At 59.8% G+C, this 57,671-nt stretch carries 52 protein-coding genes and 5 pseudogenes (1 of these 57 running past the window's edge); 39 read left to right on the top strand and 18 right to left on the bottom strand.

Annotated features, from left to right (window positions below; all coding sequences use genetic code 11):
* Window positions 1–144: the 5' portion of a TetR family transcriptional regulator gene (locus IHE30_RS00280; RefSeq protein WP_337687905.1), read on the bottom strand. It extends 492 nt beyond the left edge of the window; 144 of the gene's 636 nt are visible here — the first part of the coding sequence; its start codon is at window positions 142–144; the stop codon falls past the left edge of the window.
* Between the two features lie 409 nt (window positions 145–553).
* Between IHE30_RS00280 and IHE30_RS00275 the strand changes: the two genes are divergently transcribed.
* The 4 genes from IHE30_RS00275 to IHE30_RS00260 all read left to right on the top strand — a co-directional run bounded on the left by IHE30_RS00275 (window position 554) and on the right by IHE30_RS00260 (window position 8,249).
* On the top strand, window positions 554–1,753 hold the full coding sequence (locus IHE30_RS00275; RefSeq protein WP_337687903.1) for an efflux RND transporter periplasmic adaptor subunit: 1,200 nt from the start codon (window positions 554–556) through the stop codon (window positions 1,751–1,753).
* An 18-nt stretch (window positions 1,754–1,771) separates the two neighbouring features.
* On the top strand, window positions 1,772–4,945 hold the full coding sequence (locus tag IHE30_RS00270) for an efflux RND transporter permease subunit (RefSeq protein ID WP_337687901.1): 3,174 nt from the start codon (window positions 1,772–1,774) through the stop codon (window positions 4,943–4,945).
* A gap of 10 nt (window positions 4,946–4,955) precedes the next feature.
* Window positions 4,956–6,467, top strand: a complete 1,512-nt coding sequence (locus IHE30_RS00265; RefSeq protein WP_337688346.1) for an efflux transporter outer membrane subunit — start codon at window positions 4,956–4,958, stop codon at window positions 6,465–6,467.
* A gap of 342 nt (window positions 6,468–6,809) precedes the next feature.
* Complete coding sequence (locus IHE30_RS00260) at window positions 6,810–8,249, top strand: DHA2 family efflux MFS transporter permease subunit (protein ID WP_337687899.1); 1,440 nt, start codon at window positions 6,810–6,812, stop codon at window positions 8,247–8,249.
* Between the two features lie 31 nt (window positions 8,250–8,280).
* On the opposite strand, the gene IHE30_RS00255 is transcribed toward IHE30_RS00260, so the two are convergent.
* The 4 genes from IHE30_RS00255 to IHE30_RS00240 form a co-directional block, all read right to left on the bottom strand.
* Window positions 8,281–8,427: a hypothetical protein gene (locus IHE30_RS00255; RefSeq protein ID WP_337687898.1), complete on the bottom strand. Its 147-nt coding sequence runs from the start codon at window positions 8,425–8,427 to the stop codon at window positions 8,281–8,283.
* 150 nt (window positions 8,428–8,577) lie between these two features.
* Complete coding sequence (locus IHE30_RS00250) at window positions 8,578–9,372, bottom strand: metal ABC transporter permease (protein WP_337687897.1); 795 nt, start codon at window positions 9,370–9,372, stop codon at window positions 8,578–8,580.
* Window positions 9,365–10,252, bottom strand: a complete 888-nt coding sequence (locus IHE30_RS00245) for a metal ABC transporter ATP-binding protein (RefSeq protein WP_337687895.1) — start codon at window positions 10,250–10,252, stop codon at window positions 9,365–9,367. The genes IHE30_RS00250 and IHE30_RS00245 overlap by 8 nt, the downstream gene beginning before the upstream one ends.
* Window positions 10,249–11,136 (bottom strand): metal ABC transporter solute-binding protein, encoded by an 888-nt coding sequence (locus tag IHE30_RS00240; RefSeq protein ID WP_337687893.1) that lies wholly within the window; start codon window positions 11,134–11,136, stop codon window positions 10,249–10,251. Before IHE30_RS00240 ends, IHE30_RS00245 begins: the two co-directional genes overlap by 4 nt.
* Window positions 11,137–11,412: 276 nt before the next feature.
* Here IHE30_RS00240 and IHE30_RS00235 point away from each other — a divergent pair, with 276 nt between their 5' ends.
* Both IHE30_RS00235 and IHE30_RS00230 read left to right on the top strand, forming a co-directional pair.
* Window positions 11,413–12,363: an ABC transporter ATP-binding protein gene (locus IHE30_RS00235; RefSeq protein ID WP_337687891.1), complete on the top strand. Its 951-nt coding sequence runs from the start codon at window positions 11,413–11,415 to the stop codon at window positions 12,361–12,363.
* Window positions 12,363–13,124 (top strand): ABC transporter permease, encoded by a 762-nt coding sequence (locus IHE30_RS00230; protein ID WP_337687889.1) that lies wholly within the window; start codon window positions 12,363–12,365, stop codon window positions 13,122–13,124. Before IHE30_RS00235 ends, IHE30_RS00230 begins: the two co-directional genes overlap by 1 nt.
* A gap of 407 nt (window positions 13,125–13,531) precedes the next feature.
* Here IHE30_RS00230 and IHE30_RS00225 read toward each other — a convergent pair whose 3' ends face one another.
* Together IHE30_RS00225 and IHE30_RS00220 are read right to left on the bottom strand one after the other, a co-directional pair.
* The gene (locus tag IHE30_RS00225; protein WP_337687887.1) at window positions 13,532–15,364 is read right to left on the bottom strand and encodes a glycoside hydrolase family 15 protein; all 1,833 of its coding nucleotides are present in this window, start codon (window positions 15,362–15,364) and stop codon (window positions 13,532–13,534) included.
* Between the two features lie 437 nt (window positions 15,365–15,801).
* Window positions 15,802–16,623, bottom strand: a complete 822-nt coding sequence (locus tag IHE30_RS00220) for an EAL domain-containing protein (RefSeq protein ID WP_337687883.1) — start codon at window positions 16,621–16,623, stop codon at window positions 15,802–15,804.
* Window positions 16,624–16,809: 186 nt separating this feature from the next.
* On the opposite strand from IHE30_RS00220, the gene IHE30_RS15020 reads away from it, so the two are divergent.
* Window positions 16,810–16,968, top strand: coding sequence for a hypothetical protein (locus IHE30_RS15020; RefSeq protein WP_443193559.1), 159 nt, complete (start codon window positions 16,810–16,812; stop codon window positions 16,966–16,968).
* Window positions 16,969–17,040: 72 nt separating this feature from the next.
* Complete coding sequence (locus IHE30_RS15015) at window positions 17,041–17,343, top strand: hypothetical protein (RefSeq protein WP_443193558.1); 303 nt, start codon at window positions 17,041–17,043, stop codon at window positions 17,341–17,343.
* A 219-nt stretch (window positions 17,344–17,562) separates the two neighbouring features.
* Here IHE30_RS15015 and IHE30_RS00210 read toward each other — a convergent pair whose 3' ends face one another.
* The 6 genes and pseudogenes from IHE30_RS00210 to IHE30_RS00185 form a co-directional block, all read right to left on the bottom strand.
* Complete coding sequence (locus IHE30_RS00210; RefSeq protein ID WP_337687881.1) at window positions 17,563–18,723, bottom strand: MFS transporter; 1,161 nt, start codon at window positions 18,721–18,723, stop codon at window positions 17,563–17,565.
* A 107-nt stretch (window positions 18,724–18,830) separates the two neighbouring features.
* A pseudogene (locus tag IHE30_RS00205) lies at window positions 18,831–19,157 on the bottom strand (MFS transporter); the annotation flags it as partial.
* Window positions 19,158–19,822: 665 nt separating this feature from the next.
* Complete coding sequence (locus IHE30_RS00200; protein ID WP_337687879.1) at window positions 19,823–20,944, bottom strand: LysR family transcriptional regulator; 1,122 nt, start codon at window positions 20,942–20,944, stop codon at window positions 19,823–19,825.
* Window positions 20,945–21,714: 770 nt separating this feature from the next.
* Window positions 21,715–21,885, bottom strand: a pseudogene (locus IHE30_RS00195) (MFS transporter); the annotation flags it as partial.
* A gap of 23 nt (window positions 21,886–21,908) precedes the next feature.
* Complete coding sequence (locus IHE30_RS00190; protein WP_337688409.1) at window positions 21,909–22,319, bottom strand: hypothetical protein; 411 nt, start codon at window positions 22,317–22,319, stop codon at window positions 21,909–21,911.
* A gap of 197 nt (window positions 22,320–22,516) precedes the next feature.
* Window positions 22,517–23,398 carry a L,D-transpeptidase gene (locus IHE30_RS00185; protein ID WP_337687878.1) on the bottom strand — a complete coding sequence of 294 codons (882 nt, stop codon included), beginning with the start codon at window positions 23,396–23,398 and terminating at the stop codon, window positions 22,517–22,519.
* 73 nt (window positions 23,399–23,471) lie between these two features.
* Here IHE30_RS00185 and IHE30_RS00180 point away from each other — a divergent pair, with 73 nt between their 5' ends.
* Window positions 23,472–23,828 (top strand): hypothetical protein, encoded by a 357-nt coding sequence (locus IHE30_RS00180; protein ID WP_337687877.1) that lies wholly within the window; start codon window positions 23,472–23,474, stop codon window positions 23,826–23,828.
* 365 nt (window positions 23,829–24,193) lie between these two features.
* Complete coding sequence (locus tag IHE30_RS00175; protein ID WP_337687875.1) at window positions 24,194–25,108, top strand: glutaminase; 915 nt, start codon at window positions 24,194–24,196, stop codon at window positions 25,106–25,108.
* A gap of 297 nt (window positions 25,109–25,405) precedes the next feature.
* Here the strand turns inward: IHE30_RS00175 and IHE30_RS00170 are convergent.
* A pseudogene (locus IHE30_RS00170) lies at window positions 25,406–25,817 on the bottom strand (DUF2242 domain-containing protein); the annotation flags it as partial.
* A 561-nt stretch (window positions 25,818–26,378) separates the two neighbouring features.
* On the opposite strand from IHE30_RS00170, the gene IHE30_RS00165 reads away from it, so the two are divergent.
* The 4 genes from IHE30_RS00165 to groL all read left to right on the top strand — a co-directional run bounded on the left by IHE30_RS00165 (window position 26,379) and on the right by groL (window position 30,653).
* Window positions 26,379–27,437: a TonB-dependent receptor gene (locus IHE30_RS00165; protein WP_337687872.1), complete on the top strand. Its 1,059-nt coding sequence runs from the start codon at window positions 26,379–26,381 to the stop codon at window positions 27,435–27,437.
* Window positions 27,416–28,507, top strand: a complete 1,092-nt coding sequence (locus IHE30_RS00160) for a TonB-dependent receptor (protein ID WP_337687870.1) — start codon at window positions 27,416–27,418, stop codon at window positions 28,505–28,507. Before IHE30_RS00165 ends, IHE30_RS00160 begins: the two co-directional genes overlap by 22 nt.
* Before the next feature lie 172 nt (window positions 28,508–28,679).
* Complete coding sequence (gene groES, locus IHE30_RS00155; protein WP_013436121.1) at window positions 28,680–28,970, top strand: co-chaperone GroES; 291 nt, start codon at window positions 28,680–28,682, stop codon at window positions 28,968–28,970.
* Window positions 28,971–29,012: 42 nt separating this feature from the next.
* Window positions 29,013–30,653, top strand: a complete 1,641-nt coding sequence (gene groL, locus IHE30_RS00150; protein WP_337687863.1) for a chaperonin GroEL — start codon at window positions 29,013–29,015, stop codon at window positions 30,651–30,653.
* Window positions 30,654–30,845: 192 nt separating this feature from the next.
* Here the strand turns inward: groL and IHE30_RS00145 are convergent, their stop codons facing one another.
* On the bottom strand, window positions 30,846–31,709 hold the full coding sequence (locus IHE30_RS00145; RefSeq protein WP_337687861.1) for a hydroxymethylpyrimidine/phosphomethylpyrimidine kinase: 864 nt from the start codon (window positions 31,707–31,709) through the stop codon (window positions 30,846–30,848).
* Window positions 31,710–31,905: 196 nt separating this feature from the next.
* Between IHE30_RS00145 and IHE30_RS00140 the strand changes: the two genes are divergently transcribed.
* The 8 genes from IHE30_RS00140 to IHE30_RS00105 all read left to right on the top strand — a co-directional run bounded on the left by IHE30_RS00140 (window position 31,906) and on the right by IHE30_RS00105 (window position 37,721).
* Window positions 31,906–32,076, top strand: coding sequence for a rubredoxin (locus IHE30_RS00140; protein ID WP_337687859.1), 171 nt, complete (start codon window positions 31,906–31,908; stop codon window positions 32,074–32,076).
* A 427-nt stretch (window positions 32,077–32,503) separates the two neighbouring features.
* Entirely contained in the window at window positions 32,504–32,686 is a 183-nt protein-coding gene (locus IHE30_RS00135) for a hypothetical protein (RefSeq protein ID WP_337687857.1), read from the top strand.
* Window positions 32,687–32,815: 129 nt separating this feature from the next.
* Window positions 32,816–33,394: a YqgE/AlgH family protein gene (locus IHE30_RS00130; protein WP_337687855.1), complete on the top strand. Its 579-nt coding sequence runs from the start codon at window positions 32,816–32,818 to the stop codon at window positions 33,392–33,394.
* Entirely contained in the window at window positions 33,391–33,831 is a 441-nt protein-coding gene (ruvX, locus tag IHE30_RS00125; protein WP_337687854.1) for a Holliday junction resolvase RuvX, read from the top strand. Before IHE30_RS00130 ends, ruvX begins: the two co-directional genes overlap by 4 nt.
* Complete coding sequence (gene pyrR, locus IHE30_RS00120; RefSeq protein ID WP_337688343.1) at window positions 33,818–34,330, top strand: bifunctional pyr operon transcriptional regulator/uracil phosphoribosyltransferase PyrR; 513 nt, start codon at window positions 33,818–33,820, stop codon at window positions 34,328–34,330. The genes ruvX and pyrR overlap by 14 nt, the downstream gene beginning before the upstream one ends.
* Before the next feature lie 112 nt (window positions 34,331–34,442).
* Window positions 34,443–35,507, top strand: a complete 1,065-nt coding sequence (locus IHE30_RS00115; RefSeq protein WP_337687853.1) for an aspartate carbamoyltransferase catalytic subunit — start codon at window positions 34,443–34,445, stop codon at window positions 35,505–35,507.
* A gap of 46 nt (window positions 35,508–35,553) precedes the next feature.
* Complete coding sequence (locus IHE30_RS00110; protein WP_337687851.1) at window positions 35,554–36,843, top strand: dihydroorotase; 1,290 nt, start codon at window positions 35,554–35,556, stop codon at window positions 36,841–36,843.
* Between the two features lie 5 nt (window positions 36,844–36,848).
* Window positions 36,849–37,721, top strand: coding sequence for a lysophospholipid acyltransferase family protein (locus IHE30_RS00105; protein ID WP_337688341.1), 873 nt, complete (start codon window positions 36,849–36,851; stop codon window positions 37,719–37,721).
* A gap of 5 nt (window positions 37,722–37,726) precedes the next feature.
* Here the strand turns inward: IHE30_RS00105 and IHE30_RS00100 are convergent, their stop codons facing one another.
* Window positions 37,727–38,551 (bottom strand): symmetrical bis(5'-nucleosyl)-tetraphosphatase, encoded by an 825-nt coding sequence (locus tag IHE30_RS00100; RefSeq protein WP_337688340.1) that lies wholly within the window; start codon window positions 38,549–38,551, stop codon window positions 37,727–37,729.
* Between the two features lie 415 nt (window positions 38,552–38,966).
* On the opposite strand from IHE30_RS00100, the gene IHE30_RS00095 reads away from it, so the two are divergent.
* From IHE30_RS00095 to IHE30_RS00070, 6 genes are all read left to right on the top strand, one after another.
* A complete protein-coding gene (locus IHE30_RS00095) occupies window positions 38,967–39,272 on the top strand; it encodes a hypothetical protein (RefSeq protein WP_337687849.1) in 306 nt (101 codons plus the stop codon).
* Window positions 39,273–39,652: 380 nt separating this feature from the next.
* Window positions 39,653–40,732 (top strand): dTDP-glucose 4,6-dehydratase, encoded by a 1,080-nt coding sequence (rfbB, locus tag IHE30_RS00090; RefSeq protein ID WP_337687848.1) that lies wholly within the window; start codon window positions 39,653–39,655, stop codon window positions 40,730–40,732.
* Between the two features lie 2 nt (window positions 40,733–40,734).
* A complete protein-coding gene (rfbA, locus tag IHE30_RS00085; RefSeq protein ID WP_337687847.1) occupies window positions 40,735–41,637 on the top strand; it encodes a glucose-1-phosphate thymidylyltransferase RfbA in 903 nt (300 codons plus the stop codon).
* A complete protein-coding gene (gene rfbC, locus IHE30_RS00080; protein WP_337687845.1) occupies window positions 41,622–42,173 on the top strand; it encodes a dTDP-4-dehydrorhamnose 3,5-epimerase in 552 nt (183 codons plus the stop codon). The genes rfbA and rfbC overlap by 16 nt, the downstream gene beginning before the upstream one ends.
* On the top strand, window positions 42,170–43,108 hold the full coding sequence (gene rfbD / locus IHE30_RS00075; protein WP_337687843.1) for a dTDP-4-dehydrorhamnose reductase: 939 nt from the start codon (window positions 42,170–42,172) through the stop codon (window positions 43,106–43,108). The genes rfbC and rfbD overlap by 4 nt, the downstream gene beginning before the upstream one ends.
* 470 nt (window positions 43,109–43,578) lie before the next feature.
* On the top strand, window positions 43,579–45,408 hold the full coding sequence (locus tag IHE30_RS00070; RefSeq protein ID WP_337687841.1) for a glycosyltransferase family 2 protein: 1,830 nt from the start codon (window positions 43,579–43,581) through the stop codon (window positions 45,406–45,408).
* 397 nt (window positions 45,409–45,805) lie between these two features.
* On the opposite strand, the gene IHE30_RS00065 is transcribed toward IHE30_RS00070, so the two are convergent.
* Both IHE30_RS00065 and IHE30_RS00060 read right to left on the bottom strand, forming a co-directional pair.
* The gene (locus IHE30_RS00065; RefSeq protein WP_337688339.1) at window positions 45,806–46,195 is read right to left on the bottom strand and encodes an IS110 family transposase; all 390 of its coding nucleotides are present in this window, start codon (window positions 46,193–46,195) and stop codon (window positions 45,806–45,808) included.
* A gap of 252 nt (window positions 46,196–46,447) precedes the next feature.
* A pseudogene (locus IHE30_RS00060) lies at window positions 46,448–46,945 on the bottom strand (transposase); the annotation flags it as partial.
* Between the two features lie 323 nt (window positions 46,946–47,268).
* Between IHE30_RS00060 and glf the strand changes: the two are divergent.
* From glf to IHE30_RS00005, 11 genes and pseudogenes are all read left to right on the top strand, one after another.
* Window positions 47,269–48,420 (top strand): UDP-galactopyranose mutase, encoded by a 1,152-nt coding sequence (gene glf / locus IHE30_RS00055; RefSeq protein WP_337687840.1) that lies wholly within the window; start codon window positions 47,269–47,271, stop codon window positions 48,418–48,420.
* On the top strand, window positions 48,417–49,271 hold the full coding sequence (locus tag IHE30_RS00050; RefSeq protein ID WP_337687839.1) for a glycosyltransferase: 855 nt from the start codon (window positions 48,417–48,419) through the stop codon (window positions 49,269–49,271). Before glf ends, IHE30_RS00050 begins: the two co-directional genes overlap by 4 nt.
* A 437-nt stretch (window positions 49,272–49,708) precedes the next feature.
* Window positions 49,709–50,497, top strand: coding sequence for an ABC transporter permease (locus IHE30_RS00045; RefSeq protein ID WP_337687838.1), 789 nt, complete (start codon window positions 49,709–49,711; stop codon window positions 50,495–50,497).
* A gap of 14 nt (window positions 50,498–50,511) precedes the next feature.
* A complete protein-coding gene (locus IHE30_RS00040) occupies window positions 50,512–51,219 on the top strand; it encodes an ABC transporter ATP-binding protein (protein ID WP_337687837.1) in 708 nt (235 codons plus the stop codon).
* A gap of 429 nt (window positions 51,220–51,648) precedes the next feature.
* Window positions 51,649–51,927, top strand: a pseudogene (locus tag IHE30_RS00035) (transposase); the annotation flags it as partial.
* A gap of 42 nt (window positions 51,928–51,969) precedes the next feature.
* Window positions 51,970–52,275 carry a hypothetical protein gene (locus IHE30_RS00030; RefSeq protein WP_337688407.1) on the top strand — a complete coding sequence of 102 codons (306 nt, stop codon included), beginning with the start codon at window positions 51,970–51,972 and terminating at the stop codon, window positions 52,273–52,275.
* Window positions 52,276–52,932: 657 nt separating this feature from the next.
* Window positions 52,933–53,355 carry a transposase gene (locus IHE30_RS00025; RefSeq protein ID WP_443193557.1) on the top strand — a complete coding sequence of 141 codons (423 nt, stop codon included), beginning with the start codon at window positions 52,933–52,935 and terminating at the stop codon, window positions 53,353–53,355.
* Between the two features lie 168 nt (window positions 53,356–53,523).
* Window positions 53,524–54,345 (top strand): glycosyltransferase family 2 protein, encoded by an 822-nt coding sequence (locus tag IHE30_RS00020; protein WP_337687834.1) that lies wholly within the window; start codon window positions 53,524–53,526, stop codon window positions 54,343–54,345.
* A complete protein-coding gene (locus IHE30_RS00015) occupies window positions 54,342–55,298 on the top strand; it encodes a UDP-glucose 4-epimerase family protein (RefSeq protein WP_337687832.1) in 957 nt (318 codons plus the stop codon). Before IHE30_RS00020 ends, IHE30_RS00015 begins: the two co-directional genes overlap by 4 nt.
* Window positions 55,299–55,312: 14 nt before the next feature.
* Window positions 55,313–56,356, top strand: a complete 1,044-nt coding sequence (locus tag IHE30_RS00010; RefSeq protein ID WP_443193556.1) for an MraY family glycosyltransferase — start codon at window positions 55,313–55,315, stop codon at window positions 56,354–56,356.
* A partial coding sequence (locus tag IHE30_RS00005) for a polysaccharide biosynthesis protein (protein ID WP_337688337.1) occupies window positions 56,343–57,671 on the top strand: 1,329 nt, incomplete at its 3' end. The genes IHE30_RS00010 and IHE30_RS00005, both read left to right, overlap by 14 nt.

The following is a 57,671-nucleotide window of genomic DNA, read 5'->3' as shown; positions in this document are numbered from 1 at the left end:
GTAGATCGCGCCGCGCGTCAAGCCGGCGGCCACGGCGACATGCGCGAGTGACGTGCGCGCCACACCCCGTTCAAAAAATACTCTTTCGGCTGTGTCAAGAATGTGGTTGCGCGTCTCAAGCGCTTCTTCTTTGGTCCTTCTCATGGTCTCGTTGCTGCAAGCCCTCTTGGACGAATCACAGGGCCGGCACAGGCGGCCCGGGTGGATCGCCCATGACAGGGGCCAGTGTGCAATCGATGGCTGTCGAAATTTTACGGTAATATACATTCAGCAATGAATGTATATACAATAGCATCCGTTGATCGTCAGGCCAACCGGCGGTTTCCTCAGAGATTGCACGACGCGCCGGGTAGGGTTGCTGATCGCGCGCGTGAAGCGAAGTCAAGCTCGCCGTGTGCTCCCCGTCGCATGCAACTTAGGCGGCGCGTTTCGGCTCCGGGCGCCGCAGTACTGCGCACGGCCGGCGATCAGGCGTCGGCAGACGCGACCCGGGCAGTTCCAGGCGCGGGGTCATGCCAATTCTTAGCCACAGTCAGATACAGAGGTGCATTCCATGCGCGTCGATTGGGTTCGAGTCCGTTTTTTCCCCGCTACCGCGGCGGCGGCCGCCGCCGCAGCTTTCGTGCTTGCCGGCTGTGGCAAGAAGCCGGCCGCGCCACCGGCGCAAGTACCCGAAGTCGGCGTGGTGACGGTGGAGCCCAAGCCGGTGCCGGTGATGACCGATTTACCCGGGCGCACCAGCGCGTACCTCGTTGCGCAGGTGCGCGCGCGCGTGGACGGCATCGTGCAGCGCCGCGAATTCACCGAGGGTAGCGAGATCAAGGCCGGCCAGCGGCTGTACAAGATCGACCCGGCGCCGTACGAGGCCGCACTCGCCAGCGCGAAGGCGTCGCTCGCCAAGGCGCAAGCCAATCTCGCCTCGACCCGTGCTCAGGCGGAGCGCTTCAAAGTGCTGGTTGCCTCGAACGCGATCAGCAAGCAGGACTACGACAATGCGGTGGCCGCCGAACGGCAGGCCGAGGCGGATGTCGCGGCCGGCAAGGCGTCGGTGCGCACGGCGACCATCAATCTGGGCTATACCGATGTGGCATCACCGATCAATGGCCGCATCGGTCTGTCCGTCGTCACGCCGGGCGCATACGTGCAGGCGAACCAGGCCACGCTGATGACTACCGTGCAGCAACTCGATCCGATGTATGTCGATCTGACCCAATCGAGCGCTGATGGTTTGCGATTGCGGCGCGAGATCCAGGAGGGGCGCTTGCGTACTCAGGGCTCGAACAGCGCGAAAGTACAGCTGATGCTCGAGGACGGCACGTTTTATCCGATCGAGGGCAAGCTGCAGTTTGCTGACGTGACGGTCGACCAGTCCACCGGTTCGGTCACCCTGCGGGCATTGTTTCCAAACCCGGATCGCGTGCTGCTGCCCGGTATGTTTGTGCGCGCGCGCCTCGTCGAGGGAGTGAACGAGCGGGCGATTGTCGTGCCGCAGATCGGTATTACGCGCGACCAGAAAGGCATGCCGACTGCGCTGGTGGTCGGCCCGGACAATCAGGTCACGCTGCGCCAGTTGGTGACTAGCCGAACCTATGGCGCGAACTGGATTGTCGAGAGCGGCCTGAACCCGGGTGAGCGCGTCATCGTGCAGGGCACCGAGAAGGTGCGCCCGGGTGCAACTGTCAAGCCGGTGCCCGCGCAGCTGCCGCCCGAAATGACGGCGAGCCCGTCGCCCGGCGCAAGCGCCGCGCAATAATCCGAGGAGCATCGCTTCATGGCCAAATTCTTCATTGATCGCCCGATCTTTGCTTGGGTAATCGCGATCATCCTGATGCTGGCGGGGGTCGTGTCGATCTTCCAGTTGCCAGTTGCGCAGTATCCAACGATTGCGCCGCCGGCGATTCAGGTCAGCGCGAACTATCCGGGCGCATCCGCGAAAACGGTTGAGAATACCGTCACGCAGGTCATCGAGCAGCAGATGAGCGGGCTGGATCACTTGCTGTATCTGTCATCCACCAGCGACGACTCCGGTAGCGCGACGATTACGCTCACGTTTGCGCCAGGCACGGATCCGGACATTGCACAGGTCCAGGTGCAAAATAAGCTGCAGCTGGCTACGCCATTGCTGCCACAAGTGGTGCAGCAACTCGGCACAAAGGTGACGAAATCGAGCAGCAGTTTCCTGCTGGTCATGGCGTTCGTGTCGAAAGACGGCAGCATGTCGAAGTACGACCTCGCAAACTATGTTGCCTCGAAAGTGCAAGATCCGCTCAGCCGGATTGATGGCGTTGGCACAGTCACGCTGTTTGGCTCGCAATATGCGATGCGCATCTGGCTCGATCCGACCAAGTTGACGAATTACAGCTTGACACCGATCGACGTACAGCAGGCGTTGCTGACGCAAAACGTGCAGGTCGCCGGTGGCCAGCTTGGCGGCACGCCTGCGAAGCCCGGGCAGATGTTGCAGGCAACCATTACGGAGGCCACGCTGCTGAATACGCCGGAGCAATTCGGCAACATTTTATTAAAAGTGAACCCAGACGGTTCACGCGTGCGGTTGAAGGATGTCGCGCGCGTGGAGCTTGGGGGGGAGAACTACAACTTCGATACCAAGTACAACGGTCAGCCTACGGCGGGCTTCGGCATCCAGCTGGCCACTGGCGCGAACGCACTGGCCACGGCCAAGGCGGTGCGCCAGAAGATCGATGAGCTGTCGAAGTATTTCCCGCAGGGGCTGGTCGTTGAGTACCCGTATGACACGACTCCATTCGTCAAGCTGTCGATCGAAGAAGTGGTCAAGACGCTGTTCGAGGGTATCGTGCTGGTGTTCCTGGTCATGTACCTGTTCCTGCAGAACCTGCGCGCGACTGTGATCCCGACGATCGCGGTGCCGGTGGTGCTGCTCGGCACGTTCGCGATCATGAACGCGGCGGGCTTCTCGATCAACGTGCTGTCGATGTTCGGTCTGGTGCTGGCGATTGGATTGCTGGTGGACGATGCGATCGTGGTGGTGGAAAACGTCGAGCGGGTGATGGCCGAGGAGGGCCTGTCGCCACGCGAGGCGACGCGCAAGGCAATGGGGCAGATCACCGGCGCGCTAATTGGCGTGGCGCTCGTGCTGTCGGCTGTGTTCGTTCCGGTGGCACTGTCCGGTGGCTCGGTGGGCGCGATCTACCGGCAGTTCTCGCTGACCATCGTCTCTGCGATGGTGCTGTCGGTGCTGGTGGCGTTGATCCTGACGCCGGCGCTGTGCGCGACGATCCTCAAGCCGATTCCGGCCGGCCATCACGAGCAGAAGACCGGCTTTTTCGGCTGGTTCAACCGCACGTTCAACCGCAGCCGCGACAAGTACCACGACGGTGTGCAGCACGTTATCCGGCGCTCCGGGCGTTGGCTGATTATTTACTTAGCCGTGATTGCCGCGGTGGGATTGCTGTTCATGCGGCTGCCGACATCGTTCCTGCCTGATGAGGACCAGGGTACGATGTTCGTGCTGGTGCAAGCGCCGACCGGCTCCACGCAGGAGCGTACCGCCAAGGTGCTGCAGGATGTGCAGCACTACCTGCTGCAAGATGAGAAAGATGTCGTCGAGTCGGTGTTCACCGTCAACGGCTTCAGCTTCGCGGGCCGCGGGCAGAACGCCGGGCTGGTCTTCGTTCGCATGAAGGATTACTCGCAGCGCCACGCGCCGAATCAGAAAGTACAGGCGCTGGTGCAGCGCATGTTCGGCCACTTCGCGTCGTATAAGGATGCGATGGTGATTCCGGTCAATCCGCCGTCGATTCCGGAGCTGGGCACCGCATCGGGCTTTGATTTTGAACTGCAGGATCGGGGCGGGCTTGGCCACGAGAAACTGATGGAGGCGCGCAACCAGTTGCTTGGTATGGCCGCGAAGGATCCGACGCTCGCGCTGGTACGGCCGAACGGGTTAAACGATACGCCGCAGTTCAAGATCAATATTGATCGTGAAAAGGCACAGGCGCTTGGCGTATCTGCGTCGTCGATCGACCAGACGTTCTCGATCGCGTGGGCATCGCAGTACGTCAATAATTTCCTCGATACCGATGGCCGGATCAAGAAAGTGTATCTGCAGTCGGACGCGCCGTTCCGGATGAATCCGGAGGACTTGACGAACTGGTACGTGCGCAGCGCGTCGGGCACGATGGTGCCGTTCACGTCAATCGCCACCGGTAACTGGACCTTTGGCTCGCCGAAGCTGGAGCGCTACAACGGCATCTCGGCAGTCGAGATCCAGGGTCAGGCCGCACCGGGCAAGTCCACCGGCCAGGCGATGGCGGCGATGGAGGCGCTTGCCGCGAAGCTGCCCGCCGGCATCGGCTTCGAATGGACCGGCTTGTCGTTCCAGGAGCGCCAGTCGGGGTCGCAGGCGCCAATCCTGTACGGGATCTCGATCCTCGTCGTGTTCCTGTGCCTGGCGGCGCTGTATGAAAGCTGGTCGATCCCGTTCGCCGTGATCCTGGTTGTGCCGCTCGGGGTGATCGGCGCCCTGTTGGCGGTGACGTTGCGCGGGCTGGAAAACGACGTGTTCTTCCAGGTGGGCCTGTTGACCACGGTGGGCTTGTCGGCGAAGAACGCGATCTTGATTGTCGAATTCGCCCGCGAGCTGCAGCAGAAGGAGGGCATGAGCGCGATGGCCGCGGCGATGGAAGCGGCGCGTCTGCGGTTGCGTCCGATCCTGATGACCTCGCTAGCGTTCATCCTTGGCGTGTTCCCACTCGCGGTGAGCAACGGCGCGGGTTCGGGCAGCCAGCACGCGATCGGCACGGGCGTGATCGGCGGGATGCTGACTGCAACGTTCCTGGCGATTTTCATGATCCCAATGTTCTATGTCGTGATCCGTGATCGTTTTGGCTCGGACAACAAGCCGGCGGGTGAGCCGACGCCGTCACGCATCGAAGGTAACGGCTTGAACCAGCAAGGGCATTGATATGAAACCGATGAGCAAGCTTTCGATCTGGGGGGCCATTGCCGCGCTGGTATCGGCGTGCACATTCCAGCCGAAGTACGAGCGCCCAACGCCGCCTGTTGCGTCGACGTTTCCGCAGAGCGGCGTTTATGCGACGCAGCCGCGTGTGGCGCCCGGCCAGCAGGGCGCCAACGGCGTGGCCGCTGCGGATATCGGCTGGCGCGAGTTCTTCAACGATCCGCGCTTGCAGCGACTGATCGAGTTGTCGCTGCACAACAACCGGGATCTCGCCGTCGCGGCCTTGAAGGTGCAGCAGGCCGCCGCGCAATATCGCGTGACCCGTGCGGATCTGTTTCCGACACTGGACGCGGTGGGCCGCGAGACCAAGACGCGTACGCCGAGGAATTTGTCGTTCCTCGACCGCACGATCAGCAACCAGTACTCGGTTGGCTTGTCGGCGTCATGGGAGATCGACTTCTGGGGCCGCGTGCGCAGCCTGAAGGATCAGGCGCTCGCGCAGTATCTGGCGACTGCCCAGGCGCGCAAGGCCGCCGAGATCCTGCTGGTGTCGCAGGTTGCCGACCAATACCTGGCGGTGTTGGCCGCGGACGAGCAACTTGCGCTCACGCAGCGCACGCTCGATACCGCGAGCGCGTCGTATCATCTGGCGAAGCTGCAGTTCGACACCGGTATGGGCTCCGAGCTTGACTTGCGCCAGTCGCATGGGATCGTCGAGCAGGCGCGTGCCAACCTGCAGGCGCAGCAGCGCGTACGCGCACAGGCCGAGAATGCCCTCGTGCTGCTGGTTGGCCAGCCGCTGCCGAAGGACCTGCCGGCCGGCTTGCCGCTGAACGCGCAGAGCCTGCTTGCCGATATCCCGGCCGGCCTGCCGTCCGATCTGCTCATGCGCCGTCCGGATGTGATGGAGGCTGAGCAGAGGTTGCTGGCGGCCAACGCGAATATCGGTGCCGCGCGTGCCGCGTTTTTCCCGAATATCTCGTTGACCGGCAACTTCGGTACGCTATCGCCGACGCTGGACGGGTTGTTCAAGCCGGGATCGGCTGCCTGGGGCTTCACGCCGAAGATCGACTTGCCGATTTTCGAGGGCGGGTTGAACGTCGCGAATCTGCAATTGGCCGACGTCGGCAAGAAAATTGCGATCGCGCAGTACGAAAAAGCGATCCAAACTGCATTTCGCGAGGTGGCCGATGGCCTAGCCGCGCGCGGCACGTATGATCAGCAGATCCAGTCGATGGACCGCTATGTTGCCTCACAGCAACGGCGGCTCGAGCTGTCCGAGTTGCGTTATCGCAATGGCGTTGACAGCTATCTGAATGTGCTGACTGCACAAACCGATCTCTACGGTGCGCAGCAGTCGCTGATTTCGGCGCGGTTGAACCGGCTGACGAATCTCGTCGACTTGTATCAATACCTCGGTGGTGGCTGGCTGCAGCACACCGGCGATACCCCGCGGCCGGCTGACGCGCCGGCGGCGCTGGGTGCGGTGAGCGCGCCAGGGGCGGCGTCGGTGGGCGCTGGCTAAGTGCGATGCGCGGTCCGGTGCGGCGATTCGCACCAAACCGCCCGATCGTAACGAGAGGTACCATTACGCTAGGCCGTACCGGTTTCGTTGGGGTACGTCCGGTCGCATTCAGTTATTCAGTTGTATCCTGGCCATGCCGAACCGTACTGAGACGCTCGATGCGGGTGCGCGTGGTACTGTATTAGCGATGGCGCAATTCGCCCGCATCGATGCACGGTGACGTGCGTTGGTGTCCCATAGTCGCGCCAGTCTAAGCTTTCTTTATCCTACTTTTGCGATGCGACTGCGTGCGGTCATGGCCGCGCGCGGTGGCGCGCATTTGTTTCGAAGGAGATGTCATAGATGAGCGCCGGCCTGGACCACCGCAAGCGCTGGCTCGCGTTGGCGGTACTCTGTCTCGGCGTGTTGATGATCGTGCTCGACACGACGATCGTCAACGTTGCCCTGCCGTCGATCCGTGCTGATCTCAGCTTCACGGAAACCACACTGGTGTGGGTCGTCAACGCCTACATGCTGACCTTTGGCGGTTTCCTGCTGCTGGGCGGACGGCTCGGCGACCTGTACGGTCACCGTCGCGTATTTCTGGTTGGCATCGTATGTTTCACACTCGCGTCGCTCGCGTGTGGGCTGTCGACGACGCAGTACGCGCTGGTCGCCGCTCGAGCGGTGCAAGGCCTGGGTGGGGCGGTGGTGTCCGCGGTGTCGCTGTCGCTGATCATGAACCTGTTCACCGAAAGGGACGAGCGCGCTCGCGCGATGGGGGTGTACGGTTTTGTATGCGCTGGCGGTGGCAGCATTGGCGTGCTGTTTGGCGGCTTCCTAACAAGCGTGTTGAGCTGGCACTGGATTTTTCTGGTCAATCTGCCGATCGGCATCGCGGTCTATGGGCTGTGCGCGGCATGGCTGCCATCGTGCCGCACTGACGCGCCGCTGGCACGCATGGACATCGGTGGCGCGATCACGGTGACCGCGTCGCTGATGTTGGCCGTCTACGCGATCGTGAATGGCAACCAGGCTGGTTGGTCCTCGCCCACGACGCTTGGATTGATCGCATTGGCCGTTGCGCTGCTCATCGGCTTCATTGTCATCGAGGCGCGGGTGCGCGCGCCGCTGATGCCGCTCGGGTTGTTCCGCCTGCGCAACGTCGCAGTCGCGAACTTGGTCGCCGTGTTGTGGGCCGCAGCCATGTTCACCTGGTTCTTCCTCTGCGCGCTGTACATGCAGCGCGTGCTCGGCTACAACTCGCTCCAGGTGGGGCTCGCGTTCCTGCCGGGGAACCTAATTATGGCGTTTTTCTCGCTGGGGTTGTCAGCTCGGCTGATCATGCGCTTCGGAGTCCGCCGTCCGCTCGGCGTCGGCTTGCTGGCTTTGGCGCTCGGATTAGCGCTGTTTGCGCGCGCGCCGCTAGATGGCGGCTTCCTGCTGGACGTGCTGCCCGGCATGGTGCTGTTGGGCGTGGGCGCGGGCATTGCGTTCAATCCATTGCTGTTGGCCGCGATGAGCGAGGTGGATCCATCCGAATCGGGGCTCGCGTCCGGCGTGATCAATACGGCGTTTATGATGGGGGGCGCGCTGGGACTAGCTGTGCTGGCCAGCGTCGCAGCGGCACGCACCGACGCGCTGGCCGCGTCCGGCACCGTGGCACAGGCTGCGCTCAACGCCGGGTATCACGCCGCGTTTGGCATCGGTGCACTCTTTGCGTTGTTGGCCAGTGTGCTCGGCTCCACACTGCTGCGCGTCAAGTCGCCCGCGCCCGACGCCCATGCGGCGTTGACCGACTGAACACAGCCCGGCGGCCATGATGCCGCCGCGCTTAGAATGCGTAGCGGCCGACGATGAACAGCAGGTTGTCCGCATTGACGCTGCCCAAGTGCGGGATGAACGGACCCATCACCCAAGCGCGCCGGTATCGGATTGATGCGACCGGCGCCGCGAGCGGGAACGGCACGTCGCGCAGCACGTCGCTGCGTGGGCAATTTGATCGTTTAACAGACCGATGGCCGCCGGTGTGTTGATCGTTGGCTGGGCGCAAGTGATGTGAGTCGGTGCTGATGAACCGCGAGTCGGAGGCTGATGATCGCAAGCAGGGCGGGATGTCGATGGCAAGGCGCTACAGCGGGCGCCGCCACCGTACCAGCAGGCTGGCGCCGTACGCGAGGGCGGACAGCGTGGTGATCCAGAAGCTTGACGGCCAGTCGGTGTAGAACGCCAGCGTGATGCCGCTCCATGCCTGCGCGAGCGCGAGCAGGGCCGCGCACGCGACGCCGGCGCTGATCCGCGTCGTGAGGTTCTGCGCGGCAGCGGCCGGCCCAACCATCAGCGTGAACACGAGCAGCACGCCGACGATTTGCGTGCATTGTGCGACCGCGATGGCGACAATCGCTAGGAACAGCACCGATACGGCGCGCAGCGACACGCCTTTGGCCTCAGCTAGCTCGGGCTGCAGGCTCGAGAAGATCAGCGGCCGGGCGATTGCCGCTAACGCGGCAAGGGCCAGCAGCGCCAGCCAGGCGAGCGTTGCCAGCACGCTGGTGCTCACGCCCAGCACGTTGCCGAACAGCAGCGTGGTGACCTGCGTCGCATAGGCGGTGAAGAAATGCAGGAACAGCAAGCCGGCGCCGAGCGACAACGACAGCGTGATGCCGATGGCGACGTCGCGTCCAGACAGGCGTTCGCCGAGCGCGCCCATCGCCATGCCAGCCGCGACTGTGAAGCCGATCATGCCCCACAGTGGTGAGACGCCGAGCAGCGCGGCGCCGGTGGCGCCGGTGAAGCCGACATGCGATAGCGCATGTCCCGCAAAGGTCTGCTGGCGCATCACCAGGAAGAAGCCGACGATGCCGGCGACGATCGCGACGATACCGGACGCCGCGAACGCGTTGATCATGAAATCGTATTCAAACATCGTGTGTTCCGCGGCGCGCGAGGGCGTGATCGGACTGGCGTGCCATTGACAGGTGATCAGGGCCGTGGTCATCTTCGTGTGCGTGTTCGCGCTTCTCGATTTCCACGCCGCTAGACATCACGAAGATCCGTCCGGCAAGACGCATGACGTCGATTGGCGCGCCATACAACCGTGACAGCACCGGTGGCGTGATGACCTCGTCGACGGTGCCGAGCGCGGCGCGACCGCTGCCCAGGTAGAGCACGCGGTCGATCGCGTTGAGCAGCGGATTAAGCTCATGGGCGCTGAATAGCACGGTGATGCCCAATTGGCGCTGTACCCGCCGCACCAACTCGATGACGCCGGCTTGGTGGTTCGGGTCCAAGCTGATCAGCGGCTCGTCCAGCAACAGTAATCGAGGCTGGCCGAGCAGGCATTGCGCGAGCAGCAGGCGTTGGCGTTCGCCGCCGGACAGTTCGGCGAGCGGCCGATCAGCTAGCGTCGACGCGCCGACGATCGCTAGCGCGTCGTCCACCGCCCGGCGCGTGCGGCCTCGGGCCAGCGCGATCCCCCAGCGGTGCCCGTCAACCGCGCATGCTACGAAGTCCCGGCCGGACAGGCGCCGCGCCGCCGGGGTGCTGCGCACCTGTGGCATGTAGCCGATTGCGGCATTGCCGCGCGTGACGGACTGCCCGAACACGCGCAGCGTGCCGCGGGCGGGGGGCACCAGGCCGAGCAGGGCACGCATGAGCGTGGTTTTGCCGGCACCGTTGGGACCCAGTACGCCGATGAACTCGCCGTTGCTCACCGTGAAGCTGACATCGTCGAGCAGGCGGCGCGGGCCCAATTCGAGCGTGACACGATCCAGCTCGATCGCTGGGTCAGTCATTGAACCTGTCATTGCAATGCCTTTTCCAAGGCGTCGAGTTGCTCCAGCATCCATTGCCGGTACGTCTTGCCGTTCGGCTTCGTTTCGGTGACGTGCACCGTCGGCACATGCGATTGCTGCGCAATCTGCAGCAGCCGTTGGGTTGACGTGTCACTGGCCTGGCTGTTGTAGATCAGTACCTTCACCTGCCGCGCCCTCAGGTCGCGCTCGAAGGCGGCGATATCGGTCGCGCGGGGCTCCGTCTCGTTCATTGCCGCAAGCTGGAAACGTTCGTTGCGCATCGTCAAGCCGATGGCCTCAGCCATGTAGCCGAACACGGGTTCCGTCGCGGTCACCGGCGTGCCTTGATACCGTTGTTTCAATGCTGCGATTTTCTCATCGATTGGCTTCAGCGACTCGATAAATTGCGTCAGCCGGACGGCATAGTCGGCCTTGTGCGCCGGGTCTGCTTGCACGAGGAATGCACTGACCGCGCGCGCCACTGCCGGCATGGTCGCGGGCAAGTACCACAGGTGCGGATTGTCGCCTGGCTTCTTGCCGACCAACTCGGCGGCGACGATCTCGGTGCGCGGCTGGCGGCTTGCACGCGAGCCGGCGAGCAGCTTGGGCAGCCATGGATCGTAATTCGCGCCGTTGTAGACGACCAGTTGCGCCGAGTCGAGCGCGCGCGCGGTCTTTGGGCTGGCTTCGAACAGGTGCGGATCCTGGTCGGGGTTGCTCAGGATGCTAGTGACCGATACATGCGGGCCGCCCAGCGCCTGGACCAGTTCGCCATAGAAGTTCTCGGCCGCGACGACTTGGATCGTCTGGGCTGCGGCAGCGCAGGCGGGGGCGGCGGCCAGTAGCGGCAGGCAGAGGGCGATCGATGCGGCAACGGTCGCAACAAAGCGTTTCATCAAACGGCTCCGGATAGGCCCGCGACGCGGCGGACCGGAATTGACGAAGGGCCCGCTCCGACGGCGGCCGGGCGCGGGCGTGCTGGCGTCATCGCACGAGAATAGATGATATAACATAACATTTAATGCAGTGGTATAACATAACAGCGCGCCGATATGCCACCCTAACAGCGCACGCGTGGCGTTCTCCCTCGCCTCGTAGCGGGGCCGTGGCCAGCATGTTTTCGGGGGACGTCGATGCTGAACGAAACGATGGCTTCTGTTATTGTCCCAGGCATGCAGACGATTCTTTCCGTATCCCATCTTTCGAAGACGTATGCGTCCGGATTCCGGGCGCTGCACGACATCAACCTCGAGATCCGGCGTGGCGAGATTTTCGCACTGCTTGGGCCGAACGGCGCGGGCAAGACCACACTGATCAGCATCATCTGCGGCATCGTCAATCCGAGCGCGGGCCGCGTGACGGTGGACGGCCATGACATCATCACCCATTATCGCGCCGCGCGCGCGACCATCGGGTTGGTGCCACAGGAGTTGACCACCGACACGTTTGAATCGGTCTGGGGCACGGTCTCGTTCAGCCGCGGCTTGTTCGGCAAGCCGGCCGATCCTGCGCATCTCGAGAAAGTGCTCAAGGCGCTCTCGCTCTGGGATAAGAAAGACAACAAGATCCGCACGTTGTCCGGCGGCATGAAGCGGCGCGTGATGATCGCCAAGGCGCTGTCGCACGAGCCACGTATATTGTTCCTAGATGAGCCCACCGCAGGCGTGGACGTCGAGTTGCGGCGCGACATGTGGCGACTCGTGCGCTCGTTGCGCGACAGCGGTGTGACGATCATCCTAACCACGCACTATATCGATGAAGCGGAGGAGATGGCTGATCGCATCGGCGTGATTCGCAACGGTGAGATCATCCTCGTTGACCACAAGGCTGAGTTGATGCGCAAGCTCGGCAAGAAGCAACTCACGCTGCAACTGCATACGCCGCTGCAACACGTGCCACAACAACTTGCTCCATATCGGCTCGAGTTGGCGCGTGGTGGCAACGAGTTGATCTACACCTATGACGAGCACGCTGAGCGCGCGGGTATCATCGAGTTGCTGCGCGCACTGGATGACGCGAATATCGCGTTCAAGGACTTGCAGACGACACAAAGTTCGCTGGAGGACATCTTTGTCAGCCTCATGGAGGCGCGCCGCGAACCACAACGACAGGAGGCACTGTGATGAATGTCTATGCGATTCGTGCGATCTACCGCTTCGAAATGGCACGCACTTGGCGCACGCTGATGCAGAGCATCGTGTCACCGGTAATTTCGACGTCACTGTATTTCATCGTGTTCGGTGCGGCCATCGGCTCGCGCATCCAGCATGTCAACGGCGTGAGCTACGGGGCATTCATCGTGCCCGGACTGATTATGCTGTCGCTGCTCACGCAAAGTATCTCGAACGCCTCGTTCGGCATCTACTTTCCGCGTTTCACTGGGACGATCTACGAGCTGTTGTCCGCGCCGGTGTCGTATGTCGAGATTGTGATCGGCTATGTCGGCGCGGCCGCGACCAAGTCGATCATGCTGGGATTGATCATTTTCGCGACGGCCCATCTATTTGTGCCGGTCCAGGTCAACCATCCAGGCTTCATGCTGTTGTTTCTGCTGCTGACCGCGTTCACATTTGCGCTGTTTGGCTTCATCATCGGCGTGTGGGCCGACAACTTTGAGAAGCTACAGGTCGTGCCGCTGCTGATCATCACGCCGCTGACGTTTCTTGGCGGCAGCTTCTATTCGATCGACATGCTGCCGCCGTTCTGGCGCACGGTGGCATTGTGCAATCCGGTCGTGTACCTGGTCAGCGGATTTCGCTGGAGTTTCCAGGGCGAGGCCGAGGTGAACATTGGCGTATGCGTGGGCGTGACGATCGCATGCCTGACGTTGTTCGTGGCGATTGTCGCGTGGATCTTCAAGACCGGGTACCGATTGAAGAGCTGAGTATGCCGACGCCAGCGCTGCGTGCTACCAAGATCCATCGCGTTGTGCACGCAGCCCGCTCGCGTCATGGTCCAATGCGCGCAGCGAGTCCGCCACGTGCTGGAACGCAAGCAGTACGGTTTCCCGATATGGTGCGCGTGCCGATATGGTGCGTGTGCCTGCTACCATCATGCGGCGGGGATGCCCTTACCCAGTGCGAAATGCTGCGAGATGTCGGACTCGCCTGCGCTCTGCTCAGTGCGCTGCGGCATTGGCGAGCGCGTGTAACGGTCAGGGCGTGCCACTGCCAATGATGGTGGCAATGGCGCAAGGGGGCGCCACCGCCGATGAAATCGGCGGTTTGGCTGGCAAACTCCGAGGATTTGTTTCCTGAACGATGGACGCCGCCAATGCGGTCAGCGCGTCGCTCAGATGACCGAATCCCACGGCGCGGAAAGCCGCATCGCGCAGTTGATGATGCCGACCATCGAGTAGGTCTGCGGAAAGTTGCCCCACATCTCGCCGGTGACCGGATGCGTGTCTTCCGATAGCAATCCGAGATGGTTGCGCGCCGCTAGCATCGCTTCGAAGATCGCACGCGCTTCTTCACGACGGCCGATCCTGGCCAGCGCGTCGATGCGCCAGAACGTGCAGATGTTGAACGCGGTTTCCGGTTTGCCGAAGTCATCCGGTGCTTCGTAGCGCCGCATGTAAGGCCCGTCGCACAGCGAGCGCTCGAGCGCCTCGACAGTGGAGACAAAGCGTGGATCCTTCGGATCGATCATGTTGACTTCGGCCATCAGCAGCACGCTCGCGTCCAGATCCTGGCCGCCGACACTTTCAGCGAACGCGCCGCGCGCCTCATTCCACGCGTTATTCAGCAGGTATTCGCGGATCGCGTCGGCGCGCCCGCGCCACAGCATCTCGCGCTCGGGCAGCCCGAGCGTATGGGCGATCTTGGCGAGCCGGTCGCAAGCGGCCCAGTTCATCAGCACTGACGACGTATGGATGCGCGCGCGTGAGCGCAGCTCCCACATGCCGGCATCCGGCTTCGTATAGATTCGGTAGGCATTCTCGCCGACGGCCTCCAGATGCTCGAACTCAAACAGGCCAGCCGGGCGTATTAGGCGCCGGTCATGGAAAGCCTGTGTCGCACCCAGGATGATGTTGCCGTACACATCGTGCTGGAAGTGCTCGTGCGCCTGGTTGCCCACGCGCACCGGCGCGTGGTCCCGGTATCCACCCAGATGCTCGATGATCGACTCCGGCAGCGACGCTTCCAGGCCGATGCCGTACAGCGGTTTGATATGTCCGCCCTTGGAGCGCAGCACGATGTTGCGCAGCCAGCGCAGATAGTCCTCCATCGTGCCGACCTCGGACAGACTGTTCAGCGCGCGCACGACGAAAAATGCATCGCGCAGCCAGCAATAGCGGTAGTCCCAGTTGCGGCTGCTGTTCGGTGCCTCCGGGATGCTGGTGGTCATTGCGGCGATGATCGCGCCGGTATCCTCGAACAGCGACAGCTTCAGCGTGATCGCCGCGCGAATCACCGCGTCCTGCCACTCCAGCGGTATCGCGAGCCGGCCGGTCCATGTGCGCCAGTACTGGATCGTGTCCTGCTCGAAATCGCGCGCGGTGTTCTCGATGCCCGTGGCAAGCGTCTCATCCGGTCCGAGGATGAAGTTGACCTCGCGATCGAGCAGAAACTGCTGTTCCGCGACGATGTAGGACAATGGCGCGTCGGTCGTGAGCCGCAGCGTTTGCGCGGGGCCGACATAGCGGATGTGGTGGCTGCCGTGCGTGATCGCCGGTGGCAGCCGGCCCCAGTCAAAGCGTGGGCGTAGCCGTACAGTGATGCGCACCGCGCCTTGCAGCGGCTTCACGCGGCGCACCATCGTCGTGGGGCGGAAGTAACGTCCGCGCGAGTAGAAGCGCGGCGCGAAATCGGTGATCTCGATACCCTGTCCGTTCTTGTCGTACAGGCGCGTGCGCAGCACCGCGGTGTTCGGCTCGTAGAACTGCTCGCCACGCACATAGTTCTCGAGTTCGATGCTCCACAGACCGGCATGGTCCGAGGTGTCGATTAGTGCGTTGAAGACCGGATCGCCATCAAAGCGCGGCAAGCAGCTCCAGACGACGCAGCCCATCCTGTCGATCAGCGCGCTGAACGCGCAATTGCCGATGACGCCGACATCGAGCGAGCGATGGGGGGTGGCACGGGAGGGGAGCGTCAGGGATGACTCGGTGGAAGACAGGATCATCGCGAAATACCTTGGCGTTCTAAGTTGGGATGGAGCAGACGCGTCCACGGCGCGCGGCACGGCCATGGCCGCACCGCGCGTGGTGCGCAGCGTGCAGTCTGCGCCAGCGCCGCGGTGTCGCGCAAGACTGACAGCACGTTGGTTGTGAAATCGACACGCACAATCCGCAATGCGGATCGCAACACACCGAGCGCGAAGGCGCTGCTGGCCACGCGTGACGGTGCGATTATCGCGCGGCACGCCCGGGCGCCCCATCCCGAGACGCCGTGCCTACCGTGGGCGGCGCAATACGGAAGCATTCGAACTGATGCAGGCAGATTATCGCCGACGTGACCGGCTATCCAGTCGTCACGCGTATACAAATCGGCTGTGCCTGTCACTGAAGGAGGCGAGGTCCCGGCTGCGCGACATCGGATAGACGGCGCCCGCGCGGTCCGCTAGAGCGAGCCAACCGAGTCAAACACCGGACCTTGTACGTAACGCACATCGTATTGCTGCAGTAACTCGAACTGCGCGTCGTCCATGACGTGCGTGAAGATCAGCGGGATCTTCAGCCGGCTCGCGTAGCTCACCAGTGGCTTGACCACTGCATCGCGCAACGCCGAGCCCGAGTTCATTTTGATGAAGTCCAGCCGTGCCATATCTGACACTGACAGGATTTGGCCGGCATTGGGCAGGTTGCCCGCGACCTTGAAGCCATAGCTTTGATAGCTCTTGGTCAAGTAGCCAAGAAACGAGCGATGCGCGACGGCCGCCTCCGGCAGCTCGATGACCACACGCGCCGGATTCAAGCCGAGCGACACGAGCACGGTCGAGAAATGGCGCCCGTGGTCGTACTTGACGCTCTTCAATAACCGTTCGTGCACGTTCAGGAACAGCAGGCCGCTGCGCTGCGCGCCGAAGAAGTTGATCGCGTGCACAAGCCGCGATAGCCGATCTAGCGCCACCAGGTCTGGATCGTCGACGGCCGAGTCAAACGGATCGCGCACCGGCACCGACTCCACGCCTGCTAGCGCGGCCTGTGTCATCGCCTGGTAGCCGATGTCGTCGCCAAAGCGGTCTGCCGCGTGCGCATCGGCGGCCAACGATTGCGGAAAGCCCCGCGAGCCCATGTCGAAGATCGGCTGGTACTGGCTGGTCAACTCCAGGCCATTATGTCGGCCGCGCGCCGTTGCGCCGGCGTGCAGCAGCACGCGCTCGGCGAAGTAAGGATGGCGTGCCGCGGCGGCGGCGAGTGCAGAAAGAGTCGGCGGAATCATTATCGAAATAGTAGCAGTCGCCGCGGCTGTCGCATCGACAAAAAATGCTAGTTGACAAACGTAATTAATTTCAATATTTGAAATATTAGGCTACGGGACACAGCATTAATGCTATTCAGCAAAAGCCATTCAGCAAAATGGATACCGTCCACACCAGCCGACGTTTAGCGGCCGATGTGCGGCACAGTGACTTTTCGCTATCAGCATTCGCCGGATCAGATGGTGGCCACGCTCGCTGAGTATCCGGTCGTCGTAGTCGGCGCGGGTTCCGTCGGCCTAGCCTGCGCGATCGACCTGGTCCAGCAAGGCGTGCCGGTGGTGTCCCACCACAACAACGCGCTATAGAGCGGATCGCGCGCGATTTGCTTTGTTAAGCGCATCCTGAAGATTTTGCGCGGTTGGGCATGCGGCCAGCGCATGCTCGACAAGGGCGTGAGCTGGAACGTCGGCAAGGTATTTCTGCACGACAATTTGATCTATACATTCAATCTGCTGCCGGAAACAGGCTACACGCGGTCAGCGTTCATCAATTTGCAGCAGTACGACGTCGAAGACTATTTGGCCGAGTGGGCGCAACATCTGCCTAATCTCGATCTGCGCTGGTCGAACAAGGTGGCCGTCCTCGCGCAGAATGGTGCACATGTGACGTTGACGGTGCAAACGCCCGATGGCACGCATGCGATCAACGCGCGCTACGTGAGGGCGGTGAACGGGTCCTGACTGGAGGGTGCCAGGGCGACGGTGGTGCCAGGGCAACGGGTACCGGATCGGTTTTGGCCGTTGCAGCGGCACGGTGCTGTCGGCGTTGAAGCTTGACTGACGTGGCCGCGCCGGGCGGCATGCCACCGGTTGCACGTCGGCGAGCCGGGTGCTCGGAGGGCGCTGCTACCGGTGGCTGTCTATTCGGGCTGGTGAATCGGGCGGTTTACCGGCTCGTTTTTAGCCTTGCGTCGCGGTCCGCGCAGTGCGCTGCTCCCACAGATGCGCGCAGATAAACATGACGACGCCGGCGAACAGCACGCCGATCAGCGCGTCAGGGCTGCTTGTGCGCATCAGCGTGCCGGCAATCATCGGCCCGAAGCAGCTCGCCACGCTCCACGATGCGCCGATTAACGAGCTGGCGGTGACTAGCGCCGGGCCACGAAAACGTTCGCCGATCGCCGCCAGCGACAAGGTGTAGATCCCGCCCGCGGCCGCGCCGAGCACGATCAGCACAGGCCAGCGCAGCCACGGCTGCGCGGCGATCACCGGCAATGTCGGTAGCAGCAGCGCCACGACCAGCGCGGCGCCCAAGTGCACGCGAGCCCGGCCGACGCGATCGGCCAGCCATCCAAGGGCAAACGCGCACGCCGTATCGCCGAGCAGGATCGCGGAGCCGAACACGACGGCCAGTTCCGTTGCGACGCCATGGTGGACCGCGAACAACGGCAGCAGCGACAAGGCGAGTGTATCGAACAGCGCAAAAAAGCCTGCACCGACCACCAGTGCCGGCATGCGTGGTAATACCGTTTGCCAGGCGCTATGGGGCTCATCGTCGGCCGGGCCGATGTCGCGGGGGATGCGCATCACCCACAGGCCTGGCAGCGCCAGCAGGAAGATCGCACCGCACAATGCAAAGCGCCATCCCGGATAGTCGGCGATCATGGTGACCAGCAGCGGGCCAGCCATCTGGAACAGCGTAAAGTTGGTCGCGTACAGTGCGACGATGCGCCCACGCGATCGATCGTCGGCGAGCTGGTTCACCCAGGCCTCGGTGATCGTGAACAGCAGCATCAACGCGGCGCCAGCGGTCGCCCTCAGGAGCGTCCAGGCAACGAGGTTAGTCGTCAATTGCATCGCAAGCGTCGCGATTGACGTTATCCACACCGTGCCGATGATGGCACGCCGGGCGCCGATACGCGACGTGATGCGTGCTGCGAATGGCACGATCGCGATACCGCCGCCCGCCTGTGCGGCGGTCAGCATGCCGACTACGTGCGAGCCATAGCCGGCCTGCATCAACGCCAAGGCGGTCAGCGGCAGCGTGGCGCCGATGCCTAGTCCGACGACGGCAACGCTGACAATCAACGCAAAGAAGTCGCGTGTAAAAATAACTTTCATTTGTCGTATTATGGGGCCGGCGTACCAAGGGTGGCAGGCCCATTATCGTGGCGCCGCGCCCGCGGGTGACCGCAGTAGGCGGCGCGGGTTGTTCAGGCGCTCAGGACGAAAAATGCGCCGTGGCAGAACACCGTGACGACGCGGGCCCACATCAACACCGCATAGCCCGGCGCGACCGCGCATAATAGGTTGCCGACGATGAACACGCCGACCAGGCTCATCAGCGCGCGCTTGCGGGATAAGTTTGCCTTGAGCATCGCTACGATCGGCGCACCGATCGTGCCGCCCAGCGTGTAGCCAGACACCAGCATGCCGGCGGTCGGAATCGATACGCGCAGGTCGCGCGCCACGTTCGGCAGCAGGCCCATGATCACGAACTCGGTGGTACCGATGCCGAAGGCGGCAATGGCGAGGGCGATGAGCGGCAAGGGCATGGACAGGCTTCGTGGTAGGGAACCGCAGTCCGGAGCGCGCGGGGTAGGTGCACGCAGGCCATGAAGCATCATCTTACTGTATCCGGGGAAACCCTGCTGCTGGACGCCGTCGATCGCGACTCGCCGGCGATCGTGCACAAGTGATGCGTCGCGCGGCCATCAACTCATATTGTGCCGCCGTGTCGCACAGCACCGGCGGGCGGCGAACCGCCGGGCATCCACGAGCCCTTCGTTGAGCGCGGCCCGATAGCCGCTGGTTCCGTCACGCATGAGCGTGCCGTTTTGTGCGAAAGCCACAATGGGCCGGTGGAGGGGCTGGCAGGTTCTGCGAGAAAGGCGTGTACCGTTTTTCAACGGCGGCCGCGGATGGCAACGAGCGGGCTGGACAGAAACGGTACGTTTTTTGAGTCACTAGTGCGGATTGTCAACGAGCGTTCATCCTGGGCGTGATGTAATCGATGCCGTGCTGGGCGACGGTCGCTGCACGCCGCACGACATTCTCGCTGCGTCGCATTTTCCCGTCGGGATGCAGCGAAGCCGATGCGCTGGCCCAGTACTGCGGCTATCACGGTGACGCCGAGGAAGACCGATCGCATGGTGTCACGGATTGATGCGGCGACGTAGCGCGCCGGATGCGGCCCGTGCCAGGCCGCAGGCGTGGCCGGCTAACTGACGCGCCACTCCCCCGGCGAAAAAGGCCATGGCGCCGCGGGGCGCGATGCCGGCTGCGCCGTAGCGTGCGGACTCTTCGTGCTGCTAGTCGAGCCGCTTGCGTTGTCGCGTGTGACCATCGCGTTGGCCGGATGCTGACGTTCTGGCGTGCCGCGACCCGTGTTGCACTGCTGCAATGCAGGGGTGTCTTGCTCGGCGTCATAGCCCCTGTCGTCGGTTTGGTGGCCGTAGCGTGCGCAGACGAACTCGACGAATGCGCGTGTCTTGGCCGCCATATATTGCCGCTCCGGGTAGACCACGGACAGCGTGGTCTTGTTTTCCAGGATTTCGCAGTCGGGCAATAGCTGGACCAGCCTGCCGCTGGCCACGTCACGCTCGACCACGCGCTGCGGCAGCAGCGCGATGCCCATGCCGCCGACAGCCGCGGCGCGTAGCATCTGCGCGCTGTTCACCACGTAGACCGGCTCGGGCATCGCCAACTGGTACTCTGCGCCGTACGCATCGCGCAGGCGCCAGAGCCGGCTGCGGTCACTGTGCGATTGTGCCAGCAACGACAGCGCGGGCAGGTCATTCGGCGCTTGCGGCGCGACGTGCTCGAGCAGGTAATTCGGCGAGGCGACGATCACCGACGCGCACGAGCTTAGGATCTGGCTGGAGAGTCCATTGCTCGGTGCCACCGAGGCTTGCACTAGCCCGACGTCGTAGCTGTCGCCGAGGGCGTCCGCGGCCTGGTCACCCAGCGTGACATGTAAGCGGATCCGCCCATGACGCTGGCGGAACCCTTCAACCAGTCCGATTAATTCGTCGCCAAGCGATGTCGAAGCGGCGACGCGCAACGTGCCGCGGGGCTCGTCGTCGCCGTTGACCACGGTTGCTTCGATGAAGTCAAGTTCCTCGAGCAGTCGACGACAACCCTGTAGGTAAACGTATCCTGCCTCCGTCAACGACACGTTGCGTGTCGTGCGATTGATGAGCCGCGTGTTCAGGTGGGCTTCCAATGTCGCGATAGAGCGCGTGACCAAGGCATTGGAGACATTCAGTTGCTGTGCCGCGCGCCGAAAACTCTGTGTTTCCGCGACCCGGGTAAACACGCGCATGGCCTGGATCTGATTCATTCTGAGCTCGTGGTCGAGAAGATTATGTTTGACAGCCGATTGTTTTTCCCATATTAAAGTTGCCCGGCCTTCGATGTTCCGTTGGGGAAATCCATTCGGGATCTCAGACAGTTTATAGAGGATTGCGGAGCCCAAGCAAACGGGGCGCGACAAAAATCGACAATTCGTCAGCGGATTGCATCAACGAGTGGACGCACCCGCAGCGCGTAATGTGCTTTGATATCGCGTTATCGTCCCCAGTATCGTGTCACTTTCATGCACCCGGCCTCCTGTACACCGGGCGAATGCAGCCCCGACATTTTGTGTAAGTTATTTCGAAAGTGTCAACAGGTGCAAGCAATTCTGTTCCGTTGTTGCATTCAATGAATAACTATCACCCTCTGCATACGCAGTCATTGACAGGTGGCTAAAGATGAATAGCTTCATCGGCTCGCTTGGCTTGGCCACTTTATCCGTGATGCGGCCGGAGGTTGGCCATCGCCGGGAAATAGCTTGTGCCTATAATATTACAGTTTATTTCAGATTATATCGGCGATCTTGTGCCGCAGAATTGCTAGGGATTGAACGGTACTACCGTCGTGCATTTCGGGGTGAAATTACCTTGTTATGCTCCACTTTTTTAATTTTAATTTCGATATTTGCTTTAATTGGAAAGATTCTTCCTATATTGTTTCGATTTTGTTTTCTATTGGCGCGATGGAGACGGCGCTGCAGCGAAGCTGCTCGCTTAGGCTGGCGAAGTGCGCTGGTCCATTTTGTCCACGTGCCCGTACAATACTCAGCACAATGGCGGCGCATGCGGCGACGGCGGCAAACAGATAGACCGATTCATACCCGAAGTCGCCGGCAATTAGTCCAACCAGGGGCCCGGTGAGGCCCAGCGACCAATCGAAAGGCACGGAATAGGCGGACAACGTTGTGCCGCGGTTGGCCGGTGGGACTTGATACAGCCGCGCGGTGGCGGTCAGCAGCACGCCACTTGCGCCGCATGCGAGTAAGCTGCGCATGACGGTTGGCCCGACAGCCACAGCACCGGTGGATGACTCGCGCTGGCTGACAGAGGGTGGCACGTACCCTCAATGCGCATCGGGGCGTCGCCGTACCGCCGGTAGAAGATGCGCGATCGCACGTGCCATCCATACAGCGTGAGCAGCAGGCGCAGGCCCGGCACCCATACCATCACCAATGGCACCACGATGACCAGTAGCCGGTCCACCAGGTTGGCCAACCAGAACGTACTGCCGGCAGTGCCTACGGTCATCGTGATCGTGTCAGGCGGTGCGGGTTGCACCAAGCGGATCGCCGCCCACCCCGCCAGCGCGCAGATTATGCGTATCGGCATGACGGTAACGACCAGGTCCGTGCCACGATACATGCACGTAGCGGGCGAGAAAGCGGGGTGCTTGCAGGCGTTTGCGTTCGGCGAAGCGGTCGAACGCTACCCTCGAAGGCGGTCGTCGCAGGTTCGCGGGGGCATGCCGTCGCTATCGGGCGGCCACCGGCCGGCATCGCAGCGATGAGAGCGTGCGACCGCCGGCGTGTATGCTAAGCCTCTTTCGGATGCGGATCTTATCAGTCAGCGGTGTCGATCTGCGCACCATGCTTGACCCTAGGGCCGCGCGGCGCCGGCGACCACGTCGGACGCTGCGTCGCGCCGCCATCGACAATCACGATATAGCGCCCGGCCCAGCGCGATGCCTCGCGATCCGGCTTAAGCACCCGCAGGAGGTGGCCTTCCCGGATGCGCGTCTCATAGTCAGCGTCCAGTATGCCGTAGTGATCCAGAAACGTGTTGAGTGTGCCTGGGATTCGGATACAGCCTTTCGAGTGTTGCATGCCGAGCAGCGATTCGAGCTGGTCAGGATCGGTAGAATGCATTTGCAGCCGCATCTGGCTCGTTGCGCGAGGACCCCAGCCGCGTTGTGCCTGCGCCCATCCCAGGTCGTAGATTCGCTGGTCGTGCGCGCCATAGCCGCGAATGCCATTATCGTTGAGCGTGCCTTCGGCGCGAAAGTCCATATTGTCCGGAGTATGCCGGAACACCCCGAGCGGCGTAATGAAATGGTCATAGCGACCCGGCATGCCGGTGGAAACAGGCGATGCGCCGATTACCTGCCAAGGGTCTGACGACGCCTGACGCCACATTAACACCAATGCTTGTACGAACGGATTGCGGTCCACGACGGCGACGAATTCGCTTGCCACGTCAGGCAAGCCGGCTTGGACGAGCGCGTTCTGCAGCAGTTGCCCATAGTGCGCTTGGGCAGTGGCGGGTATCGGCAAGGTGCGGTTGACAGTCTGCGCATACAGTTTCCGATAGTCGAGCGCGGAGGGCATATTGGTATAGCGCGGCAGTATGGGGGTGGCGGTCGGCGGCGCATAGGTGGCCGAGGCCGCGGGTTGAGCCGGTGGTCGCACGGGTGACGAGGCTGGCGTTTGCCCTGGAACCGGCATCGATGATGAGCCAACGACAGGCGATTGCCTCGGGGCAGCCGGTTGCTCGGGGGCAGCAGATGGACCTGGGGCAGTGGATGAGCCCTGGGCAGCGGATAGGTCTGGGGTAGCCGACGAACCCGAGGCAGCCGACGAGCCCGGGGCAGCAGATAAACCCGGGGCAGCCGATGAACCCGAGGCCGTAGATGAACTGGAGACGGGCGACGCGACAGGTGTGAGCGCCGTTTCGATTATCGATTTGACCGTGTCGAGGGTTGATTGTGCGAGCGATCTCGGCCGCGACGCAGGCTCGGCCGCCGTTGCGCCGGCGCTGGCGTCGGATTGCTGCGATGAGCCTACCGCGGGCATCGGCGTCCAGAGTGTCAGCGCAATCCATGCGAGCGCGAGCATACGGCCGTGCAGTAATCTGGCCGAAGTGCAGTCGAATTGAGAGGGGCCGCAAGCCGAGTGCTGTGCGCTGTGCGCTGATTGATGGAGAATAAGGAATGAGTGGTGTGTTTTTTGCATCGTCGATAGACCGTGCCGCACCGTCGGAGTTCGCGTCACTTGCCGGCGTGCCGCTGGGTACGCGGCGGCGCTCGGCCCCAAGGTGCTGGAACGCAGCGGCGGCGCACACGCGGCCGACAACCACCCGAATGCCGATATAGGGAGCAATGGACCCGCCCCGGCAAGCCTGCACGGGTTTCGTCGAGGACGCCTACGTATGTATAGCGTATCGCGCGTTCGACAATGGGTCGACAGCAGTACGCGGCCCCGATAGAATCGCGGTCCCGCGATCTCCCACGGCCTGCCGCAATGGACTATCAGGCGATTCTCCATAAAATACAGCACGACATCACGCCGTGGCTCGGCAAAGGCCGCGTCGCGGATTATATTCCCGAGCTTGCGAAGGTTGACCCGTTGCATTTCGGCATGGCCATCGTCACGTTGCGAGACGAGGTCTTCTGCGTCGGCGACGCTTGGATGCCGTTCTCGATCCAAAGCATCTCGAAGTTGTTTGCGTGCACCCTGGCCTTCCAGTTGCAAGGCGACGCGTTGTGGCAACGTGTTGGCCGGGAGCCATCGGGCAATGCGTTCAATTCACTGGTGCAACTCGAACATGAGAACGGGGTGCCGCGTAACCCCTTCATCAATGCAGGCGCCCTGGTGGTCACCGACGTGCTGTGCCGGCGTTTCGTCCAGGCGGAAACGGCGCTCGTGCAATTCATGCGCCGTCTGGCCGGGCGCTCGGATATTGACTACAGCGCCCATGTCGCTGAATCGGAGCTTGCGCATTCGGACCGAAATCGCGCGATGGCGTATTTCATGAAGAGTTTTGGTAACCTGCAGATGTCAGTGGACACCGTGATCGACGCGTATTGCCGGCAGTGCGCTATCGAAATGAACTGTGTCGATCTGGCCAGGGCGGTCTTATTCCTGGCCAACGGTGGCGTGGTGCCACACAGCGGCGAGCGCGTGCTCGGCGCGAGCCCGGCGAAACGGTTGAGCGCATTGATGCTCACTTGCGGTACGTACGATGCCGCCGGAGACTTCGTCTACCACGTCGGATTGCCCGCTAAGAGCGGCGTCGGTGGCGGCATTGTTGCGGTATTGCCGGGGGAACTCGGCATTTGCGTGTGGTCTCCTGCGTTGGACGCGAATGGCAATTCACTGGCCGGCATGCAGGCGCTCGAGTGGCTGACGACGCTTAGCGGACGGTCAATATTTTGACGCGCGCGCAGGCCTGGCGCGGGCGGCGCTCACGTCGCGGCAGCGGGAATGCATCGCATTGGATCGCCGGTACGGCTCGGGCGGCGTGGATACTGTGATGCCCTATCAGGATGGCGGGGCAGCCGTTGCCGGCGTGGAATCCGGCGCCGCAATGGATGCTGATGCTTGAGCTGCGGGTGACGAAGCCGACGCGGGTGCCGCGTTAGGCGTTGCGGGGGACACCCAAGCCTGGGTCGATACGGGCGCTGGCATGGATGTAAGGGCTGCCGCTCGGGCGGGGTTGACATCCACGTTGGAAGCCGGGACTGCAACGGCGATCGACGTCGCGGTGGAACCCGATGCTGGCGCAGGTTTTTGTGTTGCTTCAGCCGCCGCGGCGACGCTTGTGCTGGCCAAGCGGGCTCGCAAAGGCATGGTCGGCGGAGTCGGCACCACGGGTGTGTTCATCTTGAGCGGGGCGTTGGCTGGGGCGGCGGCTGGTTCGGGCAGCGGCGCAACCGGTTCCTTCTCGGCGGCCTTGGCGGCAGCTCGGCCGCGCGTTGACATACGCCACGCTGCTCGCGCCATCCCCATCGGCATCCGCGCAAACGACGCGAAATTCGATTACCACGTGGGAATCGTTGTTCGGCTGAAAGTTTTTACTGCCGTCGACCGCGTCAGACCGCATCGAGTGAGTCATGTACCCTTGGCTGAGCAGCGCGCGTCGCGCTTGGGCGACGAGCATGCGGCGAGCAAACTCGCAACGGTCACCATGCATGTGCGTGCCGCAGTAAAGCGCAGGCGCTGCGGCCCGTCGTGGCCAGCCTTTTATTATAGTTTCGTTTCGAAGGAAGGCATCGATGAAGTTCTGTCGCAGGCCTTGCACGCGCTCGGCGCCGCGTCGCGCGATCCACGCACGTATCGCGCCGGTGTTCTGATTGATGCCGTGCGCTGATTTCTCGGAGACGGCGGCAGCCGGCGACATGGCACTGATTAGCAACATTGATGTGCCCAGCGGCGTGATCAGCTTGAAGTCATGAATCGGCCAAGGCCGTACCGCGACAAGCCAGCATGGGCGGTGCGATGTGCATCGTTGCGGCGTTGTGGGTGACGTGTGTGGTTGCGATGCTGGTTGTCGTGAGTGCGCAGCGACGCGCCGTGCCTGCCATGCTATTGTAGTTGATAATGTAAATAATTATCATTATCATCATAGTCTGTTCCAAGTGCCCGCGCTGCCCGGACGAGGGCTCTAGCGCGCCTTTCTCGCCGCAACTCGTAGTCATACTTATCAATGACGCGTAACAAAAAGACTTATCGCGCCCTGCTGATCGCCACTTTATTCGTCAGCGTAAAGTCGGGTTTTGCCCAGGACGGGGCGGCCCAGCCCGTGCTGCCCACGATTGCGGTTAGCGCGTCGGCCGAGCATGGATCATACGATGCAAGCCGTTCGCGTGCTGGGACGAAGACAGACATGTCTTTGATGGATGTGCCGCAGACCATCAATATCGTGCCACGCGCGGTGATCGATGACCAGAATGCGGCATCGATGCAGGACACGTTGCGTAACGTGCCGGGAGTTGGCTTTTCAGTCGGCGATGGCCAGCGCGACCAAATCACGATTCGTGGCTTCAACAGCATTACGGACCAGTATGTCGACGGCATACGCGACGACGCGATGTACTATCGCGACTTATCCAATGTGCAGCGGATCGAGGTCTTAAAAGGACCGGCAGCGGTACTGTACGGGCGCGGCTCGGCAGGGGGCATCGTCAATCGTGTGCTTAAGCGACCACAGGCCGAACCAGTGCGGGATGTTGGTGTGATGCTTGGCACGCGTGGCGAGCGTCGCGGTGAAATCGATATGGGCTGGAACGTGAATGATGCGGCCCGCTTCCGGATCACCGGCGCCGCTGAGAATTCGCATAGTTTTCGCGATCAGTTCGCGTTGAACCGCCAAGCGGTTGCGCCTTCGGCGCAATTCAAGCTGAGTCCGGATACGGTAGTGAACGTCGAACTCGACTACCTACACGATCGCCGCACGTCCGATCAGGGCTTGCCCGCCTATATGGGGCGGCCGGTCGATGTGCCGATCCATACTGACTACGGCTCTGCCGATGCGGCGAACAGTTCGTACAATGACGCCGTGGCGAAAAGTGCAACGGTGTCGCTCGATCACCGTTTCAGTCATTCGCTAGCCTTCCACGGCGCGCTGCGTGCCTATGATTTTTCACTGGAGCGGAAAAACTATGTCACGTTCCAGCCGATCAAGGCTGCTGTGCGCCCGACCGTCACGCTCGACCAGTCGCGCGCCAACGGACTGAACATGGCGTGGACGGCGTATTTGAGCTGACGCAGCAAACCACGCTGCTCGGCATGCGCCACGAACTGCTGTATGGGATCGAACTGTCGCAGCAGCAGAAATTCGACACAATCTATGGCGTATCGAAAGTGGCAACGTACGATCTGTACCATCCACAGTTGATCGATTTACCCGGCGTGCCGGCCGGGAAGCCGGCGCGCACGAATGCTGCGACGGTCGTCGGCCTGGTCGGTGTATATACGCAGGACCTGATAACATTGACACCGCAGTGGAAATTGCTCGCCGGCCTGCGTTTTGACTATTTGGATCAGATTCGCCACGACTACACGTCGTCCAACGTGAATCTTGCACGTACCGACCGCGCATGGAGTCCGCGCGTCGGATTGATTTACGAGCCGCTCGAGTGGCTGACGCTGTATGGCTCGTTCAGTCAGTCTTTCTCGCCGCTTGCCGATACCCTGATTAGTTCGGGTGCGTTCGCCAATGGTGCAGCGCTGGCGCCGCAAAAGACCACCGCATACGAAGTGGGTTCGAAATTCGACCTCGGGGGCAAGGCGACGGCTACTGTTGCGCTGTTCGACATGCGGCAAACGAACCAGCAAATCGGCGATCCGGCCAATCCCGGGTATGCGCTGCCGATCGGCACTCAGCACGTACGGGGCTTCGAGGTCGGCTTTTCCGGCGAAATTGCACCGAAGTGGTCTGTCTATGCCGGTTACGCGTATTTGAACGGCACGGTTGACGGATCGCTGCAATCGACGGCGGCCGGGTTGACGCTGGCCAGCAACACGCCGGGCCTGATGCCACGCCATAGCGCGAGCCTGTGGCTCAAGCGCGAGCTTCCCTACGGCTTTTATGCGGCCGCCGGCGCACAGTTCCAATCAGCGCGCTACGCATCTGCGAGCGATCAGGTCACACTGCCCTCGTTTACCGTATTCAATTTAGGTGCCGGCTATCGCAGCAAGAAAATGGATGTGACGCTGACGCTGGACAATCTGTTCGATCACCGCTATTTCATCTCGGCGCATGGCAATGCCGACATGTTCAACATGCCTGGTGAGCCTCGTACGCTGACGGCCACGGTCAAGTGGCATTTATAAGCGCGGTGCTGTGTGCTAGGAAAAATTTGGGTCCTTGAAATCGTCGTCACCCGTCCATATAATTAGCACTCGCCGCACGTGAGTGCTAACAACCCGTGCCACCAGGGCGCCTGGCTTGCCGGGCGCCAACGTTAAAAAGCGTTCTTCAGCCTGAAACACAAAAGGAGTATGTATGAACCTTCGTCCTTTGCACGATCGCGTCATCGTCAAGCGTCTGGACCAGGAAACCAAGACGGCGTCGGGCATCGTGATTCCCGATGCAGCGGCTGAAAAGCCTGATCAGGGCGAAGTCCTGGCCATCGGCCCGGGCAAGCGTGACGACAAGGGCGCGCAGATCGCGCTCGACGTCAAGGTGGGCGACCGTGTGTTGTTTGGCAAGTATGCCGGCCAAACGGTCAAAGTCGATGGGCAAGAGTTGCTCGTCATGCGTGAAGAAGACATCATGGCGGTCGTCCAAAAGTAACGGTCGCGGTTCGGCTTTCCAAAGATTTCAAGGAGTTAGAAGATGGCAGCTAAAGACGTCGTGTTTGGCGATTCCGCTCGCGCGAAGATGGTCGAGGGCGTGAACATTCTCGCCAACGCAGTGAAGGTGACGCTTGGCCCGAAGGGCCGCAATGTCGTGCTCGAGCGCAGCTTCGGCGGCCCGACGGTGACCAAGGACGGTGTGTCGGTCGCGAAGGAAATCGAGCTGAAGGACAAGTTGCAGAACATGGGCGCGCAAATGGTCAAGGAAGTGGCTTCCAAGACCAGCGACAACGCCGGTGACGGTACGACGACGGCGACCGTGCTCGCGCAATCGATCGTGCGCGAAGGCATGAAGTATGTCGCATCGGGCATGAACCCGATGGACCTGAAGCGTGGTATCGACAAGGCGGTTGCCGCCGCAGTCGACGAGCTGCGCAAAATCAGCAAGCCGTGCACGACGAGCAAGGAAATCGCGCAAGTCGGCTCGATCTCGGCCAACAGCGACACGTCGATCGGCCAGCGCATCGCTGAGGCGATGGACAAAGTCGGTAAGGAAGGTGTGATCACCGTCGAAGACGGCAAGTCGCTCGCCGACGAACTCGAAGTCGTCGAAGGCATGCAATTTGACCGCGGCTACCTGTCGCCGTACTTCATCAACAACCCGGACAAGCAAGTCGCTGTTCTCGAGAACCCGTACGTGCTGCTGCACGACAAAAAGATCTCGAACATCCGCGACCTGCTGCCGGTGCTCGAGCAAGTGGCCAAGGCCAGCCGCCCGCTGCTGATCATCGCGGAGGATGTCGAAGGCGAAGCGCTTGCGACGCTGGTGGTGAACAACATCCGCGGCATCCTGAAGACCGTTGCGGTCAAGGCGCCAGGCTTTGGCGATCGTCGTAAGGCGATGCTCGAGGACATCGCGATCTTGACCGGTGGCCAGGTCATTGCCGAGGAAACCGGCCTGTCGCTGGAAAAGGCTACGCTGCAGGAGTTGGGCCAAGCCAAGCGGATCGAAGTCGCGAAGGAAAACACGACGATCATCGACGGCGCGGGCGAAGCGAAGAACATCGAGGCGCGTGTGAAGCAGATCCGCACGCAAATCGAAGAAGCGACGTCGGACTACGATCGCGAAAAGCTGCAAGAGCGTGTCGCGAAGCTCGCGGGCGGCGTGGCAGTGATCAAGGTCGGCGCGGCCACCGAAGTCGAAATGAAGGAAAAGAAAGCGCGTGTCGAAGACGCGCTGCACGCCACGCGTGCCGCCGTGGAAGAAGGCATCGTGCCGGGCGGTGGCGTTGCGCTGATCCGTGCCCGCACTGCGATCGCCAGCGTCAAGGGCGAGAACGCCGACCAAGAGGCCGGCATCAAGATCGTGCTGCGTGCGATGGAAGAGCCGCTGCGCCAGATCGTGGCGAACGGCGGTGAAGAGGCCAGCGTGGTGGTCGCGGCCGTGGCGGCCGGCAAGGGCAACTACGGCTACAACGCGGCGAGCGGCGAGTATGGCGATCTGGTCGAGGCCGGCGTGGTCGATCCGACGAAGGTTACGCGCACCGCGTTGCAAAACGCGGCGTCCGTTGCTGGTCTGCTGCTGACGACTGATGCTGCGGTGTGCGAGCTGCCGAAGGAAGATGCACCGGCACCGGCCGGCATGCCGGGCGGCATGGGTGGTATGGGCATGGACATGTAATTCGGCTCGCCGGATGGAGTCCGGGCGGCACTCCGTGAGGGGTGCCGCCCGCCCGATCCCTAAAAAACCCGCATCGCTACTGGTTGCAGCGATGCGGGTTTTTTTATAGTGCGGCGACTGCTGCCGCTAGTCGCTGGCCAGGGTGACTAGGACAGCGCGGCGTCTTGTCCCGTGTGAACAGTAGCGGGCGGGTCAATGGCGCAATGTGCCGGCTGGCGTGTTCGGCTCCACAGCGGGCGGACTTTGACCTTTGTCCGTGGTGCGGGCCCAGAAGAAGCGGTCCAGCATGTATCCGCCCATGCCTGGTCGATAGGCGTGCCGCATCGCTTGGTGCACGTACTCCTGCGCTTCGCGTACCGCCTCGCCCGGGTCCTGGCCATTGGCGAGCAGTGCCGTGATCGCAGCGCCCAGCGTATCGGCAAGCCCAATCAGTCGCTCGCTGCCGCGGTCCCATGCATCCTGACGGACCTGACCTTCTTCGCTGAACAACGTGTTGAGCAGTTGCGAAGGCCGCGCGTCGGTGCACAATACGTATTCACAGCCCTGCTCGAGCAGGTGGGCGATGGCACCGTCGAGCGTGATCGGGTCGGCATCGGAATCCGGCTGCGCCAACTGCAAGAGCGTCGCCGGGTCGGCGATCAGCAATGTCGTCTGCGGCGCGAGCAGTTCCGCGATCGACTCGCGCAACTCGTCGCCGGCCAGCACATGCTGCTCATCGAGCGTGAAGTCCGGAACCAGGATCAGCGGCAGATCATCATAATCTGCGACAACTTCTGCAATCGCGCTGACAATTTCAGCCCGTGTTGTTGCGCCGACCTTGAAGGCGGCAACTGGCATGTCCTCGAGCAGCATCCGGGCTTGCGACGCGACCGCCTCAGGGTCCAGACCAGTCACGTCGCCGGCGGCTGCCGAATCGCGCACCGCATAGCCGGTCAACACCGACACCCCATGGCAGCCGATGCTGGCCAGCGTGAGCAGGTCGGCCTGTAGGCCTGATGCGCCGGTCGGGTCCGACAGGCCAAAGGTGAGAACGATCGGAGGGGCGTCGCTGGACATGGAAGGCATGAAGCGTTACAGGGGAGGGCGATGGTCGCGGCACGGGCGGCACGAACCCGCGTCACACGCTTCGAATCGACCCGCCGCGCTGCATAGCCGCTGCTCCACTGCATAGTGGTTGCTAGGCAGCGACGCGACGACAAGGTACCATCGTGCCTTTCATTGTAACGGATCACTCGCTCGACGCGGCAACAAGATGGAATACAAGAGTTGGATGTGCCTGATTTGCGGTTGGATCTATGACGAAGAAGCCGGTCTTCCGGAAGAGGGGATCCCGGCCGGCACGCGTTGGGAGGATGTCCCGATCAACTGGACGTGCCCCGAGTGCGGTGCACGGAAGGAAGATTTTGAGATGGTCCAAATTTGAACCACCGAGCGCCAACACGTTGCATCGGTAGCGAGCGAGGCGAACGCGCATCGGTTTGGGGCTCATAGAGCCCCAGCTGGCGCTCGACGGCCTCGCCCTGGCTACACGACTTGTACCGGCGGCCGTTCTGCATCCGATCAGCCGCCCGGAAGGCGTGGTTGCTCTGCGCGTGCGGTGTGAGCGCGCGCTGTTCACTGTTTGAGCACGCGCTGTGCACTGTTGCTATTGCTGGTGCTGCAAGCCCATGCCGACGACGCGCCGGCGTTGCTCGAGCAGGTCGGTGGTTACCTGGACGAGCTGTAGGATGGCGTCATGGAGTTGAAACCTTCCGACCCTTACGACGTGTCCGCTGGCCGCCGGTGCGGTGCGCGCGTTTCGACTGGGGCAGGATGGCAGCGACGTTGTGCAGTTCCATGCTAAGCGTGTAATGGCACGATTGGACTGGCTGCTTGCGCAGCACGCGCGCGGCGTGAGCGATGCGCCGCCCAGATTGGTGCGCGCCATGCTCGTGACGGCGTGGCAACGTACGCGCTGGGCTACGCGGGAAACGGGCGAGACGCTCAAGCGGCGGCTGTATCAGATTGCCGCCGGCATTGCGCTGCCCGATTGAGCGGCCGTGCTGTTCGACCTGGCCAGTGCCCTTGAAGGCAGCCGGCGCGTGGCCGGGCTATAGTGGAGTCAGCAAAGTGCCATCGTCGAAGTCGCTAGAGACCCCTGGGTCTTTGCTAAAATCGTAAACATGTCAAAGACCACTGATCGCATCAACCTGACCAACCAGTTCCTGATCGCCATGCCGAGCATGGCCGATCCCACTTTTTCCGGAACGGTGGTGTACCTCTGCGATCATAGCGAGCGCGGCGCGTTCGGGCTGGTGATCAACAGGCCGACCGATATCGATTTGCAGGCGCTGTTTTCCCGCATCGACCTAAAGCTAGAGATCGAGCCGTTGTTGCACGTACCCGTCTATTTCGGCGGGCCGGTGCAGACCGAGCGCGGCTTTGTGCTGCATGAGCCGGTCGGCAGCGGCAACTATACGTCGTCAATGTCGGTGCCCAGCGGGCTGGAGATGACCACGTCAAAGGACGTGCTCGAAGCGGTCGCGAACGGCAACGGGCCCAAGCGCTTTCTGCTGACGCTCGGGCATGCCGGCTGGGGTGCGGGGCAGTTGGAGGACGAGATTGCTAAGAATGGCTGGCTGACCGTCGAGGCGGATCCGAAGATCGTGTTCGACGTGCCAGCCGAGCAACGTTTCGACGCGGCGCTCGCGCTGCTGGGCATTTCGTCGACGATGCTCTCCGGCGAGGCGGGCCACGCATGAGTACGGCGGCGGCCACGCTGCTCGCGTTCGACTACGGGCACAAGCGCATCGGCGTGGCGATTGGTAACACGCTGACCCGCTGCGCTCGGGCGCTCACGACCGTCCAAAACCGCAATCGCGAATACCGTTTCGCCGTCGTGGGCGAGTTGATCGCCCAATGGCAGCCGCTGCGGCTGGTCGTCGGGCTGCCCGTGCATCCCGATGGCGCGCCGCACGAGATGACGCAGCAGGCGCGGCGTTTTGGCAACCAACTCAATGGGCGCTTCAACTTGCCGGTGACCTGGGTCGATGAGCGCTATTCGTCGGTCGCGGCCGAGGCGGCGGGGGCGCGTGGTGCCGTCGTGGACGCACAAGCCGCCTGTATCATTCTTCAGCAGTATTTTGACGAACAGAGCTATCCGAGAACCGATGATGAGTGCCGCTATCGCGTCGATTGACGCGGAACAGTTATATCGCGCGATGCGCGACCCATTGCAGGCTGCGCTGGGCGATGCGATACGCTCGGGCACGACTGTGCTGGCGGGGATCCATAGCGGCGGCGCGTGGATTGCCGAACGGCTTGCCCAAGACCTGGGTGCGGCCTCGTTTGGCGTCGTCAATGTCGCGCTGCACCGCGATGACTATGCGAAAAAAGGCCTGCACAGCCAGGCGCAGCCCACGTCATTGCCGTTCAGCGTCGATGGCATGCGCATCGTGCTGGTGGATGACGTGCTGTTCACTGGGCGCACGATCCGTGCCGCGCTCAACGAGCTGTACGACTACGGCCGCCCGGCGTGCGTTGAGTTGGCCGTGCTGGCTGATCGCGGCGGCCGTGAACTGCCGATCGCCGCACGCTTCGTTGGCGCGGTGCTCGACGTGCCGGCGACCGAGACGCTCGTGCTGCGGCGTGACAGCCACGGCGCGCTGGCGTTCGCCACCGAAGCGCGAGCGTGGTGACGACAGCGTCGCGCCCAGGGGTGTATCACGCATGGGCCGGTGTTGCATTGCTTATTTCATCCGGTGACGGCTACACGGCTGTCACCCCGTTCATGATCGAACCGCGCTATCCATGAATACCGCTACTCCAGAGCCCGCCGAACCGACGCGCGCCGCCGCGCCGCACGCTGATGGGCAGCGCCCCGCCGCGCCGGCACCCGCCGCATTCCGCCCAGGTTTCCTGCGCGGCCACCCACAATTGAATCGGCATGGCGAACTCAAGCATCTGCTGACGATCGAGGGCCTGCCCCGCGCGGTGGTCACGCATATCTTGGATACCGCGGCTCAGTTCGTCAGCGTGACGGACCGTGACGTCAAGAAAGTGCCATTGTTGCGCGGCAAATCGGTGTTCAACCTGTTTTTTGAGAATTCGACGCGCACGCGCACGACGTTTGAGATCGCCGCGAAGCGGCTGTCCGCAGACGTGCTGAATTTGAACATCAATGCGTCATCGACGAGCAAGGGTGAGTCGCTGCTGGACACGATCAACAACCTGTCGGCGATGCATGCGGACATGTTCGTCGTGCGGCATGCGCAAAGCGGTGCGCCGTACCTGATCGCGCAGCACTGCGCGCCGCACGTGCATGTGATCAATGCCGGAGACGGTCGCCATGCACACCCGACGCAGGGGCTGCTGGACATGTACACGATTCGCCACTACAAGCGCGATTTTACGCAACTGCGGGTGGCCATCGTCGGCGATATCCTTCATTCGCGCGTCGCGCGCTCCGATATCCATGCGCTGACCACGCTAGGTGTGCCTGAGATCCGTGCAATCGGACCCCGCACGCTGCTGCCCGGCGGGCTGGAGCACCTTGGCGTGCGCGTTTTCCACGACATGCAGCAGGGCTTGCGCGATGTCGACGTGATTATCATGCTGCGTTTGCAGAACGAGCGCATGAGTGGCGCATTGTTGCCGTCGGCGCAGGAGTACTTTAAGACATGGGGCCTGACGTCGGAGCGGCTCGCGTATGCCAAGCCCGATGCGATCGTTATGCATCCGGGACCGATGAACCGCGGTGTCGAGATCGAATCGAGCGTCGCGGACGGCCCGCAGGCCGTGATTCTAAACCAGGTCACGTTCGGTATCGCGGTGCGCATGGCGGTGATGGGCATCGTCGCGGGCAACAACGACTGAAACGCAGCAAACACAGCGGCAAGCATTCGAGAACACGTCTACGAGCATGAAGATTCATATCAAGGGTGGTCGCGTTATCGACCCGGTGGCGGGCACCGAGCAGCAGGCGGACATCTGGATCGCCGATGGCCGTATCGTCTCGATCGGCGCCGCCACGACGCCAGTGCACGATGCACAAACCCTCGATGCCACGGGGCTGGCGATCGCCCCGGGGCTGGTCGATTTGTGCGCGCGGCTGCGCGAGCCGGGGTACGAGTATCGTGCGACGCTGGAGTCTGAGATGGCCGCGGCGCTAGCCGGCGGCGTGACTAGCCTCGTGTGTCCGCCTGATACCGATCCGCCGCTGGACGAGCCAGGGCTGGTCGAGATGCTGAAGTTCCGTGCCCGCAACCTGGACCAAGTCCATGTGTATCCGCTCGGTGCATTGACGGTGGGCCTGAAGGGCGAGGTAATCACTGAGATGGCCGAGTTGACCGAAGCGGGATGCGTCGGCTTCACGCAGGCAGACCGGCCGATCGTCGACACCACGGTGTTGCTACGGGCGCTGCAATACGCGAACACGTTCGGCTATACAGTCTGGTTGCGGCCGCAGGACCCGTACCTGGGCCGCGGTGGTGTTGCCGCCAGCGGACCGGTCGCGTCGCGGCTCGGGCTGTCGGCGGTGCCGGTGGCCGCCGAGACGATTGCGCTGCATACGATTTTCGAGCTGATGCGCGCGACGGGCGCGCGGGTTCATCTGCAACACGTGTCGTCGGCGGCGGGCCTTGAGCTGGTGCGCGCAGCCAAGCGCGAAGGGCTACCGGTCACGTGCGATGTCACGATCAATCATGTCCACTTGATCGACGTGGACATCGGCTACTTTGACGCTCAGTTCCGCGTCGATCCGCCGCTGCGCTCGCAGCGCGACCGCGATGCGATCCGCGCGGCGCTCGCTGATGGCACCATCGATGCAATCTGCTCGGATCATACGCCCGTGGACGACGATGAAAAGCTGCGGCCCTTCGGTGAGGCGTCGCCCGGGGCGACCGGACTGGAGTTGCTGCTATCGTTGACGCTCAAGTGGGCGGCCGAGGAGAAGCGGTCGCTGGCACACGCGCTGGCCAAGGTCACCTGTGCGCCGGCTGGGTTACTCGGGCTACCGGCGGGCAAGCTCGAACCCGGTGCCACTGCGGACCTGTGCGTGTTCGATCCCGCCGCGCATTGGCATGTCGAGCCTCGGGCGCTGAAAAGCCAAGGCCACAATACGCCGTTCCTAGGCTATGAGTTGCCGGCGCGGGTGCGTGCCACGATCGTGGCCGGGCGTGTCGCGTACGATAGCGGGCTTCGGCAGGCGTGAACCGGTTGTCAGTCGCATGGCGCAAGGCACGGCTTGTCGCGCACGTGCTGCATGGCACATGGACGGTTGCGACGCGCTTTTCGCGCACCGACGACGACGGCCGCCGGGCATTGACGCGACAGTGGAGCCTGCGCTTTCTCGCGATCGCCGGTGTGCGGCTCGTCGTGCACCATGACGAGCGCCGCGTTGACGCGGGCACGATGGTGGTCGGCAATCACGTCTCGTGGCTCGACATCTATGTAATCAATGCCTGGCGGCCGACACCGTTCGTATCCAAGGCGGAGGTGCGCGACTGGCCGGTGGTCGGCTGGCTGGCCGCCAAGCTTGACACCGCGTTCGTGCAACGCGACAAGCGCAGCGACGCAAAGCGGATCATGCACGAACTGGCGCAGCGACTTCAAAGCGGGCGGCCGATCTGCGTGTTTCCGGAGGGCACGACGTCCGACGGCGTCGAGGTGCTGCCTTTTCATGCAAACTTGTTCCAAGCTGCAGTGTCGGCAGGCGCGCTGGTCCAACCGATTTGCCTGATGTACGAGGATGCGCACGGGCGTCAGTCTACCGCGCCCGCGTATGTGGGTGATATTACGCTTGGGCAATCGTTGGATGCGCTATTGCGCCACGGACCGTTGACTGTACACCTGTACGTCGGTGCCGTGCTCGAGGCGGGCTCGCAGCGACGGGTCGTGGCGCGTGATGCGCAACGCGTGGTGAGCGATGCGCTGAGCGAGTTGCAGCAGCGTGTGAAGCCGGCGTTGACGCGTCCGGCGCTGGCGCAGGCGCCGATGTATGCGAAACGGCAGGGTGACGCGCGATCGTACGAGCCGGCGCCGCCCGCCGCCCCGACGCTGGGCAAAGAGCCGGACCGCGCCGCGACCTGAGCGCATCAGCGTTGCTTGTCGCAGTCGATCTGGATCACGGTCCGGCGCTGTGGATCGGCGTCCAATCGTACGGCGGACAGCTTTCCTCCCCAGACGCAGCCCGAATCCAGCGCGATCACATCGTCGCGTACCAGCAGGCCGAGCGCCGCCCAGTGGCCAAACACCAGCAGCGTGTCGGCGCTGCGGCGCTGCGGCACATCGAACCATGGCATGAATCCAGCCGGTGCGGCATTGGGGCTGCCGTTTGCGCCAAATTCCATCCGTCCGTGCGCGTTGCAAAAGCGCAGGCGCGTCATTGCATTGATGATCACGCGTGAACGCGCGTCGCCTTGCAGCGTATCGCGCCACGTGTCCGGCTCGTTGCCCCACAGCGACTGCAGGAACGCTTTCCAAGCGTCGCCCCGCAGTTGCGTTTCGATCTCGCGCGCCAGCTCGAGCGCGACGCGGGCATTCCATTGCGGCAGCACGCCGGCATGCACGAGCAATCGCTGCCCGTCGTAGTGCGCGAGCGGCCGATGCCGCAGCCAGTCGATCAAGTCGGCGGCGTCTGGCGCGGCGAGGATGTCATCGAGCGTATCGCCGCGCTTGGCGCGATGCACGCCGGCCGCAATCGCCAATAAGTGAAGGTCATGGTTGCCGAGCACGGCCACTGCACGGTCGCCAAGTCCGATGATGCGACGGAGTGCCGCAAGTGATGCGGGGCCGCGGTTGACCAGGTCGCCGGCGAACCACAACGGTGTATCGGCCGCCGGTCCCAGCTTGTCGAGCAGCCGATCCAACGCGTTGCAGCAACCCTGTACGTCGCCGATGCCGATCGGTGGGGGGGTGATGGCGTTGTGGCCGGGGCTGGCCACAGTGTCCGGTTCGACCACGTAGCTGGTTGGCTGCGATTTCATAATGCGTATAAGTGACTTCATAAAGGGGTGGTTGTATAGGCGCCAAGACACAGATCCGGCGCTTGTTTTTAAAATAAGTTAAAAATCCCCAAGTGCTCAATATTGTGCACTAGCATTTTGCTTTTGCTTTTAGAGCGTGAATAAAAGACCATGGGCTGCAATAGTATCGACATTCGCATTTTTATGCGTCGCTCAAGGGGGGAGCCGGCGCCCTTGCTTCATGGCTAGATACCTCGCTGGCTAGATACCTCGCGTCAGCCAGCAACCGCGCGTTCTGCTTCACACCTTCTCGGGGAAGGATAATGACAGACGAAACGCAGCGGGCCCTGCAATACAACGCAGGTTAGCAATGTTCCGCATTGCAGCAATGTTCGCGCCAATGGTGGTGATTTCTCACGTGCAGACCGAGAAATTTGCTGTGCAACTCAATACGCAGCAACTGCGCGCGCTGATGGGCCGCATCACAAGCGTGACAAGCCTAGCGGCTACAGTGGCGCTCGTATATGGCGACGCGCTCCCATGCGGCAACGGCAACGATACGTCGTCGATGCCAGTGTCCAGCGGGCTGGAGAGGGCCGCGTCAAAGGACGTGCTCGAAGCGGGCTCGAACGGGAATGGGCTCAAGCGCTTTTCGCTGACGCACGGGCAGGCTTGACGAGTAGCGATAAGAGACCCAATGATAATTGCCGGTACTCGTTCGATTGAAGTAGAAATGCTGTATCGCGCGATGCGCAACGCTGGGCGACGTGATCCGCTCGAGCGCGACTGCGCTAGCAGGGATGCACAGCAGCGGCGTATGATTGCCGAACGGCTTGCAGGGACCTTGGCGCGGCGTCGTTTGGCGTGGTCAACGTCGCGCATTGCATCGCGACGCATTCTTCACGGCCATGGGCGTAGTCGGCCCGATGGGGTTTGTCGGCTCCTCCTTTATAATTTACTTTTAGATACTTGTTTTCGTGCGCTGATTCGGCCCAAGCCGCGATAGGGGCAGCGGGCTCGTGCGCATCCGTTGTCATCCAGACCAAAGGTAGCTCAATGATCCTCGTAACGGGAGGCGCCGGCTTCATTGGCGGCAATTTCGTTCTCGACTGGCTGCAACACAGCGAAGAGGCGGTGCTCAATGTGGACAAACTAACGTATGCCGGCAATCTTCGCACGCTAAAGTCACTTGAAGGTAACCCGTTGCATTGGTTGGCGCGCTTCGACATTAGTGATCGGTCTGCATTGGATGCCTTGTTTGCGCGACACGCGCCGCGCGCGGTGGTCCATTTTGCCGCGGAAAGTCATGTAGACCGCTCTATTCATGGTCCGGCAGCGTTTGTACAAACTAATGTGGTTGGTACCTTTACGCTGCTCGAGGCAGCCCGTGCGTATTGGAGTGGCCTCAGTGCCGATGCAAAAACTGCATTCCGTTTTCTGCACGTATCAACCGACGAGGTCTTCGGCTCATTGTCATCGAATGATCCGCAATTCTGCGAGATGGCGCCGTATGCACCAAACAGTCCGTATTCGGCGACTAAGGCCGCGTCGGACCATCTCGTTCGCGCATATCATCACACGTACGGCTTACCCACTGTCACGACACATTGCTCGAACAACTACGGGCCTTATCAATTTCCGGAAAAACTGATCCCGTTGACGATTGTTAGCGCATTGGCGGGTAAGCCACTTCCCATTTATGGCGACGGGCAAAACGTGCGTGACTGGCTGTACGTGCGCGATCACTGCTCGGCAATACGCAAGGTGCTTTTCTACGGCAAACCTGGCCAAACATACAATGTCGGCGGCTGGAACGAAAAGACAAATATTGAGGTCGTGCAATCGGTGTGCGACCTGCTCGATGCGCTCAAGCCAAAAGCCAGTGGTTCGTATCGCGATCTGATCGCCTTTGTCGCGGATCGTCCAGGCCACGATCGCAGATATGCAATCGATGCGCGTAAGATTGAGCGCGAACTCGGCTGGAAACCCGCAGAGACATTCGAGAGCGGTCTGAAAAAAACGGTTCAATGGTATCTCGATAACCAGGACTGGGTGAACGAAGTGCAGTCCGGCGAGTACCGCCAGGGGGACGCGGTCCACTACACTTTCAATGCGCGTGATGGTCGAGGTCGTTAAGCATGGCGAGAAACACACGTAAGGGAATTATTCTTGCCGGCGGATCGGGCACGCGGCTTTATCCTATTACGTTATCGACTTCCAAGCAATTGCTGCCGGTGTACGACAAGCCGATGATTTATTATCCGCTGTCGACACTGATGATGGCCGGAATTCGAGACGTACTCCTAATTTCTACACCCGATGACATACCGCGCTTCGAGGTTATGCTGGGAGATGGTGGGCAGTGGGGGATGAACATACAATATGCAGTGCAGCCTTCGCCCGACGGTGTAGCTCAGGCTTTCATTATCGGACGACACTTCGTCGGCAACGATGCTTCAACGCTTATCCTGGGTGACAACATCTTCTATGGGCACGATTTGGTGAAGCAATTGGAGCGTGCCAATGCACAGCAGGAGGGGGCCACTGTATTCGCGTATCATGTACACGACCCAGAGCGCTATGGTGTCGTGGAGTTTGACAGCAACTTTCGTGCGTTGTCGATCGAAGAGAAGCCAGCTCAGCCTCGCTCCCACTATGCTGTCACAGGATTGTATTTCTATGATAACAATGTCTGTGATATTGCAGCCTCGATTAGGCCTTCGGCGCGCGGCGAGATCGAAATCACCGATGTGAATTGCGCGTATCTTAGCGCTGGCAAGCTCAATGTTGAAGTGATGGGACGTGGCTTTGCGTGGCTTGATACCGGAACACACGACTCGCTCATTGACGCGGCGACGTTCATCGCGACGCTTCAAAAGCGTCAGGGTCTTGTTGTCGCGTGTCCCGAAGAAGTCGCGTACCGCCTTGGATGGATTGATGCAGACCAGTTGCGCAAGCTTGCAGCGCCCCTTGCGAACAGCCAGTATGGCAAATATTTGCAAACAGTACTGACGGATCAGATCGCATGGCAATCCAGGTAACTCCCACTTCGCTGCCCGATGTCAAGCTCATCGAGCCGCAAGTGTTTAATGACGCGAGGGGCTTTTTATTTGAAAGCTTCAATGCACGCGATTTTGCACGACTGGTTGATGCCAATGCAGTTTTCGTCCAGGATAATCACTCGTGCTCGGCGAAGGGCGTCTTGCGCGGACTGCACTACCAGATTGAGCATGCGCAAGGTAAGCTTGTGCGTGTCTTGCATGGAGAAGTCTTCGATGTTGCAGTCGATATTCGACGAAGTTCTCCCCACTTTGGTCAATGGGTTGGCGTGTATTTGTCTGCTGCGAATCGGCGGCAGCTATGGGTGCCGCCCGGATTTGCTCATGGCTTTCTGACGTTGTCCGACAGTGCCGAGTTTTTGTACAAAACCACTGATTACTGGTTTCCCGAGTTCGAGCGCAGTATTTTATGGAACGACCCGGAACTGGGAATCGAATGGCCGCTACAAGGCGATCCTGTGGTTGCTGCAAAAGACGCTGGTGGTAGGCGGTTGAGTGAAGCGGAGCTGTATGCATGACGGTCGGTGAGCGAAAACGGCGCGGCGAAGCGACGATCCTGGTGACAGGGGTGACGGGGCAGATTGGCTTTGAATTGGTTCGCACAATGCAGGGCTTGGGCAAAGTGGTCGCTGTTGATAGAGCCGCTTTTGACTTGACCAAACCAAATCAAATGCGTGCCGTCATACGCGCGATTAAACCCACCGTGATTGTGAATTCAGCGGCTTACACGGCAGTTGATGCTGCGCAAAGCAATCCCGATTTAGCAATGCAGGTCAATGCAAAGGCCCCTGGCGTGTTGGCTGAGGAAGCGAGGCGGGTGGGAGCTGCGGTGATCCACTATTCGACAGACTACGTCTTCAGCGGCGCAAAGGATTCACCGTACGTTGAAGAAGACGAAGCTGGCCCTAGGAATATTTATGGCATCAGCAAGCTAGCCGGGGAACGGGCGATTGCAAGCGCCGGCGCGCACCATCTAATCCTGCGCACAAGCTGGGTCTATGGCATGCGTGGCAAAAACTTTTTGCTGACGATGCTGCGTTTCGGAAGAGAACGAGAAGAAATCAGAGTTGTAGCTGACCAATTTGGCGCGCCGACATGGAGCAACACCATTGCGACGCTGACCGCACATATTGTATCTCAGGCGCTAGCCGCCCACGATACGCGGCAATGGTGGCAAGAGCGCTCAGGCCTCTATCACCTGACCGCCGCCGGCTCGACATCGTGGCATGGTTTTGCCGAAGCCATCTTTGATGCGATAGCGTTGGAGCGTGTGCCGACTGTCATGCCGATACCATCATCGGACTTTCCCACACAAGCGGAGCGACCTGCGAATTCTTGTTTGTCTAACGGTAAGTTGGAGCGCGTGTTTGGCTTGCAGCCACCGCGATGGGACCAGGCGTTGAAGTTGTGTCTTCAAAGCCACGCTTGGCTCCGCGATCATCCTGTCAGCTGACGTTTGTTAAACGCGGCATTTCCTTAGCAAAAAGGCCTGCTTTGAGCGGACAGCCTATATTGGAAGAAAACTGCGCCATGAGTCAAAGCGAGCGCGGGTTCAATCAATGTCAACGACAGCATCAACGGTGTATGATACGCGGTTACCCTAAAGCAATTCATCGATTTCCGCGAGTGTGACGCGAGGCTAGCCCCCAGGCAAGGGCTGATTTTATTCGTACGAGCGCGACCATTCCTATTTGGCAGTGATTGTCCACCGGCATTCGTTTCCTGTTGCAGGATCTTAGCCAGACTACTGGCACGCCGCGTTGCCCTCAAGCTCTGCCTCCATAGCACCGTGAAGGCGTTTGCTTGGTTGCAGTGCAATTTCTCGCAGGGTCGTGACAGTAATCCCACTAAGAGCACTAGTAAACTTCGGTTAGTCCATTACCAGCTTATCCCTCACGGAAACGTGTTTTTTGAGATACCATCATGCAAGCGAACACCCATCAACTCCTCCAGGACATTGTCTGGTCCACGGCCGAGGTTGGTGCCCCGGATGCGCTTTATTTCCGGGCAACTCCTCGAAACGCCTGGCGTATCCGACCCGAAAGCGGCGCAGTCTGGTCGGGAGATCCGGTCGAGATGGATGGGACATTGGATTTCAGCACGTTCTTCGGCGGTTTCTCACTCACGACGTGGTGCCGTGAATGCGGATTGAACGGAATCACGCTCGAAATCGCATTTGAAGGCGACGCGCTGCTCACTATTTGGCATGACAATGGGCGCGAGCCCCGTCAGTTACTGTGGTCTGGGGACGTCGAGGCGCTGCCGCGCACCGATTCCGGCCATGTTCATGTTAACCTGAGCGGCCTGGCAGGAAAGAGCGGGCTGCTGTATCCTGAGTTTCAGCCAACTTCGCCCCGCTTCACGCTAAAATCGGTGCGATACATGACCGACCAGCCGCCGCGGCGCAAGGTCAGGTTGGCAGTGGTAATGCCGACGTTCAAGCGGGAAGCTTATGTCCGGCGAAGCATGGCGCTACTCGAGCGCGTCATTCGCGCTAACCCTGCCGGCGCGATCGAACTTATCGTGGTCGATAACGGGCAGACGCTTGGGCGTGAGGCTCCATCTGGCATCCGGATCGTGCCGAACCGGAACTACGGCGGCGCGGGCGGCTTCGCGCGAGGCGTGCTCGAAGCGCTTTCGGAGCAAGATCCCTTCACGCATGTGCTGTTTTGTGATGACGACATCGCCGTCGAGCCGGAGTCCTATTCCCGCCTGTTTAATCTGCTGCATTATGTCGGCGATGACAGGATCGTTGCGGGTGGCATGCTCAACATGCAGGATAAGGGCAAGCTGCACGAACTCGGCGCACGCGTCCGTGGCCTTCGGTTCTGGAGCGTCAAGGGTGGCGCAGACCTGACCTCCCAGGAAGACGTCATCCGCTACGATGAACCCGAGTACGCGACCTTCTACGGTTGGTGGTTCACCTGCTATCCTCTCGCGCAACTGCGCGAGAAGTTGATGCCGTTCCCCTTCTTCGTCGGCTTCGACGATGTGGAAATGGGCATGCGTCTGTCGAACGAGATGTCGACGGTTGCGCTCACCGGGATTGCCGTATGGCACGAAGAGTTCCACAAGAAGGAAACGAATTGGCGCTGGTACTACCATGCGCGCAATGGCCTTGCCGCCAACTATATGTATGTCAACAATGACCGAGCGGTCACGGATGTATTCCGGCAAGTCCTCGGCGCACTGCTGACGTATCGTTATGAGCGGGCGGCTAACCTCCTCGATGGTGTCCATGATGCGCAAAAGGGTCCGCAGTTCATCCGAGAACTCGTACCTGACGAATTCCATGCGGCAAAGGCGAAGGCGCAAAAGCAGCTTATGCGTCCTGTTTCCGCCATGCAATTCGTGTCCGAGAAGTTTGCGCCCAAGATGACAAATAGCCGGCTGCGCAAGCTGCTCGTCATGGCGACGCTCAACGGTCACCTCCTTCCGTCTTTCATGATGCGCCGCGCTACGAATGCGTTCGACGATGGTTGGGCAATTGAACCCCTTCACTCAATGCGGCTGCAAACCATCTTTCGCAAGCCAACCGTGCTATATTACGAGCCAACTATCCACCAGGGCCTGCTCTGTTCGATGGACCGCAAGCAGTTCTTTGCACTGGCGATACGCGCAGCGAAATTGTATGCAAGCGTGAAGATCAACGCATCGAAAACCCGCCGACTCTGGCGTTCTGCCGGAAAGGAGATCATCTCAGAATCGTTCTGGAGGACTTATCTCAGCCTTCGAAAACAAGCCGACGCATGATTGACACGGATCGAGTTTAATTCATTAAGGCAAGGAAATGTCAGGCAGGTTTTTAACCGGTCTCGATCACATGACCGACGCACGTCGCGTGTGGATTCTCGACTATTTGTCGATCTTCCTCGACTCGATCGTCAGTGCAACAGGCTTCGGTCCGTAGCGATTACCTGCGACGACGAAGGCACGAGCCTCATCGAGCGTGCTCGACAAGGCTCATAGGTGATTGGTCTCGAAATCTCTCCCGACTTGCTGCGGTGCTGACTGCACATGAGGTCACTTACATCGACATTCGCGTGTCGCCTTTCCGCTTTCTCGCGCACGACTTCATTCTTGCGATCGGAATAAACTGCCCACGAACCTTTAAGCGCATCTTGCATTTAGCGCAAAATTCCTCACGCTTTCATTTTGATACCGAAATCTGGGTCAGCATTCGATTCCCGAAAATTCTGCTGTCATCCTGACAGACCAGCATCCCGACCGAGACAGCATCCATTACGATGCCAAGCCGTTCGAATGTGACACCTTTACCTGCAGGCAGGATGACACCAAACTTCTTAAGTAGTCCGCCCTGAATCTGGTTATATAGACCCGTTCGCGTGCTCACAAGTTTTCCTCGTGCGCACAGCACAAGCCGCACTTCGTGGCTAGCCATGCTCTTAATGTCGACACCGCGGTACCATCCGCTGCGCGTGAGCTGAGCGATGCCGCGTGCGTCGTTAGTATCCGTCTTGTTCAGTTGGGTCGCCACAGCCGCGTGGACATGGCGAGCATGAATGCAACCAACCGGGATACCATCGGCTCGTCAGCTATGGTATAGCCATACGGCGAGTGGCCCTGTCTCCATGCCAACCCGCACCGCCTCCGGCGCATGTAGGCGAATAGCTTGGGCGATCTCTTCAGGGTTCGAGATGACGTTTCCGTGCCATACGGTCTTCCCATCGCGATCAACAACGCAGATTGCCGTAACCTTTTGGGACACATCGAGACCCACATACGTTTCCATGTCCGCCTCCAAAGTAAGTCACAGAGACAATTACAGCATGTGATTGTCGCGCCAGCCTTGCCGACGCAGCATCACATGCACCCGGCGATAGCCATAGTGCACGCGTGTTGGCGTGATCTGCTTGATGCGCAAGGCGATCGCGTTCGAATCTCGTGCGATTGACTGATAACTGTACACCGAACGCGACAGCTTCAGTACCCTGCAGGCCTGGTGCTGGCTTGCGCCAAAGCGTTGCATCAGATCCGTCGTGAGTTCACGCAGCCGGGAAGGCTTCAAAGCTTTTTGATAGCCCATCCTGCAACATGGCTTTGTCCAACGTCAGGCTCGCCATCAGCCGCTTGAGCTTCGTGTTCTCCTCTTCGAGTTGCTTCAGGCGACGCAGCTCCGACGGGCCGGGCCCTTATACTTCTGGTGCCAGTTATAGAACATCGCATCGCTGATGCCCATCTTGCGGCACACCTCAGCTGCCGGCATGCCCAGCTCTGTCTGTTTCAACGCAAATGCAATCCGTTCTTCAGTGTATCTGCTCTTCTTTACGACATGACCTTCTGCTTGTCAAGGTTGCATCATGCCGGATTTTTCTACTTTTGAACGGCCCAGTTTTTTGGGGAGGTAGCCTCACGACTATATCCCGCCCGCTGAGGTGAAGCAAACAACTATAGGCAACCCAAAATGCCGTTGACGTGCCTGCATTCATTTAAACCAACCTGCCTCTAAGATTGCCGGTGCGGTTCATTCCACTGGTTCCGTCATAGTCGCCCACCGCTACGCAATCAGTTATCATAGATGGCTACGGGCCGCTTTACGGCGGCGTACATCGAAGTTTGACTTTCCCCGACAGGGGATCGAAAGATTTTGCTATGCGAAAGATTGGTATTGTAGGCGCGGGTTTCTCTGGCGCCGTAATCGCCCACCGCCTCGCCACACACGGTTATCAAGTGCAGGTGTTCGACAACCGGGCGCATGTGGCAGGTAACTGTCATTCAGAACGCGATCCAGAAACGGGCGTCATGGTCCATACATACGGACCGCATATTTTCCACACAAGCAACGAAAAAGTCTGGCGATTCGTCAACGAGTTCGACGAGTTTATGCCATTCGTAAACCGCGTAAAAGCAATTGCGAAAGGTCGAGTCTATGCGTTACCCATCAACCTTCTGACCATTAATCAGTTTTTTGGCAAGACATTCTCTCCCGATGAGGCCCGGCGCTTTATCGAGTTGATTGGCGACCAATCGATCTTAGAACCCTGCACTTTCGAAGAGCAAGCTTTACGCTTCGTTGGGCGTGACCTTTACGAAGCCTTTTTTAAAGGCTACACTAAAAAGCAATGGGGTTTGGAACCATCGAAACTTACTGCGAACATCCTTAAACGCTTACCCGTAAGGTTTAACTACGATGACAATTATTATAACAGCACTTTTCAAGGAATGCCGAAGCACGGCTACACGTTTATCGTAGAAAAGTTGCTGGATCACTCAAACATTCGTTTGCAACTGAATGTCAAATTCGATCGTACACTTGCAGCCGGCTTCGACCACATCTTCTACAGTGGACCGATCGATGGCTGGTTCGATTACGGTGAAGGCCGACTCGGCTACCGTACTCTCGACTTCGAAGCAAGCCGGCACGATGGCGACTATCAAGGCAATGCGGTGATCAATTACTGCGATGTGGACGTGCCATGGACGCGCATTTCCGAACATAAACACTTCGCGCCTTGGGAGCAGCACGAACGCACTTTGATATTTAAAGAATATAGCCGATTTTGTGGGGAGAACGATGTTCCATACTATCCGATTCGTCTAGCCGACGAAAAATCCTTGTTAGCGCGTTATGTTGATCTCGCCCGTCGCGAGCACAACATCTCTTTCGTTGGCAGGCTTGGCACGTATCGTTACCTCGATATGCACATCACGATTCAAGAGGCGCTGGAAACAGCGGATAGGTTCTTCGTTGCGCAGCAACGAGGTGAGCCAATGCCAGCGTTTGTTGTGGAGCCGTTGCAGTGAACATTGTAGCCGTCGTCGTAACGCGCGATCGTCCACAATTGCTGGCTCAAGCGCTCGACGCGCTAGTCGGGCAGACCCGGCCGCCTTCTGGCATCATCGTCGTCGATAATGCTAGTGGCATGGAAACACAGCAGTTATTGGCAACTCGTAGCGATGTAAAAGTCTGCCGACTTGAACAGAATCTTGGCGGTGCAGGCGGATTCGCGATCGGCATCGAGACCGCATTAGCAGCGGGCGCCGATTGGATCTGGTTGATGGACGATGATGCGATCGCCCGTCCAAATGCACTTGCGCAACTCATCGACGTAGCTCACGACGCACAACCGAGAACTGGTGCCATATGTTCAGCCGTGTGGGAATTTGGTAAATTAGCTCCCCAGCATCGGCGCAATTTCAATCCAGCAACGTTGGCAGAGCCATCTGTACCATTTTCGGCTTACCAGACAAAATTTACTGGCATAGACACTGCATCATTTGTTGGCTTTCTGCTGAACGCGCACGCAGCCGTCGAGGTCGGATTGCCTCTGCGCAAGTTCTTTCTCGCGTATGACGATACTGAATATTCATTAAGACTAGGCAAGCGAGGCTGGAAAGTGCTGCTAGCGCCCGGTAGTATTGTCGACCATATGCGTTCGCCGCTGGCCCGTTTGCGACATGGTCCATTTGGCATCAAGCACTACTACACCCTGCGCAATCAACTTGCGGTGTTTCGTCACTATGGTCGAGCCCGGCCGTGGCGATTATGGCTACCGATGGTCCGCTACGCGTACGTAGCCCTACGCGATCGCAAGATTTCATCGCTTAGCCTATGGCGACGCTCCATTCGGGATAGCAGGCATATCACGATTTAGATGGCTGAAGGAAACTAGTCTGCTCTTTCGAGCGCCCCAATCCGCCCGAAGCAAAATTTCGGGCATTCGGCTTTCTGGAGTACAATACGCTAGTTTCGAAAGCATCCGTCCGCACATGGGAAAACTTTAAACAGGATTCGAGCCTATTATAAGGAACCTACCGGTACAACCTTCAACACGTACAATCATCGACTAGCAGGGCCGTAAAGCCATGTCTAAAGCACACATCTTCTCATAACACTGTTTGGACATGCTCGACAGCGACACGTCGAAGGCTTTGGTCGATTAATTTGCTTACGAAATGCGACGTAAAGGAGAAGATCGGAACAGCCGCAGTTGAATATAATGAGCTATTTAGCGATATCTAGCTCACGCGCATAGCGCGACGCAGATATCACCGCAATACAATTTCGTTTTCAATTTTTCAGCTACTGAATGTGAATTATTCGAGCGCAATAAAAGACGTCGAGGAAGGACTGCGTAAACGCACACTATGGCTCGCCCTAGGGATGCAGGACATTCGTCAGCGTTATCGTCGCTCTATGTTGGGACCGTTGTGGTTAACGGTCAGCATGGGCGTGATGATTGCTGCAATGGGGCCACTTTATGGAACGCTTTTCGGTTACGATCCAGTAAGCTTCATCCCCCACCTGACACTAGGACTAATGTTCTGGGGGTTCATTTCCGGGCAGATTAATGATTTTGGCGAAGCATTTTCCGCCTCTTCTCATTATCTTCGACAGATGAGGCTACCATTATCCATGTTTGTGTTCCGGGTTATGTATCGGCATACAATCATTCTTGCGCACAATATTCTCGTATACGTGATCATATGGGCAGTCCTTCCAGTGCACTTGAATGTCAGTTTATTGTGCCTACCATTTGCCGCAGTTCTGGTACTGGCGAACTTGTTTTGGATTGGGTGCTTGGTTAGCATTTTTTGTACGCGATTTCGAGACATGCAACCCGTAATCAGCAACCTAATTCAGGTTATGTTCTTCCTTACTCCGATTATCTGGAAGGCAGAACAGCTACCGGAAGCAAGGAAAAATCTTCTTCATTTAAACCCGTTTTTTTACCTATTGGAGCTAATGCGCGAACCATTGCTTGGCACAATGCCCGCTGCGGCAATCTGGATTCGAGCGTCTGCAATGGCCGTCGTTGGGACCGCAATGGCAGCATATATGCTGGCAAGATATCGACATAGAGTCACATATTGGCTCTGACAAGGTTTAAATAAATGCATATTTCACTTAAAAACGTAACGGTCCGCTTCCCGATCTATGATGCACGAGCGCGCTCGTTCAAGCGCACGGTAATGGCGGCGGCAACCGGCGGTCGGTTCGTTGACAACAATCCGACAAAAAAAACTATAGTAGAAGCACTTCATGATATCAGTTTAAACATTGAAAAAGGAGAGCGGGTTGCACTAATCGGTGGAAATGGTGCTGGCAAGACAACGTTACTGCGGGTACTTGCCGGGGTATATGTTCCTGAAGAAGGCACGGTAGTAGTAGAGGGACACGTAACCAGTTTGCTCGATTCTATGCTTGGAATGGACGGCGAATCGACAGGTTATGAAAATATGTATTTGCGTGGGCTATTTCTTGGGTTAACGCCTAAAAAAATTGAAGCATTATCTGAAGAAATAGCCGAATTCAGCGAACTTGGTCATTTTCTGGATATGCCTGTCCGCACATATTCATCCGGTATGACACTTCGGTTAGCATTTTCAATCTCAACCATCCTCACGCCAGAGATTTTGTTGATGGACGAGTGGATGAGTGTCGGTGATGAGCGCTTTAAGAAAAAGGCTGAAGAGCGGCTTGAAAAGTTCGTTGGTGATGCTGGTATCCTTGTCATTGCAACGCATGATTTCGGGCTCGTTGATAGATTGGCAACCCGTCGTGTAATGCTCGAACACGGCACGATCACTTCTATCACGTAAGAATAAGCGGACATGTTCAAGCGAAATATTCAAGCTACAGTGAGTCGATTAGCAGATTAACCGACGGGTTTTGAAATAAGCGAGAATGTATCCACGATGTGTTAGGAAGAAAAGACAACCTTTTTATTCCGGTGCCTCCTAGTACTATGGAAATGTACCAGCACCACGGTTCCGCTATACCTTGTTTCAGGCTAGGATATATCAGTACCAAGGCGGCCAAGTGTCTTCACGATGAACGGCCGGCCGTCACGCCGATACACCGGAGCTAGCCATTGACGTTGTGCTTCATAGGCTACCTAGCAAGCTGAAAAGGTCCGAGTGCTCTTACCAATACTGCTGTGCAATGTTGCTCGCCACCTCGCAATTGTAGTGGACTAATGAAACCGGACACTGATCTAGGCGAGAATGCTCGCCATGAAGAGGTGTCTGATGACGAAGCAGCGACGTACGTTTTCCCCGGAGTTCAAACAGCAAGCCGCCTGTCTGGTGCTCGAGCAGGGCTATAGCCATATGGAGGCGAGCCGTTCGGTCGGCGTTGGCGAGACGGTACTGCGTCGCTGGGTGCACCCGCTTCAGCAGTAACGTCAGGGCATCACGCCGCAAGGCAAGGCGATCACGCCGGATCAGCAACGCATTAAAGAACGCGAGGCGCGTATAGAACGCCTCGAACGTGAGAGGGCCATTTTAAAAAAGGCTATCGCGCCCCTGTCTGTAAAGCTAAAATCGAAGACACGTCATGGCGCGAGGGTCATGAAGTGGTATGAAGCGCCGTTGACGCCGCTTGAGCGTATGCTGCGCTCGGCGTCGGTGCCACAGGCAACCAAACGCAGACTACGTGCTCAGTTTCGAGCGCTCGATCCACTGGAGCTGTTGAGCCGCATGCGCGAAGCGCAGCAGCACGTCGCACAATGTAGCGAATCCGGCACGACGCCGACACAGGCAACCCTACCTGCTCGCGTTCCCCTCGCGGATTTCCTGGCGAGTCTTGGCACAGCGTGGCAGGACGGCGAGGTCAGACCAACGCATCAGCGAAAGGCGCGTGTGCCTCACACTTGACGCAGCCGGGAAGATCCATTCGAGCATACGTGGCCGACGATACAGCGATAGCTGGAAACCGAGCCCGGCATCACGGCCAAGAAGCTACATGAGCGTCTCGTCACCATGGCACCGACGATGTATTCCGGCGCGCAGCTACGTACCCTGCAGCGCCGTGTGAAGGCATGGCGATCGAACCGCGCCAGAGAACTGGTAGCCAGAATACTTGGCGATGCCGACGCGATCACGAGAACACTTCTCTCGCATTGTCAGCGATCGAATCGAATTTGCCCAGTGTGGCAACCACATCGCGCGCAAAGGAGCAACAAGCGCAGCGGCGCGAAGCGCGGCTCGCACGCTATGGGACGGTCATGCGCCATCATCAAAGTGGGATGGCAATACGCGCGATTGCGCGCATCACGGCATTGGATCGGCGTACAGCGGCATTGGATCAACGCCGGTGGGTTCCCTGAGCGGGCGTAACGGCTGCCAGTCGCCAGCAAGTTGGATCCCTATCGGGCGTATCCTGCCCAGCGCTGGCGTGAAGGCTGCCAGAACGCGGCGAGGTTGTATTGGTAAATCGTCAGCCAAGGGTTCAACGGCGGTTGCGACATCGTACGCCAAGCCCTTCAGCCTTGGCGACAAGGCTGTGCAATCACGCAGCAGCTGCGTACAGCTGTGTCACGAGCGGTGCCTTCCACTCGCCGCATAGGCCGCTGGTTAATGTGTCGGGGCACGGCCGCGCTCACTAACGACGATAAGCGGCACGTCCAGCGCTTTGTTCAAAGACTCGCCAAGCACAATCCCCAGAGAACAACAATCCGGCGGCGGTCGCTCGCGTTCACTGACATGGTCAAGCGCCGCGCACATCAAGCGTTGGCAAGCTGGCTGCGCCAAGCGCAGGCCAGCGGTGTACCAGAAATGCAGTGGCTTGCAGCAGGCATTGGCCACGACTACGATGCCGTACATGCTGCACTGCTCACGCCCTACAGCAACGGTATCGTCCAAGGCCATGTCAATCGGCTCAAGTTCCTCAAGCGCCAAAACGCGAGGCGCGCCGGCTTCCAACTGCTTCGTACTCGCGTGCTGAATTGGTGCTGACTTGTGACGTGAAACTTCACACAAAGTGGGGAAGAGCCAATTTTTAACCGACGTTGACAGTTTGGCGCAAACGCTCGCGGTAAAATAGCAGCGCAGCACGGTGTGGGAAGGCTGCGTTGCGGCTGCCTCGATGGGGTGCTTCGATTAACTTATACATTGTAGAGCACCATGCTGATCTCCGTTGCAATTGTCACCTATCGTCAGCCGCTGGAAGTTTTGCGCAATACGCTGACAAGTCTTGGCGCCGCATTGAGACGCTTGGAAAGCCTGGACGGGTTAGCCACTCAGCCTTACGCTATGCTGACACTGGTTGATAACGGTACAGACCTACATACTTTAGACTATAAATCTGCACTCGCAGATTTCAACGTTAAAGTTTCGGTCCTCTCCGGCCACGGTAATGTCGGTTATGGGCGAGGGCATAACCTTGCTATCAATGGCGCAAGATCGCGTTTTCACTTGATATTGAATCCAGACGTTGAAATTGATAAAGATGCACTTTGGAATGCAATTAATTTCTTCGACAAGCATGCCGATGTCGGACTGATAACGCCGCTGATCGTCGGTGGTGATGGTGTCCAGCAGTACCTCTGCCGCCGATATCCCGCTGTCACCGATTTACTATTGCGTGGCTTTGCTCCTACAGGGCTTAAAAGGTGGTTTGATCATCGTCTTGCCAACTACGAGATGCGAGAAGTTCTCAACGGCCGCGACATGGTTTGGGACCCCCCAATTGTAAGTGGTTGCTTCATGCTATTTCGCACCGATATTCTCAAGAGACTTGGCGGTTTTGATCCACGCTATTTTTTGTACTTTGAGGATTACGATTTGAGCCTGCGTACTCACGCCGTTGCACGGACCGCATATGTGCCGTCCGTGCGCATCGTGCACCACGGCGGCGGAGCGTCGCGTAAAGGCGTTAAGCACATCGGTATGTTCGCCCAATCAGCATTTAAATTCTACCGCCGCTTTGGCTGGAAGTGGATATGACCGGTTTCGTCGTAACCGGGGCGAATGGATTCGTTGGTCGGCGGTTATGCCAAGCGTTGCTCGGGCTCGGTGGCCGGGTCACCGGTGTGGCTCGTCATGGTCAGCCTGCTTGCGAAGGGGTACATAATTGGTTGAGTGTGGGAAACGATTTTGATGGGCTGGAACGTATGTGGCCGCGTTGCATCCGCAGCGACTGCGTCATCCATCTCGCCGGCCGCGTTCATGTTATGCGCGATGAGGCTGCGGACCCGCTTGCCGCGTATCGTGCGACTAATGTTGACGGCACAATTCGCGTTGCAGAAGCGGCGCGCGCCGCAGGAGCGCGCCGCTTTGTCTTCGTCAGCAGTATCAAGGCAGCGGGCGAAAAGGATGGGGGTAGCCCTTTAAAGGAAACGGTCACGCCTGCGCCGGTCGATCCCTATGGCTTGTCGAAGTTGGAGGCAGAGCGAGCGCTTACCCTATTTGGGCGTAGCACCGGCATGGAAATTGTCATTGTGCGCCCACCGCTAGTGTATGGGCCTGGTGTGCGCGCCAATTTCTTGCACTTGATGACAGTGATTGATCGTGGGATTCCATTGCCCCTTGGTTCCGTCGATGCGCGCCGCAGCATGATCTTCTTAGATAACCTGGTAGATGCATTGATACATTGCGCGCTTCACCCATCTGCCGCAGGCGAAATATTTCATGTGAGCGATGGCTCAGATTTGGCGGTGGCGGAATTGGTGCGGACGCTTTCACAGCAGTTGAATGTACCCACGCGGCTTATTCCTGTCCCGGTGCGGATGCTGCGGATTGTGGGCCGACTGACCGGCCGCTTAGAAGCGGTTGAGCGTCTAATCAACGACTTGCGGCTCGATATATCGCATATCAGCGAAGTGTTAGGGTGGCGTGTCCCATACTCTATTGAAGAAGGCTTGATGAAAACCGCTATGTGGTATCGAGCGACTCACTGAAACGAATACCTCTTATGCAGGGTTTAAATCTTTCCCCTTTGGAGACGTGCGTGCTGCTCGCCATGGCCGGGCTGGTCGCGGTTATTGCCATCTTGGCTTGCCTGCTCCGAACCGGCCTTGCGTGGCGTCTTGCTACAGATGTGCCGAACCACCGCTCGCTACATGTGCGGCCAACGCCACGCGTCGGGGGATGGGGTATCGTTCCTGCCGTGGTGGTACTTATCTGGGTGAGCGCACCAAAGCTGTGGATGCCGGCCGCAGCGGCAGGTTTGCTGGCGGCGCTGTCACAGATTGATGACCGGCGCGGCTTACCTGCTCGGATGCGTTTTACTGGTCATTTGATTGCGGTGGTGTCGTTGGTGTTTGCCTATCGGACGCCTGTCCCCTGGTGGGAGTTGGCGCTCATGGCATTCTTGTTGTTGTGGTTAGTCAACCTTTACAACTTCATGGATGGTGCGGATGGCCTAGCAGGAGGCATGGCGTTATTGGGATTTGGCGGCTATGCATACGCGGCGCTTTCCGCCAATTATCCGGACGTACAACTTGCCGCTGCGAGTGCAGCGATCTCCGGTGCCGCGGCCGGTTTTCTGCTTTTCAATTTCCATCCGGCCCGGGTCTTTCTTGGCGACGCCGGATCGATCCCGCTTGGGTTTCTTGCTGGAGCGCTTGGCTATTGGGGATGGAGAGGCGGCGTCTGGCCTGTGTGGTTTCCGGCGCTGGCATTTGCCCCCTTCATTGCCGATGCTTCTGTGACGTTGCTGAAGCGGTTGTGGCGCGGCGAGCGATTTTGGCACGCTCACCGGGAGCATTACTATCAACGGATGGTGCGTTCGGGGTTGGGGCATGCGACTACGGCGCTAATCTGGTATGGGGTGATGATGGCTGGCATAATGCTTGCCATCGTCGCTTTGCGGTTAGCTTTCCTCTATCAGTGGATGACAGTGTTCGGCTGGATGCTGATGCTTGTGGCGATGGGTTATTGGGTTGACTGGCGTTGGCGTAGCTACGTAGCCCGTTCCACTCTTGTTGAAGGTCTTGATGCCGATGATCAAACTTAAAGCCTCATGGCTATCAACCAGTGCTTTTGCGTTTGATTTATGCTCGGTTGCGTTGGCCTGGGCCTGCGCCTACATCATCCGGTTTAACGGAGCGGTTCCGGACGATTTTCGCACCGGCGCGTTGCATGCACTGGTTTGGGTATTGCCGCTGTATGGCGCCATGTTTCGACTGCTTGGCCTATATCGCGGCATGTGGGTGTTCGCGAGCTTGCCGGACCTGATGCGGATTGCCAAAGCGATCTGTTTCGGCGCCGTGCTGGTGATGGTTGCGTCCGTGATGATCCAACCGGTTCCTATCATTCCCCGATCTGTGTTGGCTGTCTCGCCGATGTTGCTTTTTCTGGGAATGGGCGGCGCTCGTGCGATCTATCGTGCAGCGAAGGAGTGTTATCTGTACGGTGGGCTGGTCGGCCAAGGCAAACCAGTTTTCGTATTGGGAGCTGGCAATGCGGCGGCAAATATTGTCCGTGAGCTAAAACGCTCGGGAGAGTGGCGGCTGGTTGGCTTGCTGGATGACGATCCTGTGAAGCACGAGCGTGAGCTTTACGGTTACCCAGTGCTCGGACCTATATCCGAACTGAAAAAATTTGCCACTGAACTGAAGGTTGGACACGCTATTATCGCCATTCCGTCTGCGTCAGTCGACGCACATCGACGTATCGCGACCGCGTGCGTACGGGCAGGCGTCCAAGCTTTTGTTCTGCCGAGACTGACTGCGTTGACGCAGGGTCAGTCGTCGCTGTCCAGAGTTCGTCAAATCGATTTAGAAGACCTGCTGGGACGCGATCCAGTGTCGATTGATACCGCGCATGTCGAAGCGTTATTGAGGGGCCAAGTAGTCATGGTGACTGGAGCTGGCGGATCAATCGGGTCGGAATTGTGCCGGCAGATCCTGCGCTTCGGTCCCGCTCAACTGATTACTTTTGACTTGTCCGAATATGCGATATACCGACTCAGCGAAGAGCTGCACGACCATTACCCAGACGTTTCGATCAAACCGGTAATCGGCGATGCCAAGGATTCTTTGTTGCTAGACCGGGTGATGGCCAGGTACGCGCCTCATATTGTTTTTCACGCCGCCGCATACAAGCATGTCCCGCTGATGGAGCAGCTTAACGCATGGCAGGCAATACGCAACAACGTGCTCGGCACGTATCGCGTTGCCAGTGCCGCAATCCGGCACAAGGTGTGCCGTTTCGTGCTGATATCAACCGACAAAGCTGTTAATCCAACCAACGTGATGGGCGCCAGCAAGCGGATGGCGGAAATGGTCTGTCAAGTGTTGCAGCAGAGCACGAGTGCGACCAAAGTCGAA

The organism is Mycetohabitans sp. B46 (assembly GCF_037389205.1).
GTDB lineage: Bacteria > Pseudomonadota > Gammaproteobacteria > Burkholderiales > Burkholderiaceae > Mycetohabitans.
Note: the sequence above shows the minus strand (reverse complement) of the source record. Positions and strands in the feature narration are given on the sequence as shown.

Coding starts and splice junctions, on each gene's coding strand:
- IHE30_RS00275 (WP_337687903.1), top strand. CDS start 554: ATGCGCGTCGATTGGGTTCGAGTCCGTTTTTTCCCCGCTACCGCGGCG.
- IHE30_RS00270 (WP_337687901.1), top strand. CDS start 1,772: ATGGCCAAATTCTTCATTGATCGCCCGATCTTTGCTTGGGTAATCGCG.
- IHE30_RS00265 (WP_337688346.1), top strand. CDS start 4,956: ATGAGCAAGCTTTCGATCTGGGGGGCCATTGCCGCGCTGGTATCGGCG.
- IHE30_RS00260 (WP_337687899.1), top strand. CDS start 6,810: ATGAGCGCCGGCCTGGACCACCGCAAGCGCTGGCTCGCGTTGGCGGTA.
- IHE30_RS00250 (WP_337687897.1), bottom strand. CDS start 9,372: ATGTTTGAATACGATTTCATGATCAACGCGTTCGCGGCGTCCGGTATC.
- IHE30_RS00245 (WP_337687895.1), bottom strand. CDS start 10,252: ATGACAGGTTCAATGACTGACCCAGCGATCGAGCTGGATCGTGTCACG.
- IHE30_RS00240 (WP_337687893.1), bottom strand. CDS start 11,136: ATGAAACGCTTTGTTGCGACCGTTGCCGCATCGATCGCCCTCTGCCTG.
- IHE30_RS00235 (WP_337687891.1), top strand. CDS start 11,413: ATGCAGACGATTCTTTCCGTATCCCATCTTTCGAAGACGTATGCGTCC.
- IHE30_RS00230 (WP_337687889.1), top strand. CDS start 12,363: ATGAATGTCTATGCGATTCGTGCGATCTACCGCTTCGAAATGGCACGC.
- IHE30_RS00225 (WP_337687887.1), bottom strand. CDS start 15,364: ATGATCCTGTCTTCCACCGAGTCATCCCTGACGCTCCCCTCCCGTGCC.
- IHE30_RS00220 (WP_337687883.1), bottom strand. CDS start 16,623: ATGATTCCGCCGACTCTTTCTGCACTCGCCGCCGCCGCGGCACGCCAT.
- IHE30_RS15015 (WP_443193558.1), top strand. CDS start 17,041: ATGCTCGACAAGGGCGTGAGCTGGAACGTCGGCAAGGTATTTCTGCAC.
- IHE30_RS00210 (WP_337687881.1), bottom strand. CDS start 18,723: ATGAAAGTTATTTTTACACGCGACTTCTTTGCGTTGATTGTCAGCGTT.
- IHE30_RS00200 (WP_337687879.1), bottom strand. CDS start 20,944: ATGAATCAGATCCAGGCCATGCGCGTGTTTACCCGGGTCGCGGAAACA.
- IHE30_RS00190 (WP_337688409.1), bottom strand. CDS start 22,319: ATGTATCGTGGCACGGACCTGGTCGTTACCGTCATGCCGATACGCATA.
- IHE30_RS00185 (WP_337687878.1), bottom strand. CDS start 23,398: ATGCCGGTTCCAGGGCAAACGCCAGCCTCGTCACCCGTGCGACCACCG.
- IHE30_RS00175 (WP_337687875.1), top strand. CDS start 24,194: ATGGACTATCAGGCGATTCTCCATAAAATACAGCACGACATCACGCCG.
- IHE30_RS00165 (WP_337687872.1), top strand. CDS start 26,379: ATGACGCGTAACAAAAAGACTTATCGCGCCCTGCTGATCGCCACTTTA.
- groES (WP_013436121.1), top strand. CDS start 28,680: ATGAACCTTCGTCCTTTGCACGATCGCGTCATCGTCAAGCGTCTGGAC.
- groL (WP_337687863.1), top strand. CDS start 29,013: ATGGCAGCTAAAGACGTCGTGTTTGGCGATTCCGCTCGCGCGAAGATG.
- IHE30_RS00145 (WP_337687861.1), bottom strand. CDS start 31,709: ATGTCCAGCGACGCCCCTCCGATCGTTCTCACCTTTGGCCTGTCGGAC.
- IHE30_RS00140 (WP_337687859.1), top strand. CDS start 31,906: ATGGAATACAAGAGTTGGATGTGCCTGATTTGCGGTTGGATCTATGAC.
- IHE30_RS00135 (WP_337687857.1), top strand. CDS start 32,504: ATGGCACGATTGGACTGGCTGCTTGCGCAGCACGCGCGCGGCGTGAGC.
- IHE30_RS00130 (WP_337687855.1), top strand. CDS start 32,816: ATGTCAAAGACCACTGATCGCATCAACCTGACCAACCAGTTCCTGATC.
- ruvX (WP_337687854.1), top strand. CDS start 33,391: ATGAGTACGGCGGCGGCCACGCTGCTCGCGTTCGACTACGGGCACAAG.
- IHE30_RS00115 (WP_337687853.1), top strand. CDS start 34,443: ATGAATACCGCTACTCCAGAGCCCGCCGAACCGACGCGCGCCGCCGCG.
- IHE30_RS00110 (WP_337687851.1), top strand. CDS start 35,554: ATGAAGATTCATATCAAGGGTGGTCGCGTTATCGACCCGGTGGCGGGC.
- IHE30_RS00095 (WP_337687849.1), top strand. CDS start 38,967: ATGTTCCGCATTGCAGCAATGTTCGCGCCAATGGTGGTGATTTCTCAC.
- rfbB (WP_337687848.1), top strand. CDS start 39,653: ATGATCCTCGTAACGGGAGGCGCCGGCTTCATTGGCGGCAATTTCGTT.
- rfbA (WP_337687847.1), top strand. CDS start 40,735: ATGGCGAGAAACACACGTAAGGGAATTATTCTTGCCGGCGGATCGGGC.
- rfbC (WP_337687845.1), top strand. CDS start 41,622: ATGGCAATCCAGGTAACTCCCACTTCGCTGCCCGATGTCAAGCTCATC.
- rfbD (WP_337687843.1), top strand. CDS start 42,170: ATGACGGTCGGTGAGCGAAAACGGCGCGGCGAAGCGACGATCCTGGTG.
- IHE30_RS00070 (WP_337687841.1), top strand. CDS start 43,579: ATGCAAGCGAACACCCATCAACTCCTCCAGGACATTGTCTGGTCCACG.
- glf (WP_337687840.1), top strand. CDS start 47,269: ATGCGAAAGATTGGTATTGTAGGCGCGGGTTTCTCTGGCGCCGTAATC.
- IHE30_RS00040 (WP_337687837.1), top strand. CDS start 50,512: ATGCATATTTCACTTAAAAACGTAACGGTCCGCTTCCCGATCTATGAT.
- IHE30_RS00030 (WP_337688407.1), top strand. CDS start 51,970: ATGAAGTGGTATGAAGCGCCGTTGACGCCGCTTGAGCGTATGCTGCGC.
- IHE30_RS00020 (WP_337687834.1), top strand. CDS start 53,524: ATGCTGATCTCCGTTGCAATTGTCACCTATCGTCAGCCGCTGGAAGTT.
- IHE30_RS00015 (WP_337687832.1), top strand. CDS start 54,342: ATGACCGGTTTCGTCGTAACCGGGGCGAATGGATTCGTTGGTCGGCGG.
- IHE30_RS00010 (WP_443193556.1), top strand. CDS start 55,313: ATGCAGGGTTTAAATCTTTCCCCTTTGGAGACGTGCGTGCTGCTCGCC.